The sequence below is a fragment of the Streptomyces sp. S.PNR 29 genome, from assembly GCF_030386795.1.
Taxonomy (GTDB): domain Bacteria; phylum Actinomycetota; class Actinomycetes; order Streptomycetales; family Streptomycetaceae; genus Streptomyces.
Genome location: NZ_JANUQM010000003.1, coordinates 1 through 57,671, shown reverse-complemented (window position 1 = coordinate 57,671; position 57,671 = coordinate 1). Strand labels below are relative to the sequence as shown.

Sequence of the window (57,671 nt, the reverse complement as noted above, 5' to 3'; positions counted from 1 at the left end):
GCGCTGATCAGGGCGTTGTGCCGGCGGAGCGCTGCCCGATGTCGAGTCGGTCACGGGCTCCCTTGAACACCGCTGTGCCCTTCTTCTCGTCGGGGGTGCCCTTGGGCATGTCGACGCGCAGTTCGTACATGCGGTCGTCGCCGGTGCGGATCATCAGCTGCATGACGCGGGTGGGGGCGTCGTCCAGGCCGTACGTGGTGTCGGCGAGGACGGCCTCGTTTCCGCGGACGCTGGTGCTGGTGTACTGGGTGCGCGCGTCCCCGTCGTACTCGTCCCAGGTCCGGTGTGCCTCCTTGGCCTGGGCCATCGGGGAGCGGGGCGCCCTGTCCCAGAGGGTGAGCCGGACCTGGATGTCGCCGCCGTCGTTCTCGTCGTTCTCGTACACCGCGATGCGGGGCTGGTCGCTCGCGCTGCCGTCCCTGGTCACCTCGTAGTACTGGCTGGGGAGGGTGAGTACGGCGTCCATGTCCCGCTCCCGGTGGGCGGTCCAGATGCCGGAACCGGTGGGGGACGGCGAGCGGCCGGCGGTCGGCGCGGCACCGGCCGTCTGTTCGGCGGCCTCTCCTCTGCCGGGGCCGCCGAGGAACGCGGCGGACGCCATGCCCCCGGCGAGGAGAAGCGCGCCGAGCAGGGCGAGGGGAGCCGGACGGAGGAGGCGTCCGCGCTTCGGGGTGGGAGCGTCGGCGCGGGGGGCCTCGGGCGCCGGCGCGTGTTCCGGGGCCGGGGGGCTGCCGGGTGCCGGGTCCGGGGACAGGGAGCTCCCGGGTGCCGGGGCCGGGGAACTCCCCCGTGCCGGGTCCGGGGGACTGCCGGGTGCCGGGTCCAGGGAACTCCCCCCTGCCGGGGCCGGGTCGGGCTGGGCCTCGTCGGGGGAACGAACGGCGTCGGTCCCGAGTCGCAGTGTCCCCACGTCGTCGGCGAACTCACGTATTCCGGAGGTGCTCTGCGCCCCGGCCGGCGCCGCCTCCGGTTCCGGCCACCGTCCCGCCGCCGCCTCCAGGGTCTTGGCGACCTCCTCCGCGTCCGGCCGCTGGTCGGGATCCTTCACCAGCAGCCGGGTGAGCAGCGGCCCGAGCGGTCCGGCCCGTTCCGGCTCGGGCGGGTCGGCGGAGAGGATCGCGGCGAGCGTGGATTCCACGGTCGTACGGCGGAAGGGCGACCAGCCCTCGACGGCGGCGTACAGCAGGACGCCCAGGGACCACAGGTCGGAGGCGGGGCCGGCGACCCGGCCGGACATCCGCTCGGGGGCGACGAATTCGAGCGAGCCGACGAACTCCCCTCCGGCGGTGAGGGATTCCTCGCCCTGCACATGGGCGATGCCGAAGTCGGTGAGGACGACGCGGCCGTGCGGGCCCAGCAGGACGTTGGCGGGCTTCACGTCGCGGTGCACGATCCCGACCGCGTGCGCGGCGCGCAGGGCGCCGAGGACGGCGAGGCCGATGCGGGCGGCTTCGGGCGGCGCCATCGGGTCGCCCTGGAGCACCTCGTGCAGGGACTCGCCGCGGATCAACTCCATGACGATCCAGGGGAGTCCGTCCTCCTCCTCGACGACGACGTCGTGGATGGTGACGGCGGCGGGGTGGTCGACGCGCGCCGCGGCGCGGGCCTCGCGGTAGAGCCGGTGGGCGGCGCGCCGGTGACTCTCGTCCTCCGGATCGCCCGGCAACCGTGGCTCCTTGACGGCCACTTCGCGCTCCACGAGCTCGTCCAGCGCCCGCCAGACGGTTCCCATCCCGCCGGAGCCGATGCGCTCGATCAGCCGGTAGCGCCCGCCCACCAGCCGGTCCTGGGCACCCTTACCGCCCCCGTCGTTGCTCATGTCCCATGAGTACCCCGGCGAGCGGCTCCTTGTCGACGTGGCTCATCTTCTGTCCAGGTACGGAGGAGGGGGCGTGCGGGTCACGGTGACGGTCGCGGTCGGGGTGCCGGGAGACGGGCTGGCCGCCGTCGGTGTCCTGGGCGCCGAAGTCGTCGGCGTACCGCCCCCGTCGCCGTCCTCGTCCCCGAGCAGCGCTGCCGCGGACACGCCCGCCCCCGCCATGGCGGCGACCAGTAACGCGGCCATGAGCACGCCCCGCGTGGAGAGCCTGGGCACTTCGGCGCGGGCCGTCGCGGGTGTGCGGCCCAGCTCCAGGAAGGCCCGCAGCAGCCGCTCCGCCTCGGCCGCGTCCATCCGCCGGTCCGGATCGCGTTCGAGCAGGCCGCGTACGACGGGCAGGATCGGCGCGGCCTGCGCGGGCGGCCGGATCTCGTCGGACACGACGGCGTGCAGGATGCCGCCCAACGAGTCCCGCCGGAACGGCGATTCACCGCTGAGGGCCGTGCACAGCAACGCGCCCAGTGACCACAGGTCGGACGCGGGACCGCTCCTGGCGGTGTCCCCGGACATGCGCTCGGGCGCGGTGTACTCCGGCGAGCCGACGAAGGAACCGGTCTCGGTGAGCGTGGTGGCGCCCGCGACCTGGGCGACGCCGAAGTCGGTGAGGACGACCCGGCCGTCCTCGGCGATCAGCACGTTCGACGGCTTCACGTCACGGTGCAGGACACCGGCCGCGTGCGCGGTCCGCAGCGCGCCGAGCAGGGCGATGCCGATGCGGGCGGCCTCGGCGGCGTCGACCGGGCCGTGTGTGGCGATGCGGTCGGCGAGCGTACCTCCGTCGATCAACTCCATGACGATGTACGGGCGTTCGTCGTCCTCGACCACGTCGTGCACGACGACGATGTGCGGGTGGTGCAGTTGAGCGACCGCCCTGGCCTCCCGCAGGGTGCGCTCTCGCCGCCAGCGGGCCTGGGCCGGGGAGAGGGTGTCGTCGACGGGGAGTTCCTTGACGGCGACCTGACGGCCGAGCAACTGGTCGGTGGCCCGCCACACGACGCCCATGCCGCCGCGTCCGAGCCTGGTCTGAAGCCGGTAACGGTCCGCGATGACGCGGCCGCCTGCTCCCTCGGTCCCCATGAGCCCCATCATGCCGCAGCGGACGAATCGGCTCCGGGTCGGTGACCGGCCAACCCTGTCACGGGTTCGTCAGGGGGGCCTCCTGCCAGCCCTGCAGCACCGCCGTGAACTGCCTGCGGGTGGTCGGCCAGTCCTTCGCGGGGGAGGAGATGTAGATCGCGTACTCGACGCCGCCCCGGGACATGTACGTCTCCTCCATGGCGCGCCGCGGCCCGGGGAAGCCCGGGTCCGTCGGCAGGGCGGTCCACGTGTAGTCCCACCGGGCGCCGGGGCGGTCGCGGTAGGGGTTCCTCTCCAGCGTCACCCGCCTGTAGTCGGCCAGCTTCTGGATCTGCTGTTCCAGGTCGAGCTGGTGCGCGTAGGGGTCGTTGAAGTCCGGCGAGGTGTCGACGGCGATGCGGACGAAGTGCCTGCCGCCGTCGGGGGTGTAGTCGATCTGCTTGAGGTCGCCGTCGTTGCCGAAGACCTGCCGCTTCCAGCCCTGGGGGAGGTAGAGGCTGAAGCCCAGCGGGTCGTCGTAGCGCTTCCAGCCGGCCGGAACGGATCCACCCGTGGTGTCGACGCTCGTCGACGTGGGGCTGGGACTCGGCGCTGTGGACGCTCTGTTGTCCGTCCGGCTGTCGCCCCACCGCTGCAGGGCCACCGCGGTGGCGCCGCCGACGATGGCGGCGAGGGCGACCATCAGGGCGATCGCGCGCAGCCGCCGGCGACGCCTCGGCGGGGCGGAGGCGGTCTGCTGCGGGCCCGGCGCCGTCGTGGGGCCGGTCGTCGTCGGGCCGGTCACCGGGGGGTACGGGGTCGCGGTGGCCGTCGGGGGGAGGTGGTGGCCGGAAGTGTGCATGCCGACGTGCTGGGTCGAGACGTAGGCCTGTGCCGCGTTCGGCCGTCGGCCCTCCGCCGCGTCGGCGAGCATCTGCTCGGTCTCGGCCGCGCCGGGGCGTGCGGCCGGATCCTTGCGGAGCAGGGCGCCGATGACGGGGGCGAGCGGGCCGGCGTGCTGCGGCTCGGCGGCCTCCTCCTCGACGACCGCCTGCATGGTGCCCAGCGGCGAGGTGCGGCGGAACGGCGATCGGCCCTCGACCGCCGTGTACAGGGTCGCCCCGAGCGCCCACAGGTCGGAGGCGGGACCGGGGTCGTGGCCGCGTACGCGCTCGGGCGCCAGGTAGTCGACGGAGCCGACGACCTCTCCGGTGCGGGTGATGGTCGTGTCGCCCTCGATCTGCGCGATGCCGAAGTCGGTGAGCAGCACGCGGCCGTCGCGGCCGAGGAGGACGTTGCCGGGCTTGACGTCGCGGTGCAGGACGCCGGCGGTGTGCGCGGCACGCAGGGCGCGCAGCACCCACAGGCCGATGCGGGCCGCCTCCTGCGGCTCGACGCGCCCCTGCTCCTTGACCTCGTCGGCCAGCGAGTGGCCTTCGACCAGCTCCATCACGATCCACGGCCGGCCGTCGTGTTCGAGCACGTCGTGCACGGTGACGACGGCGGAGTGGTTGATCCGCGCGGCCGCCCGTGCCTCCGCCCGGGTGCGCGCCAGCAGGATGGCCTGCTCGCTCTCGGACACGTAGAGCGCGGCCGTCAGTTCCTTGATCGCGACGACCCGGTGCAACACCTCGTCATGGGCACGCCACACCCGGCCCATGCCGCCGCTCCCGATGGAGTCGCCGAGTCGGTAGCGGCCCGCGACGAGCTGGCCCTGTATCTGATTCACGTTGCCCCGCAATGGTCTTGACAGGGTCAGATTAGGGACCGCCCCGCGTCCAGGGAACAAGCGGGGTGCCAAGGAGACCGCACTGTGACGGTTGTCGCTTCTCGGGACAGGAGGGAACCAAGGGGCGAACGGCTGCGTACACGGGGTGCCGTGTCGGCCGGTCGGCCGGTGCCGCCGGGCCTGCCTCAGCCGGTGACCTGATAGGTCGCCGCCGCCTGCTCGTACAGCCGCGTCACCTCGTCGCGGTCGGTCTCCGGGCCGCGCACCTGCACCACGTGGTACTTCCCGTCGACCAGCATCGCGAGGTTGCGCACGTACAGCTCGCTCCCGTCGCCGTCGGTCCAGGTGAACTGTCCCTCGGCCATGGTCCGCCCGCCCACCTCGATGGTCTTCAGGCCGGTGGAGGTGGCCCAGCTGGAGTCCCGGTACGGCTGCAGTTCGGGCTCCTTGTCCCGCTGGTACGCCATCGGGTCGCTGCCGTACTCGTCCGTGCCGTCGCGGCCCGGTACGACGACGAGCTCGAAGTCGCCCTTGGAGTACACGACCTGCCCGCGCCCGTTGACGGGCGTGCGCTCCCAGCCCTTGGCGACGGCGACGCGGAACCCCTCGGTGTCCTTGCGCAGGGTGAAGCCGTCGGCGGGCTCGGGGCCGGTGGTCTGCGTCTCGGTGGAGCCGGCCGACTCCGACGGGCTGCCGTCCGCCTTCGGGGAGGTCTGCTCGGGCCGGGGCTCACTGCTGGCGTCCGGCGACCGGGTGGGCGCCTGCCCGACCTCACCGGCGGCACCGGTCCGGTCCGGGCTGCCCGCGCCGTTGGTGCCGGCCTTCGGCATGAAGAGCATGGCGTACGCGATCGCTCCCGCCATGGCGAGCAGTATCAGCAGGAGCAGGATGCGGCCCAGGCGGAGCGGGGACCTCGTCTCCTGCTTCGCCCGTTTGTGCCGCCCGTGGTGCGCGGGCAGCCCGGCGCGCCGCCTGCGCACCAGCTCGCCCCTGCGGCGTACGACCGGCAGGCGGGTGGTGTCGACGGGCGGGGCCGGGACCACGTGCACGCCGGCCTCCGGCTCGGGCGCCGAGCGCACCAGCGAACGCAGCCAGCCGCTCAGCTCCTCGAAGTCGATGCGCTCGGTGGGGTCCTGGCGCAGCAGCGACTCCACGACCGGCCTGAGCGGCCCGCATTCCTCGGCGAAGGCCGGCGGCTCCGCGCACACCATCTGCACCAGTTCGGCGGTCGACTCCTCCGGATACGGCGCGTGCCCCTGCACGGCGCGGAAGAGCAGCGCGCCGAGCGCCCACAGGTCGGTGGCGGGGCCGATGGGCGGCGCCAGTCGCCAGTTCTCGTGCACGGGCCCCGCCTGCTCCGGCGCCCACCGCTCGGTGACGGGGCCCACGACGGCCATACGCGCCTGACGCGCCCGCTCGGCGGCCAGCCGGTTGGTCGGGCCGCGGCGGGCCGAGCTGTCGGCGACCAGGTCGTCCCAGCGGCTGGGGGCGGCGGAGGAGGGCGGGTCGTCGGGGGTGCGGGGCGCGGCGAGGCCGGGCACGGCGCCGGACGGGGGCGTGCCCTGGTCGTCACCGGGGCCGGAGGGGAGGGCGGTACGTCCCGGTCCGCCGGGTCCGGCCGGGCCGTTGCCGCCGGGTGCGGTGCGGGGAGCGGCACCGTGCCAGGCGGCGGGGCGCACGCCGTAGGGGTCGGCTATCTGTCCCGGAGGCATGGTGCCGGGCGGGGTCGTGCCGTGGCCGGCGGCGTACGGCGGCTGTGCCGAGCCGTGGCTGTGGGGGCTGCGGGGGGCGGGAGTGCTGTCGGGGGCGGGCCGGGCGCCGGGCAGTGCCGCCCGTCCGTTCTGCGCCTCCTGGACCCGGGCCGCGGCCCGGGCTCCCGCACGGTACGCGGCGATCGCCCCGGCCCGCGCCGCCCTGATGTCTCCGCTGCCGTCGAGGGCCCCGGGGGCGGGTCCTTCGGTCCCGGCGGCCGGCAGCCCTCCGGCTGCCCGCGCCTCGATGGCGGCCCGCCTGGCGGCCTCGGGATCGGCGGCGAACCCGGCACCGCCATCACCGCCCGGCCCGCCGGAGCCACCAGGGCCCTCGAACCGTCCCACGCCTCGCCGGTCGCCCGGCTCCTCGACGCCCCCGTCCCCGTCCCCGTCCGGGGCCGGAACCGGGTCGTACCCGCACAGCGCCTCCTCGGCCGCCCCGACCGCCAGGCCCGTCAGCATCACGCGGCCGTCGTCGCAGACGAGGACCGTGCGCGCGGTGATGTTGCGATGCACCCAGCCGTGGGCGTGCAGCACCCGCAGCGCCATGAGGACGTCGGAGGCGACCTCGGCCGCCCGGTACGGCGTCAGCGGCTTCTCGGCGAGCAGCGCCGCGAGCGGCCGCGCCGCCACCAGTTCGCTGACGATCCACAGCGAACCGCCCTCGGCGAACACGTCGAAGACCTGGTCGAGCCTTGGGTGGTCGGGGATGCGGGCCGCGGCCTGCGCGGCCTCGACGGCGCGCCGCACCACCGGATCGGCGGGCCGCCGCGGGCCCGTGCGTGCCGAGGGGCGCCGGGAACCGCCGTCCCGTGCCGTGAAACCGTCGGGCAGCCCCTCCGCGTCGAGCACCTCCGCCTCGACGATCTCCGGCAACGGCACCTGCCTGACCAGGACTTCCTGCCCGCTGTAGGTGTCGAAGGCCCGGGTCTCGGTCAGTTCGTACTCGTCGGAGGGCGGCAGCGGCAGGCGGTAGCGGTCGGCGAGTACCCGTCCCGCATAGTCGTCCACGTTGCCTCCCCCGACAGACCGTCGGTCAATTCTGTTCCCCCCGCGTCCCGTTCCGGCTGCGTACGGTCCGCGAGTACTCACGATACGTGCCGGAGGCAACCCGCATTGAGGGGATTCCAGATCTCGGGCTTCCCAAACCCGGGACCGTCACCTCACGACTTCGGTTCGAAGCTCTTCGTCAGCGTGCGCCATGTGTTCTTGCGCTGCGCGCTGTCCCAGTCGGCGGCCTTCGCGGTGTACATGAGCGCGTATCCGAGATGGTCGTTGACGACGAAGCCCCGGTCGATGGTCCGGTACTTCGTCCCGCCGTCCACGTAGGTGAACTCCCAGTCGGCCGTGTTCCAGCCGCGGTAGTCCACCTTCTCTATTCGGATCTTCCGGTACTGCGAGCGCACCATGTACCGCTCCTGGTTCTTCCAGTCCGCGACCGGGTCGCTCTTCGGCGTGGTCGTCCACGCGATGAGCAGCTTCTGCCCGTCGGGTCCGGTGAACCGGTCCCCCGCGGCGCCCGTGGACTGGTACTTCCACCCCTTGGGCAGCCCTATGCGGTAGCCCTGCTTCCCCTCGTAGGGCGACGCCTCCAGGTCGTCCTCGGAGGAGCCGTCCGCGCCCGCGCCGGCACCGCCGGACGCGCTGGGCGTGTTCTGCGGTGTCCGGCCCGTGGCCGCCGACTCCGTCGCGGCACCGTCCGTGCTGGTCCCGGTGCCCTTGTCCTCCTTGGTGTCGGCACTCGCGTCGGCAGAGGCGACGACCTTGCCGCCGCCGCTCGGGGCGCCCTTCGCGCCGCTGTCGTCATCACCGCTGAACGCGATGGCCAGCACGGTGCCGATCACGGCAAGCGCCACGGCCACCGCGATGATCATCAGTGTCCGCCGCGGCACCACGTCGGTGAGCGGCGCCCGGGGCACGGGCCTGGCCGGCAGATCCGGCGGCGGCACCACGGGCCACCCCGAACTACGGCCGCCCGTCGTCGCCTGACCACTGCCCGAGCCGGCCGCCGACGCGGACGCACCGGTCCCCTGGCCTCCGGCCGCCCCTGCGGAGGCCCCGCCGGAGCCCGCGGCAGCCGTACCGCCGGACGCCGAGGCTGCTGTGTCGCCGGAGCCGGAGCCGGAGACCGCCGTGCCGCTGCCGGACTTGGTACGGGCCGTGGCCGCCGCCCCGGCCGCTCCCGCCGTGACCGCGGCCTTCCGCACGGAGCGCAGCGCCCCGCGCAGCCGCTCACCGGCCTCCTCGCCCCGCTTGCTTCCGGCACCCGCCGAACCGCCCTTGTCCGCACGCCCGCCCGGCAGCGCCGGCAGCGGCACGACCTTGGTCGCGTCCAGCGGCTCCGGCTCCTGGGGCTCCGGGGCGTGGATGACCGCGTTGAGCATCGCCCGCGCACCCGCGTCGTCGAGCCGCTTCTCGGGGTCCTTGGTGAGCAGCCCGTAGATGACGTCCTTCAGCGGCCCCGCGTTCTTCGGCTCCTCCAGCGGCTCGGTCATCACCGCGGTGAGCGTCGCTATGGCCGACCCCTTGTCGTACGGCGGCACGCCCTCCACCGCCGCGTACAGCAGTCCGCCCAGCGACCACAGGTCGGCGGCCGGCCCCGGCTTGTGCCCGCGGGCCCGCTCCGGCGCGATGTAGGAGGGCGCGCCGACGAGCATGCCGGTGGAGGTGATGGACGGGTCGCCCTCGACCTGGGCGATACCGAAGTCGGTGAGCACGACCCGGCCGTCCTCGGCGATCAGCACGTTGGACGGCTTCACGTCCCGGTGCAGGATGCCCTCGCGGTGCGCGGACCGCAGCACGTCGAGGACCGCGAGGCCGACCTCGGCCGCACGCCTCGGCTCCAGCAGGCCGTCCTCCCGGATGACCTCGGCGAGCGACTTGCCCTCGACGAGCTCCATCACGATCCAGGGCCGGTCGTCCTCGTGGACCACGTCGAACACGGTCACGGCGTTGTTGTTGCGGATCCGCGCGATCGCCTTGGCCTCCCGCAGCGTGCGCGTGATCAGCCGCCGCTTCTCCTCCGCGTCGATGTTCGCCGGGAACCGCAGCTCCTTCACCGCGACCGTGCGCCCCAGGGTCTCGTCCTCGGCGCGCCACACCGTCCCCATGCCGCCGCGGCCGAGCACATCTCCCAGCCGGTACCGACCGGCGAGGAGGCGTGCCTTCTTGTCCTGACGAGGTGTCCCCGCCCGCTCCGCCTCCGACATGCGTCCCCTCAAACAACCCGCCCTGACAGAGCCTTCATTGTCTCTCACCCGACAAGTGCTCGACGCCCAGGGTGCCTCTGAACGTGCACCGGGGCCCGTGTGCCGGGGACCCGGCGAGGGGCGAGTTTCGGCCACCCTGCATGATGGGCCGTCCGACAACGTACGGAGCCCCGTGATGCCGCCACTTCGGACACTGCTGGCCGTCCCTGTGGCTGTGGCTCTGCTCGTCCTGCCCCCGGCCGACTCGTCGCCGCCCGCGGTCCCGGCCACGGACCGGATCCTTGCCCTGCTGGTCACCCGGGGCAGGGCTCCCGCCGCGGCCCTGCTGGCTGTTGAGGGGTCCCACGCCCGTTACGCCCGCGCCGGCAGGGGAATCGCCCGCGACGACCGCTTCCGCGCCGGCAGCATCACGAAGACCTTCATCGCGACGGTCGTGCTGCAGCTGGCGGCCGAGCACCGTCTGTCGCTGTCCGACACCGTGGAGCAGCACCTGCCGGGCCTGGTGCGCGGGGCGGGCAACGACGGGCGCGCGCTGACCCTGCGTTCCCTGCTCACCCACACCAGCGGCCTGTACGACTTCAGCGCGGACACCGACGGCGCCGAACCCGTGACGCCTCGTCAGGCCGTACGCATCGCACTCACCCACCCCCCGGCCGACCGCGGCCGCTTCTCCTACTCGAACACCAACTACGTCCTGCTCGGCCTGGTCATCGAACAGGTCACCGGGCACTCCTACGCCACCGAGGCCGAGCGGCGCATCATCGCTCCGCTGCGTCTGACGGGCACCTCCTTTCCCGGACCCAGAACCTCCCTTCCGTCCCCGCACGGCCGCGCCTACGCCGCCGACGGAACCGATGTCACCGACCTCGACCCGCGGGTGGCCGGGGCCGCCGGCGAGCTGGTGACCACGCTCGCCGACCTGGACCGCTTCTACGCGGCCCTGCTGGGCGGCGAGCTGCTGCCCCCGCGCCGGCTGCGCGAGATGCTCGACACCCGTGCCGCACATGGCGCGTACGGCATGGGGCTGTTTCCCGAGAGGCTGCCGTGCGGCGTCACGGTGTGGGGACACAACGGGCACATCTCGGGCAGCTATGTGCGCACCGCGGCCACCGTCGACGGCCGCCGTGTCCTCACCTTCCGGGTGAACACGGACGCGATCGCAGACCCCGGCCTCGAACCCCGGCTGCTCACCGCCGAGTTCTGCCCTCGCACCCCGTAGAACGAGCCGGCCCCGAACGAAGATCCCACGCCGTGCCACTCGTTCGAGTGAACCGAGAGGGCCTACAGCGGCACGATGTCCGGCGCCCCCAGCCTCGCCGCGTCCGCCGTCAGGTCGTCCGGCTGCCGCTGCGACTCCCGCTCGGCCTCCACCCGCTTCTCGTAGTGCTGGACCTCCCGCTCGATCTGGTCCTTGTCCCAGCCGAGCACCGGCGCCATCAGCGCGGCGGCCTCGCGGGCGCTGCGCGTGCCCCGGTCGAAGGTCTCGATGGAGATGCGGGTGCGCCGGGTCAGCACGTCGTCCAGGTGCCGTGCCCCCTCGTGCGAGGCGGCGTACACGATCTCGGCGCGCAGATAGTCGTCGGCGGCCTGCAGGGGCTCGCCCAGCGAGGGGTCGGAGGCGATGAGGTCCAGCAGCTCCTCCGCCAGCGCCCCGTACCGGTTCAGCAGATGCTCCACGCGCACCACATGCAGGCCGGTCCGCGCGGCGATGCGCGCCCGGGCGTTCCACAGCGCCCGGTACCCCTCCGCGCCCAGCAGCGGGATCTCCTCCGTCACGCACTCGGCGACCCGCATGTCGAGCCCGTGCACGGCCTCGTCCACCGCGTCCTTGGCCATCACCCGGTACGTGGTGTACTTGCCGCCCGCCACGACGACCAGCCCCGGCACCGGGTGCGCCACGGTGTGTTCGCGCGACAGCTTGCTGGTGGCGTCCGACTCGCCGGCCAGCAGCGGGCGCAGCCCCGCATACACGCCCTCGACGTCGTCCCTGGTCAGCGGCACCGCGAGGACCGAGTTCACATGCTCAAGGAGGTAGTCGATGTCCGCGCTGGACGCGGCCGGGTGCGCCTTGTCGAGGTCCCAGTCGGTGTCCGTGGTCCCGATGATCCAGTGCCGGCCCCAGGGGATGACGAACAGCACGGACTTCTCGGTGCGCAGGATCAGCCCCGTCGTGGAGTGGATCCGGTCCCGGGGCACCACCAGGTGGATTCCCTTGGAGGCCCGGACGTGGAACCGTCCCCGCTCCCCCACCATCGCCTGGGTGTCGTCGGTCCACACGCCGGTGGCGTTGACGACCTGCTTGGCGCGGACCTCGTACTCCCCGCCTCCCTCGACGTCCTGCACCCGGGCGCCGACGACGCGTTCCCCCTCGCGCAGGAAACCGGTCACCCGCGCGCGGTTGGCGGCTTTCGCACCGTACGCGGCGGCCGTCCGCACGAGCGTCGCCACATAGCGGGCGTCGTCCATCTGTGCGTCGTAGTACTGCAACGCCCCGACCAGCGCGTCCTTCCTCAGGGCGGGAGCGACGCGGAGGGCGTGACGGCGGGTCAGGTGGCGGTGCACGGGCAGGCCGCGGCCGTGTCCGCGGGCCATGGACATGGCGTCGTAGAGGGCGACGCCCGACCCGGCGTAGAACCGCTCCCAGGCCCTGTGCTGCAACGGATACAGGAACGGCACCGGCTTCACCAGGTGGGGCGCGATCCGCTCCAGCAGCAGGCCGCGTTCCTTCAGCGCCTCCCGTACGAGCGCGAAGTCGAGCATCTCCAGATAGCGCAGACCGCCGTGTATGAGCTTGCTCGACCGGCTCGACGTGCCCGACGCCCAGTCGCGTGCCTCGACCAGGCCCGTGGACAGGCCGCGGGTCACGGCGTCGAGCGCGACGCCCGCACCCACCACCCCTGCACCGACGACCAGCACGTCCAGCTCGCGCTCGGCCATGGATGCGAGTGACTCGGCGCGCTGCGCCGGGCCCAGTGTCGCTGTCCTCACCGCTGCCTCCCGCTCCTCGGTCGCGTCGGCCGCACCCGTCGGGCGAAGCCCGGTTCGTACCCCCTATGCCCAAAATTCTGACCGGCTTGCCCGGCTTCAGCCACCACGCACCGCTGCCCCATGGACCACGCGCACCGAAACACTCGCCGAGACTCGGCCGACCAATCCCGCATATCGGTCATATTTACTCCTAGTCTGACGTTGTGCTCGCCCATCCTGTCCACAGGGCTTGTGCACCTGTCCCGCGTCGGTTACTGGGAAGGACGGCCCACGCCATGCCCGCAGATCTCGCCGTCATCGGACTCGGCCCGTACGGTTTGCCGCTGGCCCAGGCCGCCGTCGCCGCCGGCATCCCCACGCTCGGTTACCGCACCGGGCCCGAGGCCGGTTCGCTGAGCCCCGCCGAGCTGCGCCGGATGCTCTCGGGGGGCTTCCGGCCGACCGACCGGCCGGCCGAACTCGGCCGGGTGCGCACCGCGGTGATCTGCGCGCCGACCCCGCGGGGCACGGACGGCGGGCTCGACCTGAGCCAGGTGGAGACGGCCGCCCGCGCCCTGGCCGCCCATCTGCGCCCGCACACCACGGTGATCCTTGAGTCGCCCGTGTACCCCGGGACCACTGAGGAATTCCTGCGTCCGCTCCTCGAAGAGGGCTCGGGGCTACGCGCCGGCCGCGACTTCCAGCTCGCCTACTCGCCCAGCCGTGTCGACCCGGGCAACCGCGACTTCACGCCAGCCAACATCCCGAAGGTCATCGGTGGCCTCACCCCCGCCTGCACCGAGTCGGCCGCCGCCTTCTACGGCCGACTCACCGACAAGGTGGTACGCGCGCGTGGACCCCGGGAGGCGGAGACCGTGCAGCTCCTGGAGACCAACTACCGGCATGTGAACATCGCCCTGGTCAACGAGATGGCCGTGCTCTGCCACGACCTGGGCGTCGACCTGTGGGACGTGATCCGCTGCGCGGAGACCAAGCCGTTCGGCTTCCAGGCCTTCCGCCCCGGCCCGGGCGTCGGCGGCCACGCCGTCCCCCAGGACCTCACCGGCCACGCCGGCCGCACCCTGCGCATGGTGGAGCTGGCCCAGCAGGTCAACAGCCGGATGCCCCGGTACGTCGTCCAGCGTGCCGCCACCCTCCTCAACGAGCACGGAAAGTCGGCCCGCGGCGCGCGGGTGCTGCTCCTCGGCGTCACCTACAAGCCCGACCTCGCCGACCAGCAGGGCACGCCCGCCACGGAGATCGCGGTCCGGCTGATGGAGCTGGGTGCCTCCGTCAGCTACCACGACCCGCACGTGCCGTCGTGGAGCGTCCTGGACCGCCCGGTCCCGCGCGCCGACTCCCTCTACGAGGCCGCCGCCGAGGCGGACCTGACGATCCTGCTCCAGCAGCATCGGACGTACGACCTGCAGGGGCTGTCGGTGAAGGCGCAGCTGTTGCTGGACACGCGGGGGGCTACGCCTACGGGGGTGGCGTATCGGTTGTGAAGGGGGCGCGTGGGGTCGTACGAGCCTCGGTGGCTGGTGGCGTGAGGGGATCCTTCGCCGGTACCACAGGTGGAGCCCACCGCAGAGGCCACTGCGACGGGCTCCTGAAAAGTGATCGGGTGTCCGCCCCTGGTTGTCGTGGGGGCGGCCGCTCACTTTCCGAAATACCGTGTCCTTGGAAGGGGGCGCCCCAGACAACCGGGTCGCCGATCACACGCAAAAGGGCCGGTCACCCCACCCGGGAGTGACCGGCCCCGCCCAGCCCTACGGCCTGCGCCTACCGCCGGTGCTGCGAGTCCGCCACCGTGACCTCGACCCGCTGGAACTCCTTCAGCTCGCTGTACCCGGTCGTGGCCATGGCCCGCCGCAGCGCGCCGAAGAAGTTCATGGAGCCGTCGGGGGTGTGGGACGGGCCGCAGAGGATCTCCTCGATCGTGCCGACCGTCCCCAGGTCGACCTTCTGGCCGCGCGGCAGCTCCTCGTTGACCGCCTCCATGCCCCAGTGGTGGCCCTTGCCCGGGCCGTCCGTCGCGCGTGCGAGCGGGGAGCCCATCATCACCGCGTCGGCGCCGCAGGCGATCGCCTTGGGCAGGTCGCCGGACCAGCCGACGCCGCCGTCCGCGATCACGTGCACATACCGGCCGCCGGACTCGTCCATGTAGTCCCGGCGGGCCGCGGCCACGTCGGCGACCGCCGTCGCCATGGGCACCTGGATGCCGAGGACATTGCGCGTGGTGTGCGCGGCGCCGCCGCCGAAGCCGACCAGGACGCCGGCCGCGCCGGTGCGCATCAGGTGCAGGGCCGCGGTGTAGGTGGCGCAGCCGCCGACGATCACCGGGACGTCCAGCTCGTAGATGAACTGCTTCAGGTTCAGCGGCTCGTGCGAGTGCGAGACGTGCTCGGCGGAGACCGTCGTACCGCGGATGACGAAGATGTCCACGCCCGCGTCGACCACGGCCTTGGAGAACTGGGCCGTGCGCTGCGGGGAGAGCGCCGCGGCGGTGACCACGCCCGAGTCGCGCACCTCCTTGATGCGCGCGCCGATCAGCTCCTCCTTGATCGGGGCGGCGTAGATCTCCTGCAGACGGCGGGTGGCCGCTTCGGCGGGCAGGCCGGCGATCTCGTCGAGCAGCGGCTGGGGATCCTCGTGCCGCGTCCACAGGCCCTCAAGGTTCAGCACGCCGAGGCCGCCGAGCTCTCCTATGCGGATCGCGGTGGCCGGGGAGACGACCGAGTCCATGGGGGCGGCGAGGAACGGCAGCTCGAAGCGGTAGGCGTCGATCTGCCAGGCGATCGAGACCTCCTTCGGGTCCCGCGTACGGCGGCTGGGGACGACGGCGATGTCGTCGAAGGCGTACGCCCGGCGGCCGCGCTTGCCGCGCCCGATCTCGATCTCAGTCACGTTGTGGCCCTTCCCTGATGCGTTTCAGCGCCTTCCAGTATCCCCGACGGGTACGACAAGGGCGGCCCCGGAGCACCCGGGGCCGCCCTCATGCGCCGAGAACGCGCGTGTGCGTCACTGCTTGCTGTAGTTCGGTGCCTCGACCGTCATCTGGATGTCGTGCGGGTGGCTCTCCTTCAGGCCCGCCGACGTGATCCGTACGAAGCGGCCCTTGGACTCCATCTCCTCGATGGTGGCGGCCCCCACGTAGCCCATGGTCTGGCGCAGTCCGCCGACGAGCTGGTGCAGCACGTTGGACAGCGGACCGCGGTAGGGGACCTGGCCCTCGACGCCCTCGGGGACGAGCTTGTCGTCGGAGGCCACGTCCGCCTGGAAGTAGCGGTCCTTCGAGTACGACCTGCCCTGGCCACGGGACTGCATGGCGCCCAGGGAGCCCATGCCGCGATAGGACTTGAACTGCTTGCCGTTGATGAACAGCAGCTCGCCCGGCGACTCCTCGCAGCCCGCGAGCAGGCTGCCCAGCATCACCGTGTCGGCACCGGCGGCCAGGGCCTTGCCGATGTCGCCGGAGTACTGCAGACCACCGTCGCCGATCAGCGGGATACCGGCCGGACGGGCCGCGAGGGAGGCCTCGTAGATGGCCGTGACCTGCGGGACGCCGATGCCGGCGACCACACGGGTGGTGCAGATGGAGCCGGGGCCCACGCCCACCTTGATGCCGTCCACACCGGCGTCGATCAGCGCCTGCGCGCCGTCACGGGTGGCGACGTTGCCGCCGATCACGTCGACGTTCACGCTCGACTTGATCTTCGACATCCAGCTGAGGGCGTTGCTGTTGTGGCCGTGCGAGGTGTCGACGACCAGGAAGTCCACCCCGGCCTCGGCCAGCGCCTGGGCGCGCTCCAGGGCCTCGGGGCTGGCGCCCACGGCGGCACCGACGAGCAGCCGGCCCTCGGCGTCCTTCGCGGCGTGCGGGTACTTCTCCGCCTTCACGAAGTCCTTGACCGTGATCAGGCCCTTGAGGACGCCGGCATCGTCGACCAGCGGAAGCTTCTCGATCTTGTGGCGGCGCAGCAGCTCCATGGCGTCGGGGCCGGAGATGCCGACCTTGCCGGTCACCAGGGGCATGGGGGTCATGACCTCGCGCACCTGACGGGTGCGGTCGGTCTCGAAGGCCATGTCGCGGTTGGTGACGATGCCGAGCAGCTTGCCGTTGCCGTCGGTGACGGGGACGCCGCTGATGCGGAACTTGGCGCACAGGGCGTCGGCCTCGGCGAGCGTCGCGTCCGGATGCACCGTGATCGGGTCCGTGACCATCCCGGACTCCGACCGCTTCACCAGGTCGACCTGGTTGACCTGGTCCTCGATGGAGAGGTTGCGGTGCAGCACGCCGACGCCGCCCTGGCGGGCCATCGCGATCGCCATGCGCGACTCGGTGACCTTGTCCATGGCGGCGGACAGGAGCGGAATGTTGACCCGGACGTTGCGGGAGATCCGGGACGAGGTGTCGACCGCGCCCGGGAGCACTTCGGATGCGCCCGGCAGCAGCAGCACGTCGTCGTAGGTCAGCCCGAGTGTCGCGAATTTACCGGGCACTCCGTCGACGTTGGCAGTCATGACACCTTCCCCAAATGGCCTTGAACGGTGCGGATGTCCATGCTAACGGGAAGCGCGGTGGTCCCATTCCACGGTTCTGGATGGCTCCGGGCTTCGTATGTTCGTACGGAAGCGAGGCACCGCCTGTTCAATGAAGGGCTATTGCTCGGCCAGCGCCCTGAGCCTGCTCAGGGCCCGGTGCTGTGCCACCCGTACCGCCCCGGGTGACATTCCCAACATCTGGCCCGTCTCCTCCGCCGTCAGGCCGACCGCGATCCGCAGCAGGAGCAGCTCCCGCTGGTTCTCGGGGAGATTGGCCAGGAGTTTCTTGGCCCATTCGGCGTCGCTGCTGAGCAGCGCCCGCTCCTCCGGGCCCAGCGAGTCGTCCGGCCGCTCGGGCATCTCGTCGGACGGGACGGCCGTCGAGCCGGGGTGGCGCATCGCCGCGCGCTGCAGGTCGGCGACCTTGTGGGCGGCGATGGCGAAGACGAACGCCTCGAAGGGGCGCCCGGTGTCCCGGTAGCGGGGCAGTGCGAGGAGCACCGCCACGCATACCTCCTGGGCGAGGTCCTCCACGAAGTGGCGCGCGTCGCCGGGGAGACGGGACAGACGGGTGCGGCAGTAGCGCAGCGCCAGGGGGTGGACATGGGCGAGCAGGTCGTGCGTGGCCTGCTCGTCCCCGTCGACGGCGCGATGGACGAGTCCACCGATCGCCCCTTCCGCAGGGACCGCCTCGTCGTCACGCATCGGTCCATGGTGCCTTGTGGCCGTCCTGTCCGTGGCTCCGCGCCCGATGTTGTGCACCGAAGCGTTATGAGCAGGTGCGCCGGCACTCATTCCCTGCGCCCTCCCCTTCCGCTCGACCGACTCGTCCCCGAGAGACTCCACATCTCAAGGATGCGGCATCCGCGGCGAAACCAGCAGCGGGCACCCGGCGGCTGCTTTCCCCGCCCCCGCGCACCCGCCGTTGAGCAGGGATTTCGACATCCCCGCCGCCGCATACGGGGACGCGTCCGGGACCTCTCCGGCGGATCGTGCCGGAGAGGCGCGGCTCGGCCGTCATCGCGCTGCCGTCGGGGAAGCCCGGTGGGCAGGCGATGCCCCGCGGGCAGGGTGATGCCCGGTGCCCCGCTCACCTGCGTCATGTCGGTACCGCCGCACTTCCGCGAGCCGGTCCGCCGACAGGCGCTAGCGCACCAGGCCCCACCGGAAGCCGAGTGCCACGGCGTGTGCGCGGTCGGAGGCGCCGAGTTTCTTGAAGAGCCGTCGCGCGTGCGTCTTCACCGTGTCCTCGGAGAGGAACAGCTCGCGGCCGATCTCCGCGTTGGAGCGGCCGTGGCTCATGCCCTCCAGGACCTGGATCTCGCGCGCGGTGAGGGTCGGCGCGGCACCCATCTCGGCGGAGCGCAGCCGGCGCGGGGCGAGCCGCCAGGTGGGGTCGGCGAGGGCCTGGGTGACGGTGGCGCGCAGCTCGGCGCGCGAGGCGTCCTTGTGCAGATAGCCACGGGCACCGGCGGCGACGGCGAGCGCCACGCCGTCCAGGTCCTCGGCGACGGTGAGCATGATGATGCGTGCGCCGGGGTCGGCGGACAGCAGCCGCCGGACCGTCTCGACGCCGCCCAGGCCGGGCATGCGCACGTCCATCAAAATGAGGTCCGAGCGGTCGGCGCCCCAGCGGCGGAGGACTTCCTCGCCGTTGGCAGCCGTCGTCACGCGCTCGACGCCGGGCACGGTCGCGACCGCGCGGCGGAGCGCCTCTCGGGCAAGCGGGGAGTCGTCGCAGACGAGGACGGAAGTCATGACCGCCCTCCGCAGCTGATGCGCGTCACCTTGAGCCTCCAGGCTGGTACGAAATCGTCACCTGTGCGGTCGACCGTCTCGGACGCCGGCCCGAGCGCTGGTTCCTTCAACCGCCTCGCACTCTCAACGACGGTCACTCGAAAGAGTTACGGGGCTGTGTGTCATCTTCGGCACTCTACGTGAGGGGACGGACACGGTGCAGGTACGCGCAACAGACCCTCGAACTTTCATCACAACCTATGCCCCATTTAGCCCCTTTTCTTCCGGTTTGCTGGTGTCTGCGGCTAGATTCGCAATGGGTCATATTTTCATCTCCTTAGATCGTAGTTGTACGGTCATAGACACCGGATCCGCCCAGATCGGCTGCAAGGGGTCACGCAATGGCAGATTTCTCCCGCCTTCCCGGACCGAACGCGGACCTGTGGGACTGGCAGCTCCTGGCTGCGTGCCGCGGGGTGGACAGCTCGCTCTTCTTCCACCCGGAGGGCGAGCGCGGTGCGGCTCGAAGTGCTCGCGAGAACTCGGCCAAAGAGGTCTGCATGAGATGCCCGGTCCGCGCCGAGTGCGCGGCGCACGCACTGGCGGTACGCGAGCCGTACGGCGTGTGGGGCGGGCTGACCGAGGACGAGCGCGAGGAGCTGATGGGGAGGGCGCGCCACCGGCTGGTGTCGACGAGCAACGGGCACGCCGCCTCGAACAGCTGAAAGAACGATTCTGCAGGGTGGGCACGCGCACGCGTGCCCTTCTTTTTTGCCGACGGACCTTCTCGTCAGCCGGAGGACCCTCTCGTCAGCGGACGGCAGCCCGCCCCAGCTGCTCCAGCGTCGCCGCCACCGCCGGTACCTGCGCCAGGTCGGGCAGCGTGAGCGCGACGATCTCCCGGCGCACCGCCGGTTCCAGCGTGACCGTCCGCGCGCCCCGGGGTCGTACGGACTCGATGGCGAGCTGAGGCAGGACCGCGACCCCCAGACCGGCGCCGACCAGGCCGACGACCGCCGGGTAGTCGTCGGTGGCGAAGTCGATGCGGGGCGTGAAGCCCGCCGCCTCGCACACCTCGACCAGCTGGCCCCGGCAGCGCGGGCAGCCCGCGATCCACGGCTCCCCGGCCAGTTCCCCGATGGCGACGGACGTCGCGCGCGCGAGCCGGTGCCGTTCGGGCACGAGGGCGACGAGCCGGTCGGTCAGCAGCGGCCGTACGACGAGGTCGTCCCACTCCTCCGCGCCCGCCGCCCCCTCGTACCGGAACGCGAGCGCCACGTCGCAGTCGCCCTCTCGCAGCAGCCCGACGGAGCGCGGCGGCTCGGCCTCTTCCAGGGAGACCCGGGTACCGGGGTGCGCGGCGCGCAGTGCGGCAAGGGCGGTCGGGACGAGCGCGGAGCTTCCGCTGGGGAAGGAGACGAGCCGCACCCGCCCGGCCCGCAGCCCCGCGATGGCGGCGACCTCCTCCTCCGCCGCGGTGAGCCCGGCGAGGATCCCGGCGGCGTGCCGCACCAGCGCCTCGCCAGCCTGCGTCAGCCGCATCTCGCGCCCGCTGCGGACCAGCAGCGGGGTGCCGACGGACGCCTCCAGGGCCTTCATCTGCTGGCTCACGGCGGGCTGGGTGCAGCCCAGTTCACGCCCCGCCGCCGAGAAGGACCCGGTGGCGGCGACGGCGCGCAGCACGCGGAGATGACGGGCTTCGATCACACATCGAGGATAAGCGAGCCTTTGACACTACGACGAATAATGCGTCGACGCTTTGACGGACGGTGCCCTACCGTGCCGGTCATGAAGCTTCTCTCAGTGAACCTGGGCCGCCCGAAGGCCGTGCCGTACACGGACCAGCCGGAGGGCGTGACGGGCATCGACAAGCAGCCGGCGGACGGGCCGGTGCGGGTGGCGGCGCCCGGGCCCAAGGGCGTGGGCGCGAGCGGGCTGGCCGGGGACACGGTGTGCGACACGCGCCATCACGGCGGCGACGACCAGGCCGTGTACGCCGTGGCGCGCGAGGACCTCGACGACTGGGAGCGGGAGCTGGGGCGGACGCTGCCGAACGGCGCCTTCGGAGAGAACCTCACGACGTCGGGTCTCGACGTGTCCGGCGCGCGCATCGGTGAGCGCTGGCGCATTGGCCCCGAGGTGGTGCTGGAGGTGACCTGCGGGCGGATTCCCTGTCTGACCTTCCAGGGGCACGTGGGGGAGGAGCGGTGGGTGAAGCGGTTCACGGAGCGGGGTGCGCCGGGTGCGTATCTGCGGGTGATCACGCCGGGTGAGATACGGACGGGCGACCCGGTCGAGATCGTGCACCGCCCCGACCATGATGTGACGGTGACCCTGCAGTTCCGGGCGGTGACGGTCGAACGGAAGCTGCTGCCGCGGCTGCTGGCGGCGGGTGAGGCGCTGCATCCGGAGTGGCTGGCGGCGGCGCGGACGTATGTGACGAAGTACGGGGCCTGACGTGGCTTCACTGTGCCCGGTTTCGCCTCCGGGCAAGCGGACGGGCACAGTCCGGGTCACTAACCTTGCGTCATGACAACGGCATTGATTACGGGATCGACGGCAGGCATCGGGGCCGCCTTCGCGCGGCGACTGGCGGCCGACGGGCACGACCTGGTGCTGGTGGCCCGCGACACCGCGCGGCTGCGCGAACAGGCGACCGAACTGCACGACCGGCACGGCATCGAGGCGGAGGTGCTGACGGCCGACCTGGCCGAGGACAAGGGCATCGAGGCGGTGGCCGACCGGCTGGGCGACCGCAAGAACCCCGTCGACCTGCTGGTCAACAACGCCGGCTTCGGCAACAAGGGCCGCTATCTCGACGTACCCATGGCCGACGAGCTGCGCATGCTGAAGGTGCACTGCGAGGCGGTGCTGCGCCTGACCTCCGCGGCGACGGAGGCGATGCGGGAGCGGGGGCGCGGCGGGGTCGTCAACGTCGCCTCGGTGGCGGCCTTCGTGCCGCGCGGGACGTACGGCGCGTCCAAGGCGTGGGTCGTGCAGTTCACCCAGGGCGCGGCCCGGGATCTGGCCGGGAGCGGCGTACGGCTGATGGCGCTGTGCCCCGGGTTCGTGCGCACCGAGTTCCACGAGCGCGCCGGGATGGGCACGGACAACATCCCCGGCTGGATGTGGCTCGACGCGGACAAGCTGGTCGCGACGGCACTGGCGGATCTGGCGCGGGGGAAGACGCTGTCGATTCCGGACGCGCGGTACAAGGCGCTCACGGGGGCGGCGAAGTTGGTGCCCCGGGGGATGCTGGGTGGGATCACGTCGAAGACGGGACGGAAGTACGGACCGCAGTGAGCCGGGCCGTGGGCCCGAAGGACGCCTCGGCTCCCCGGTGGGAAAATGGTGCTGTTCGACCGGACCCAGGGGGGCCGGAGGCGGATCATGACTTTCGTTCAGCTCATCGACTGCAAGACCAGCCGCTTCGACGAGATGAACCGGCTGCTCGACTCATGGGTGGAGCAGACCAAGGGGAAGCGGACGGCGACGCACAGTCTGGTCGGGAAGGACCGGTCGGACGCGTCGCACATCGTCGAGATCGTGGAGTTTCCGTCGTACGAGGAGGCGATGCGGAACTCCGAACTGCCGGAGACCGACCGGATCTTCCAGGAGATGGTCGCCCTCTGTGAGGAGGAGCCGACCTTCACGGACCTGGACGTCGTACGGGACGAGCAGCTGTACGCGGCCAACGCGCGCAGGTTCTTCGAGACCCTCGCCGCCAAGGGCGACCTGCCGGCGTTCGGCGATCTGCTCACCGACGACTACCGGGACAACGATCCCTCCCACGCCGAGGACGTCGTCGGGCCGGACGCCTTCCGGCGTGAGGTGGAGATGTGGCGGAACGGGTTCGACTTCACGTTCCGCGTCGAGGACCAGATCGCCCAGGGTGACCGTGTGTCCACCCGGTGGACCTGGAACGCGACCCACAAGGGCGAGTTCCTCGGCATCACGGCCACCGGGCGGGAGGTCACCATGACCGGGACGTCCATCCACCGGTGCGCTCCGGACGGGAAGATCGCCGAGACGTGGTGGAGCTACGACCGGCTGGGGCTCATGGCGCAACTGGGGGCGCTGGACTCCCTGGAGAAGTAGTCCCCGAGAACGGGGGAAGCCCCCGTTCCGCTCCAGCGGTACGGGGGCTTCCTGACGAGCGAGTCGCTCAGTGGGCGTGGCCGTGGCCGTGGCCCGCGGCGGCCGGCTCCTCCTCTTCCTTCTTCTCGACGACCAGGGTCTCGGTCGTGAGGAGGAGGGAGGCGATGGAGGCGGCGTTCTCCAGGGCGGAGCGGGTGACCTTGACCGGGTCGATGACGCCGGCCTTGATCAGGTCGCCGTACTCGCCGGTGGCGGCGTTGTAGCCGTTGCCCTTGTCGAGCTCGGCCACCTTGGAGACGATGACGTAGCCCTCCAGGCCGGCGTTCTCGGCGATCCAGCGCAGCGGCTCGACGGCGGCGCGGCGGACGACCGCCACACCGGTGGCCTCGTCGCCGGTCTTGTCGAGGTTGCCCTCCAGGACCTTCACCGCGTGGACGAGCGCGGAGCCACCACCGGAGACGATGCCCTCCTCGACCGCGGCGCGGGTCGCGGAGATGGCGTCCTCCAGACGGTGCTTGCGCTCCTTCAGCTCCACCTCGGTGGCGGCGCCGACCTTGATCACGCACACGCCGCCGGCCAGCTTCGCGAGGCGCTCCTGGAGCTTCTCGCGGTCCCAGTCGGAGTCGGTGGCCTCGATCTCGGCCTTGATCTGCGCGACGCGGCCCTCGACGTCCTCGCGCTTGCCGGCACCGTCGACGATCGTGGTGTCGTCCTTGGTGACGGTGACGCGGCGGGCGGTGCCGAGCACCTCGAGGCCGACCTGGTCGAGCTTGAGGCCGACCTCCTCGGAGATGACGGTGGCGCCGGTGAGGACGGCCATGTCCTGCAGCATTGCCTTGCGGCGGTCGCCGAAGCCGGGGGCCTTGACGGCGACGGCGTTGAAGGTGCCGCGGATCTTGTTCACGACCAGGGTCGACAGGGCCTCACCCTCGACGTCCTCGGCGATGATCAGCAGCGGCTTGGAGGAGTTCGCCTGGATGATCTTCTCCAGCAGCGGCAGCATGTCCGCGATCGCGGAGATCTTGCCCTGGTGGATGAGGATGTACGGGTCCTCCAGGACGGCCTCCATGCGCTCCTGGTCCGTCACGAAGTACGGCGACAGGTAGCCCTTGTCGAAGGCCATGCCCTCGGTGAAGTCCAGTTCGAGACCGAAGGTGTTGGACTCCTCGACGGTGATGACACCGTCCTTGCCGACCTTGTCCATCGCCTCGGCGATGAGCTCGCCGACCTGCTGGTCCTGGGCGGACAGCGCGGCCACGGCGGCGATGTCGGACTTCTCGTCGATCGGGCGGGCGGAGGAGAGCAGGTCCTCGGAGACGGCGGCGACGGCCGCGTCGATGCCCTTCTTCAGCAGCGCCGGGGAGGCGCCGGCGGCGACGTTCTTCAGACCCTCGCGGACCAGCGCCTGGGCCAGGACGGTCGCGGTGGTCGTACCGTCACCCGCGATGTCGTTGGTCTTGGTCGCCACCTCCTTGACCAGCTGGGCGCCGAGGTTCTCGTACGGGTCCTCGACCTCGACCTCGCGGGCGATCGTGACACCGTCGTTGGTGATGGTGGGCGCGCCGAACTTCTTGTCGATGACGACGTTGCGGCCCTTGGGGCCGATCGTCACCTTGACCGTGTCGGCAAGCTTGTTGACGCCGCGCTCGAGGGCGCGACGGGCGTCCTCGTCGAACTTCAGGATCTTCGCCATGGGAGCGTGAGCCCTCTTCCGGAATCTGGGTTAAAGGCACTGCGCCCCGGGCGCCCGGCTTCTTATCGGTCGCGGGGGGCCAGGGGCGCAGCTCAAAGCAATGTGCTCGGGTGAATTACTTCTCGACGATCGCGAGAACGTCGCGGGCCGAGAGAACGAGGTACTCCTCGTTGTTGTACTTCACCTCGGTGCCGCCGTACTTGCTGTAGAGCACGACGTCGCCGACCTTGACGTCGAGCTCGACGCGCTTACCGTCCTCGATGCGGCCCGGGCCCACGGCCAGGACGACGCCCTCCTGGGGCTTCTCCTTGGCGGTGTCCGGGATGACCAGGCCAGAGGCCGTGGTCTGCTCGGCGTCCAGCGGCTGGACCACGATGCGGTCCTCAAGCGGCTTGATGGCAACCTTGCTGGCGGTCGTCACGATCCGACCTCCCCCTTCGGAGATCTCACGGGGTTAACTGTCTGAGGTGGCGACCAGGTCGATCCGTCGTCGCGGGTGCCGGACCTGCCCGTCGCGTTGTTGGCACTCTCCTCTGTCGAGTGCCAGAGCCGAGACTATGACCGCGATTAGCACTCGGTCAAGCGGAGTGCCAATTGCCGTGCGGCGCGGCGCGGGGTTCGCTGCGAACGTCCGTTTGTGCGGCGCCCGGCGTCGGGGTGACCGTCGCTGGGGGGCTGCCGCCCCCAGACCCCCGCTTTCGTCCTGAACGGCCTCGTCCTCAAGCGCCGGACGGGCGGAAAGATTGCCTGACCGGCGCCGACGAGACGCCGCTAGAGGTAATCCTCCAACCGCCCCACCGTCAGCCCCCTCCCCCTGATCTCCCGCAGCACACGTGTCGTGCGGTCCCGCAGGGACAGCCCCGTCGCGTCGTCCGGGTCGACGGCGACGATGTCACCCGGTTGCAGGCGGCGTCGCCCCCGGGTGTACGTCAGTTCGCCGTCGCCCTCCACCGACGCCCGCCACAGGACGACCGCGGTGATGCCGCAGTCGGCGGCCGCGCGGAGGGTCGTCCGGTCGTAGGTGCCGTAGGGCGGGCGGAGAAGGCGGGGGCGGACACCGAAGCGGGCGCGGAGTTTGTCCTGCTGGCCGCAGATCTCGGCGCGCTGGCCGGCGTAGGGCAGACCGCGCAGGGCGGGGTGGTCGAGGGTGTGGTTCTGCAGGCCGGCGCCGACCGAGCGCAGGCGGGCGAAGTCGCCGTACGCCGGTCCGACCACGCTGTCGGTGAGGAACATGCTGACCGGCAGCCGCAGTTCGCGGACCATGTCGACGAACCGGGGGTCCCGTTCGACGCCGTCGTCGTAGGTGAGGAAGACGACCTTGTCGTGGGTGGGCACGTGGTCGACGACCGGGGGGAGGCCCGGGCCGGCGGGCGGCACCGGCGGGCGGGCGGACGGTTTCGGCGGCGGGGGCAGCGGGGTCGTGAGGCCCCAGCGGCGGTACGGGGGCCGGTCGGTCACCCGCTGTGCCTGCGTCGCCTCATGCTCTCCCGGCTCGCCGTGCATCGGGGCGGTGGACCGGCCGCATCCGGCGAGCACCAGGGCCGTCAGGACCGCGGCCGCCCACCCCCGCGCCCTCACGGGTGGTCCTCCAGATAGTCCTCCAGCCGCCCGACCGCGTATCCCTCGGCCGTGACCTTGTTCAGGAACCGGCGGGCCATGTCGCGCATCGTGCCCTTCCAGTGCTCCCGGCCCCGGAAGTGGGTGAGCACGATGTCACCGGGGTGCAGCTTCCGGTCCCCCTCGCGGTACTCCCAGTGGTCGACGAAGACCTCCTCGTTCCACAGGGGGACGTACTGGATGCCGCAGGCCTTGGCGGCGACCAGGGTGCCCGCGTCGTAGGTGCCGAAGGGCGGGCGGAAGAGGATCGGCCGCTTGCCGTAGCGCTGCTCGATCACGTTCTGCATGCCGCAGATCTCGCGCTGCTGGCGGGCGTAGGACAGCTTGCGCAGGTTGGGGTGGTGCAGGGTGTGGTTGTTCAGCCCCACGCCACGGTCCTGCATCCGCCGGAAGTAGCCGTAGTCCTCCTTCACCAGGTAGTCGCTGAGGAAGGCGGTGTACGGCACCTGCAGTTCGCTCATCATGCGCAGGAACGCCGGGTCCTTCTCGGCGCCGTCGTCGATGGTGAGGAAGACGACCTTCTCCCGGGTGGGGACCGCGGTGAAGACCGGGGGGAGGCCGCGCTCCCCGTGGCCGTCGACCTCGAAACCCCTGCGGGTCCTGATGCTCGGCCTCTCGGTGGGCGGCGGAGCCGTCAGCGGCACCTTCCTCAGGCCCCAGCGCTTCGCGGCGGCGACCCGGGCGGCGTGGGCGGCACTGAGCCGGTCGGCGTACGCGTCGAGCGCGCGGGCCGGGGGCGCCTTGAGGGGCTGCTGGCCGGAAGCGGGCCGTACCTCGGAGGCGTTGCGCCCGCAGCCCGGGGCGAGGACGGCGACGGCGAGCAGGGCGAGGCCGCCACGGAACCGCGCCGCCGGAGACGCCCCCCGAAACGCCTTGCCCGCGACCCGGCTTTTGTCATTTTGTCCTACTGCCCTCATGGTGCCGGATCCTCGCAGGCCACGACTCCCGCCCCCGACCGACACCGCCGCCCGCGGCACGTCATCCACCGACTGGCCCACAATGAGCCGGTGAACGACCTCGACGCCCTCCTCACTCCCGAAGGCCGTGCCCTCCTCGACGAGGTGCGCGACACCGACCCCGCGCAGGAACTCGCCGTCGCGACCCGGCTGCGGCGCGAGCACCCCGCCGAGCTGGTGTCGGCGGCACTCGGCCAGGCGCGGCTGCGGCAGCGGGCGACGGCGAAGTTCGGCCCGCAGGACGCGCAGCGGATGTTCTTCACCCCGAACGGGGTCGAGCAGTCAACGCGGGCGAGCGTGGCCGCGTATCGCGCGCGGCGCATGAAACAACTGGGCGTGACCTCCGTCGCCGACCTGTGCTGCGGGATCGGCGGCGACGCGATCGCGCTGGCCCGGGCCGGGATCCGGGTGCTCGCCGTGGACCGGGACCCGCTGACGGCGGCGACGGCCCGCGCGAACGCCGAGGCGCTGGGGCTCGCCGAGCTGATCGAGGTACGGGAGGCCGACGTCACGGAGGTGGACACGGCCGGCTACGACGCCGTCTTCGTCGACCCCGGCCGGCGCGGCGGACGGGGCCGTGTGTTCGACCCCGAGGCCTACTCACCGCCCCTGTCCTGGGCGGTCGAGGCAGCCCGCGGGGCCGCTCGCGCCGCGCTGAAGATCGCTCCCGGCATCCCGCACGAGGCGATCCCCGCCGAGGCCGAGGCCGAGTGGGTCTCCGACCGCGGCGAGGTGAAGGAGGCGGTGCTGTGGTTCGGCACCGAGCCCGGCGCGGTCCGGGCGACCCTGCTGCCGGGCCCGCGCACCCTGCTCTCCCGCGGCCTGCCCGACCCCGAGGTCCGCGCCCCCGGCCGCTACCTGTACGAGCCCGACGGCGCCGTCATCCGCGCCCATCTGGTCTCCGAGGTCGCCGACCAGGTGGGCGGCGGACTGCTCGACGCGACCATCGCGTACGTCACGGCGGACGACCTGCGGCCGACGCCGTACGCGACGGCGTACGAGATCACCGACCGGCTCCCCTTCAACGTGAAGAGGCTGAAGGCGCTGCTGCGGGAACGGCAGGTCGGGACGCTGACCGTGAAGAAGCGGGGGTCGGCCGTGGAGCCGGAGGAACTCCGCCGCAAGGTCAAGCCGCAGGGCCCGCACTCCGCGACCGTCTTCCTCACGCGCGTGGCCGGCGCCCCGGCCATGCTGCTGGGCCATCCGGCGGGGTGACGCCCAGCCGCTGGTCCGGGCCTGTCAGCCGCACTCCCCCGCCCGGCCCAGCAGGAGCTGCCGTTCCCGCTCGTTGCGGGTGAGCTCCGCCGCCCGTACGAACTCGGTCCTCGCCTCCCTCGTACGCCCCAGACGCAGCAGCAGGTCGCCCCGCACGCTGGGCAGCAGGTGGTAGTCCCGCAGGGCGGGTTCGCCGGCCAGGGCGTCGACGATCTCCAGGGCCGGGGCGGGGCCCTCGGCCATCGACACGGCGACCGCGCGGTTGAGTTCGACGACCGGGGAGGGTGCGCGGGCCGCGAGGAGGCGGTACAGGGTGGCGATGGACGCCCAGTCGGTGTCCTCGTAGGAGTACGCGTGCGCGTGGCAGGCGGCGATGGCGGCCTGGAGGGCGTACGGGCCCGGGGCGCCCGTCGAGGTGGCGTCGGCGCGGGCGAGGGCGGAGACGCCGCGGGCGACGAGCATGCGGTTCCAGCGGCTGCGGTTCTGGTCCTTGAGGAGGACCGGTTCGCCGTCGGGGCCGATGCGGGCGGCGGCGCGGGACGCCTGGAACTCCAGGAGTGCGGTCAGCGCGTGCACCTCGGGCTCCTTGGGCATCAGTGCGGACAGCACACGGGCCAGGCGCAGGGCGTCCTCGCACAGGGCCGGGCGGAGCCAGTCGTCGCCGGCGGTGGCGGCGTACCCCTCGTTGAAGATCAGGTAGATGACGTCCAGGACGGAGCCGAGGCGGGCCTCGCGGTCGGGGCCGTACGGCACCTCGAAGGCGACGTTCTTCGTCGCGAGTGTGCGTTTGGCGCGCACGATGCGCTGGGCGACCGTCGGCTCGGGGACCAGGAACGCGCGGGCGATCTCGGCCGTGGTCAGCCCGCCGAGCAGGCGCAGGGTGAGGGCGATGCGGGCCTCGGCGGACAGGACCGGGTGGCAGGTGGTGAAGACGAGCCTCAGCAGGTCGTCGTCGATGTCGTCCGGGTCGGCCGGCTCCTCGGGCGGGGCCGCGTCCGAGAGGTCCCGGCCGATCTCCGCGAGCTTGCGGGCGTAGTTCTCCCGGCGGCGGACGAGGTCGACGGCGCGGTGGCGGGCGGTGGCCATGAGCCAGGCGCCCGGGTTGTCGGGCACCCCGTCCCGGGGCCACTGCTCCAGCGCGGCGACCAGTGCGTCCTGCGCGAGCTCCTCGGCGATGCCGACGTCCCGGACGATACGGGCGACGCCGGCGATGACGCGCGGGGACTCCAGGCGGAAGACGGTCTCGATGGTCCCGGCCGGGTCGGCGGGGGGCTGTGCGGTCACAACCCCCCATTCGACACCCGTACCGGCGCGGAGGCCAAGGAAGCGGGCTCAGCCCTCCATGATCTCCCGTACCTCGCAGGTGAGCGAGAACTCCTCCTCGTGGACCTTCACGAACCGCTTGGCCCACTCCAGCGCCTCGGCCTTGTCCTTGCACTGCATGAGCGCGTAGCCGCCGATGACCTCCTTGGTCTCGGTGAAGGGGCCGTCGGTGACGGAGACCTCCTTGCCGTCCCAGTGCACGCGGGTGCCCTGGGACGTCGGGTGCAGCCCGGCCGTGTCGAGCATGACGCCGGCCTTGGTGATCTCCTCGATCAGCTCCCCCATGCGCTGCATCAGCTCGGGGCTCGGGCCCTGGGCGGGCGAGGTGGACTCGTCGACGCGCACGAGCGACAGGAAGCGGGGCATGGTGACTCCTCTGTGTCGGGTGGGCCGGGTGGTTCCCGGCCTCTCACTCGTACGTCGAACGAGGATCACCCGGATCGACACACTCCCCGGATTTCTTCGAAGTTTTTTTCCGGGCCGCGTTTTCGCAGGCGGCAGCGGTCCGTGGCAGAGGGGGTAGATCCATTGTCCCCCCGCGAGGCGGTCCCCGTCACCGTTCTCCGGAATGATCTTTGTGTTCCGTATGCGGCTTTAGGGTGGTGTCCGCTCGACACACAACGCGCCATGCAGATAAGGGAGTTGACAGTGACGCAGGACATAGCCGCGCTGGCCGCCGAGCTCACGGCCATGGCCGAGGCCGACCACCGGGCCACCGTGCACGCGGGCAGTGACGACCCCGCCGAGCAGCTGGCCTGGCGGCGGCTGACCGCGCGGCACGGTGACCGGCTCGACGAGATCATGGACGTGCACGGCTGGCCGACCGCCGACCTGGTCGGCCCGGAGGCCGCCCGCGCCGCCTGGCTTCTCGCCCAGCACGCCGACCGTCAGCTCGGCGTCCAGCGGCGGGCGCTGCGGCTGCTGGAGCAGGCCGTGGCGGACGGCAAGGCAGGCCCCCGCGAGCTGGCCTTCCTGCGCGACCGCACCCTCGTCAACGAGGGGCGGGAGCAGATCTACGGCACCCAGATCGCCGGCGTACGGGACGGCGCCCCGGTCCCCTGGCCCTGCCGGGAGCCCGGGCGTGTGGACGAACTGCGCGCGGAGGTGGGCATCGAGCCGTTCGCCGCGTACGTGGCGAAGCACTCGATGCCCTGAGCGCTACTTCACCTCGGCCCCGAACCTCGCCTTCGCGTACGGCGCCCCGATCGCCTTCGGCCCGATGACGGTCGCCGCGTCCGTCACGACCCCCGTCGGCCGGCCGCGCAGGACCCACACCGCCCCGTTCCCGCCGTCCTCGCCGGGGGCCGCCGCGGCCAGGTCCGCGTAGCCGTTGCCGTTGATGTCGAGGAGCCCGACCGCCGTGCCGAAGGCGTCGGCCGGCTCGGCCGTGCCCGGTACACCGGGCGTGTCCTGGGTGAAGGCCTGGGCGCCCTGGCCCGTCAGCCCGGCCCGGCTGCCGCGCAGGACGACGACCGCGCCGGCGCCGTCGTCGTAGCCGAGCTCCTTGCCGGGAGCGCCGACGGCGAGGTCGGCGATGCCGTCGCCGGTGATGTCGCCGGCGGACAGGGCCGTGCCGAAGCGGTCGTTGGCCTCGCTCGTTCCGGGCACGCCCGGCGTGTCCTGGGTGTACGTCGTCCACGTGCCGCGGGGACGGACACCGGAGGCCGAGCCAAGGGCCACCGTGACCGTGGAGTCGGTGGCGGATCCGACGGCGACGTCGGCGTGGCCGTCGCCGTCGAAGTCGCTCAGCGCGACGCCGCCGTCGCCGCTGGGGACGGTCCCGGGCCGGTATGTCAGGCCCGAGGAGTCACCGGTGTAGAAGTCCGTGCAGTAGCCGCCGTCACCGCAGTAGACGCTGAGCGCGAGCTCGTCCCGGCCGTCGCCGGTCACGTCCCCGGCCGTGCCGTCCACGACGTCGACGTACCGCAGGTGGTCGGGGTCCAGGGCGGTGCTGCGGGCCGGCTTCCCGGAGCGGCCGACCGGGCCGGTCCACAGCGTGGCGGTGGTGCCGAGGGGGTCGTCGCCGGGTGAGTCGCCGGTGCGGAACAGGGCGAGGTCGAGCCGGCCGTCGCCGTCGAAGTCGCCGGTCACCGTGCGGGAGGCGGGGATGGACGTACCGCCGCCGGACAGGCCGCGCGGCCCGCCCCACACGACGACCGCGTCCGTCGTCCGGGCCGCGACCCCGACGACCAGGTCCGCGTACCCGTCGCCGTTCAGGTCGCCCTTGGAGACCTGTGTCCCGAAGCCCTGGCCCTTGGCGGGGGACCCCGGGATGCCGTCGGTGGCGCGGCTGATGACGGACCGCCGGCCGGCGGACAGCCCGTGCGGTCCGCCGTACGCCACCGCCACATAGCCCGCCCTGTCCTGGCCGCCGACGGTGGCGCCCGGGGCGCCGACGGCGAGGTCGGCGTACCCGTCGCCGTTGAAGTCGTCATGGACGGGGGGCCGGGGCGCGGCCTGTGCGCTGTACGAGAGGTCCGACGGGAGCGCGCCGAGGGCGAGCAGGCCCGCCACCACCGGTACGGCCCAACGGGGAGAGGAACGCGTGAATGGCACAGGAAAACCCCCTCATCAGCGACACAGTCACCCCAAAAGACTCGTCGCCGTGCGCGGTGGTTGTGGCCGTCAGCGCAGCGAAGCCCACAACTTCTCGGCCGCCGGCTCCTTCGCCACCACGCGGTTGGCGTTCGAGGGGGCCGGCAGGACCGGCATCGTCACGGTCTTCACACGGTCCGCCGTGAGGCCCGTCAGGCTCTGGCCGAGGCGCGTCAGCTCGCTCAGCGAGTCCAGGCCCGTATCGGTGGTGAGGCTGCCGGTGACCGCGTCCGCGACCCGGTACAGCCGGGCGGGGTCGGTGAGCAGGTCGGTCGAGGCGATCTGCTCCAGCAGCGCCTTCACCAGCTTCTGCTGGAGCTTTATCCGGCCGAGGTCGCTGCCGTCGCCCACGCCGTGCCGGGTGCGGGCCAGGGCCAGGGCCTCGGTGCCGTCGAGGTGGTGGGTGCCGGCCTTCAGCTTCAGGTGGCTGTCCTCGTCGTCGATGTTCTCGTCGGTGGTGACGGTGACCCCGCCGAGCGCGTCGACCAGCTTCGCGAAGCCGGCGAAGTCGACCTCGATGTAGTGGTCCATGCGGACGTTCGTGATCGACTCGACGGTCTTGACCGCGCACACCGGCCCGCCCACCGCGTACGCGCTGTTGAACATGGCGTTGTACGCCACCGTCGTGGAACCGCCGGACGTCAGCGGGCAGGAGGGGCGGGTGACGAGCGTGTCGCGCGGGACGCTGACCACGGTGGCGCTGGTGCGGCCGGCGTCGAGGTGGACGACCATCGCCGTGTCGGAGCGGGCGCCGGAGCTGTCTCCGCCGCCGAGTTCCCGGTTCTCCTTGCCGCTGCGCGAGTCCGAGCCGAGGACCAGGATGTTCAGGGCGCCGGTGGGCGGCGGGGAGGTGGTGGCGGACGTCGAGGGGGACGGTGCCGTCACCGGCTGCGCGGGACGGTCGTCGCCGAGCGCGCTGTCGATGTCGACGCTCTTGATGTTGTCGTTCAGGTGCCAGTAGGCCCAGCCCGCCGCGGCGGCTCCCAGCAGCAGCGCACCCGCCAGGGTGAGGCCGGCGGCCTTCAGCACCCATGACCGCCGGCCCATGCGTCTGCCCCCGATGTCGTCGTCTGCCGTCACGACGAGGAACGTAAGTCCGAATTATGACGAGCAGGGACGTGGGGCCGTGTTTCTTCGGAGATTCTCAGATTTCCCGGGTCGTCCTCACCCCAGGGTGACCGTGGGCACGGGATTGCTCCCGCTCCAGGAGGCGTTGAACCCGAACGTCACCGAACCGCCGTCCGGCACCGACCCGTTGTAGGAGGCGTTGGAGCAGCTGACCGCCGCCCCCGACTGGGTGCAGCTCGCGTTCCAGGCCTGGCTGATCCGCTGGCCCGCGCCGAAGGTCCAGCTCGCCTTCCAGGAGGTCAGTGAGGCCCCGGAGCAGCTGATCCGCACCTGGCCCGTGAAGCCGTTGTCCCACTGACCGGTGACGCTGTACGTCGCCGTGCAGGCGCCCGTGGGCGGCGGTGTGGTCGTGCCGCCGAGCGCCTCGGCGATCGCGTGGTACGCCGGTTTCGGCGCGTAGTTCTCGTCGTACGGGGTCGCCGCGCCCTGGCCGGGGAAGGTGTCCGGGATCCAGGAGTCGGAGTCCGTGAAGCCCCAGACGGTGACGCCGACGCAGCGGGAGACGGCGAGGCAGGCGTTCATGACCGCCTTGTACTCGGCGGCCTGCTGGGCCAGCTTCGCCTCGGTCGCCGGCAGCTGCATCCGGATGTCCAGCTCGGTGATCGCCACGTCGACGCCCAGGTCGGCGAAGCGCTGGATGTTCTGCTGCAGGGTCGACGGCACCTGACCGAGGATCAGGTGGGCCTGGAGGCCGACGCCGTCGATCGGGACCCCGCGCTCCTTGAGGGACTTGACCAGGTTGTACAGAGCCGTGCTCTTCGCGCCCACCCCCTCGACGTTGTAGTCGTTGATGTAGAGCTTCGCGCTCGGGTCGGCGGCGCGGGCGGCGGTCAGGGCCTGGGCGATGTAGTCGGCGCCGAGGCCGTTGTACCAGAGGGTCTCGCGGTAGGTGCCGTCCTCGTTGAACGGCTCGTTCACCACGTCCCAGGCGGCCAGCCGGCCCTTGTAGCGGCCGACCTCGGTGGCGATGTGGTCGTTCAGCAGCCGGCTCAGCTGGGCGGAGGTCCAGGTGCCGTTCGTCAGCCAGCCCGGGTTCTGGCTGTGCCAGACCAGGGTGTGGCCGCGCACCTGCTGCCCGTGGGCCTCGGCGAAGTCGACGATCCGGTCGGCCTCGGCCCAGTCGAAGGTGCCCCGGGCCGGCTCGACCGACCCCCACTTCATGGCGTTGCCGGGCGTGAGCGCGTTGAACTCCCGCCCCGCTGTGTCGCCGTAGGTGCCGGTGAGCTTGGAGCCGGTGACCGCCGTGCCGATGACCTTGCCCTTGGCGGCGGCGAGGTCGCGCAGCGGGGTGTCGGCGGCGTGGGCGGCGGGGGCGCCTGCGGCCAGCAGGACGCCGGTGGTGGCCGCTGACGTGAGGAAAGCGGCGAGGCGTGCACGGAACGAGGATCTGGAGGTTCTCATGGTGGGAATGTCTCCGAAAGTTTCGGTCGTGCAACCGATAGACTTCGGAGGAGTGTGGGACCGAGCACCCCACCCGTCAACAGGTCACCTTTCGGCCACGGCCGTGCTGCTGCGCACCACGAGGCTGGTCGCCAGCTCCACCCGGGTCGCCACCGGGGAGCCGTCCTCGCGGCCCAGGTCGAGGACCAGCTTGGCCGCCGCCTCCGCCATCTCCGTCAGCGGCTGCCGTACGGTCGTCAGCGGCGGCCCCACCCAGCGGGCCACCGGCAGATCGTCGAACCCGACCACGCTCACGTCCTCCGGGATGCGCAGTCCCAGCTCGCGCGCGGCCTCGTACAGCCCGAGCGCCTGCAGGTCGTTCCCGGCGAAGACGGCGGTCGGCCGGTCCGGGCGGCGCAGCAGCGCGAGGCCCTGCCGGTAGCCGGCCTCGTGGTGGAAGTCGCCGGGCATGATCAGCCCGGGGTCGGCCGGCAGCCCGGCCGTCTCCAGGGCGGCCCGGTAGCCGTCGATGCGGGCGCGGCTGCCCATCATCTGCGGCGGCCCGCTGATCGCGCCGATCCTCCGGTGCCCCAGTTCGACCAGATGCCGGGTGGCCGCGAGCCCGCCCTGCCAGTTGGTCGCGCCGATGGACGGCACGTCGGTGCCGGGGTCGCCGGCCGGGTCCATCACGACGAACGGGATGGAGCGGCTGGTCAGCAGGGCGCGCTGGGACTCGTCGAGGCCGGACAGCACGAGGATCACGCCGTGCGGGCGGCGGGCGGCGACCTGGTCGGCCCAGGTCCGCCCGGGGGTGAGCCGTCCCGCGCTCTCGCTCAGCACGACACTGAGCCCCGCGTCCCGTGCCACGTTCTCCACGCCCCGGATGACCTCCATCGCCCAGGCGCTCTCCAGCTCGTGGAAGACCAGGTCTATCAGCGGTGACCGGGTCGCCTCGGCACGGCGGCGCCGGTAGCCGTGGGCGCGCAGCAGTTCCTCGACGCGGGCCCTGGTGGCCGGGGCGACGTCGGCACGGCCGTTGAGGACTTTCGAAACAGTCGGCGCGGACACGCCGGCCTCGCGGGCGATCTCGGCGAGGGTCGCGGTCTGCGCGGTGCGCCCTTGCGTCCGGGTTTCAGCGGGCTCCGGGGATGTCATGGCGGCGATCGTATCCCTGCGGGACCTCTTGACGAAGTCCTCGCGGAGCCATAGGTTCCCGGAACATTCGAATTATGGACCGAAACATTCGCGAGACGCGGTCGGCTTCGAGCCGTTCGACCCCGACAGGAGTTTCATGACCACCGCGCCCTGGCGTGACGCCGCCCTGCCCGCCGCCGACCGCGTCGACGACCTTCTCTCCCGGATGACCCTGGAGGAGAAGACCGCCCAGCTGTACGGCGTGTGGGTGGGCGCCGACACGGAAGGCGACGGAGTCGCCCCGCTCCAGAGCGAGATGACCACCGACTACGACTGGGACGAGCTGATCACCCACGGCCTGGGCCAGCTCACCCGCCCCTTCGGCACGGCCCCGGTGGACCCGGCGCTGGGCGCGCAGGCACTGGCGCGCGCCCAGCGCCGTATCACCGAGGCGGGCCGCTTCGGCATTCCGGCGCTCGCCCACGAGGAGTGCCTGGCCGGCTTCACCGCCTGGAAGGCCACGGCCTATCCGGTGCCGCTCGCCTGGGGTGCGAGCTTCGACCCGGAGCTCGTCGAGGAGATGGCCCGGCACATCGGCCGCGACCTGCGCTCGGTCGGCGTCCACCAGGGTTTCGCGCCCGTCCTGGACGTCGTACGGGACGCGCGCTGGGGGCGTGTGGAGGAGACGATCGGCGAGGACCCGTATCTGGTCGGCACGATCGGTGCCGCGTACACGCGGGGCCTTGAGTCGGCCGGGATCATCGCCACGCTGAAGCACTTCGCCGGGTACGCCTCCTCGGCCGGCGCGCGCAACCTGGCGCCGGTGCGGGCGGGCGTCCGGGAGTTCGCCGATGTGACGCTGCCGCCGTTCGAGATGGCGCTGCGCGAGGGCGGGGCGCGCTCGGTGATGGCGGCGTACACCGAGACCGACGGCGTCCCCGTGTCCGCGGATCCCGGGCTGCTGACCGATCTGCTGCGTCAGGAGTGGGGGTTCACGGGGACGGTGGTCGCCGACTACTTCGGCATCGGGTTCCTGGAGAGCCTGCACCGGGTCGCCGGCACCCCGGCCGAGGCGGCGCACGCGGCGCTCGCGGCCGGCATCGACGTCGAACTGCCGACGCTGAAGTGCTACGGGAAACCGCTGCTGGAGGCGGTACGCGCCGGGGACGTCCCGGAGGAACTGATCGACCGTGCGGCCCGCCGCGTGCTGCTCCAGAAGTGCGAACTGGGCCTGCTCGACGAGGACTGGGCCCCGGAGCACGCGGAGTCGATCGAGCTGGACTCGACCGCGAACCGGATTCTGGCCCGCCGCCTGGCCGAGCGGTCGGTGGTCCTGCTGGACAACCCGGACGGGATCCTCCCCCTCGCCCCCGACACCCGCATCGCGGTGGTGGGCCCGAGGGCGGCCGACGCGCTGGCGATGCTGGGCTGCTACTCCTTCCCGTCCCATGTGCTCCCCCGCCATCCCGAGGTGGAGACGGGCATCGAGATCCCGACGCTGCTGGAGGCGCTGCGCACCGAACTGCCCGACGCCAAGGTCACGTTCGCGGAAGGCTGCGGGGTGGACGACCCGGACAGGACCGGCTTCGAGGACGCGGTGGCCCGGACGGCCGAGGCGGACGTGTGCGTGGCCGTGCTCGGCGACCGGGCGGGCCTGTTCGGCCGGGGCACCTCCGGCGAGGGCTGTGACGCGACGGACCTGAGGCTTCCCGGCGTGCAGGGGGCACTGCTGGACGCGCTGGTGGCGACGGGTGTACCGGTCGTGCTGGTGCTGCTGACGGGACGGCCGTACGCGCTCGGCCGCTGGCACGGACGCCTGGCCGCCGCCGTCCAGGCCTTCTTCCCGGGGGAGGAGGGCGGCCCGGCGGTGGCGGGAGTGCTGTCGGGCCGCGTCACCCCCTCGGGCAGGCTGCCGGTGAGCGTCCCGCACACCCCCGGCGGCCAGCCCTGGACGTACCTCCAGCCGCCCCTCGGCCTCGCGGGCGAGGTCAGCAACCTCGACCCGACCCCGCTGTACCCCTTCGGCCACGGCCGCTCGTACACGACGTTCGCCTGGGAGGACTTCGCCGGCGCCGGCCCGGTGGAGATCGGCACGGACGGCTCGTACGACGTGTCGCTCACCGTCCGCAACACGGGCGACCGCGAGGGCACGGAGGTCGTCCAGCTGTACCTGCACGACCCGGTGGCCTCGGTGACGCGTCCGGACGTCCGGCTGATCGGCTACCAGCGGGTGGAGCTGGCGGCGGGCGAGGCGCGGCGGGTGACCTTCCGCTTCCACCCGGACCTGTCGGCGTTCACCGACCGCTCGGGCCGGCGGGTGGTCGAACCCGGTGCCCTGGAACTACGGTTGGGAGCATCCAGCGCGGACGTACGCCACACGGCACACCTGACGCTGACGGGCCCGCTGCGGGTGCTCGGCCCCGGCCGGCGGCTGAGGTGCGAGGCGGAGGTGTCCCGGGCGGCCTGACCCTCCGTGCCGGGGACGGGGGGATGCGATGGCCATGGTCAGGTACGTCCACGACGAACTGAGGGACGTCTTCTCGGCGCTCGCCGCATCGGCCGTCAACGTGGCCGTGATGGTGAGCGTCCGTGGCTTCTCGCCGGTGAGGCCGAGCGGGCTGGCGCTGCTCGCCGGTCTCGCGCTCGCCTTCCTGGCGGTGTACACGCTCCTCAGGTCGTCCCGCCTCAAGTGGTTCAGCGGGGTGAAGCAGTTCGAGGCGGCGGTCCCCGTGGAGGACACGGACGCGGCGCTGCCCACCGGCGACTCGCTGCGCCGCCACCCGATCGGCCTGCGGCTCTTCGCCGCGTGCGTGGCCATGACGTTGCCCCTGGCCCTCCTGTGGGACTCGTGGATGGCCGTGTTCCCGCTGTGGCCGGCGCTGGCGTGGCTGGGGCGGGCCGTGGTGTGCGCCCGCTGGGAGCGCCGGCACGGCCGGCTGGTGTGGCGGGGCCACCTCCCGGAGGAGCCGTGGGAGCTCTCGGTCAGTCGGCGCCCACCGACTCGAACCGCCACCGATGCACCGCCCGCGTGACCAACTCCCCGTCCGGCTCGGGGAGTTCGGGCAGCGCGGCGTCGTGGTCGGCGTCCCACCAGGTGATGACCAGGACGCGGTCCTGGGGGGCGCGGAAGGTCTCCCGGCGCAGCGGTTCCCGGGGCAGGCCCTGTGCGCGGACCCAGGCCAGCAGGTCCTCCCCGCGTCCGGGCACCGCCCGCGCCTCCCACATCAACGCGACCGTCACGAGTACAGGTTCTCCTTGCCGGCCTCGTGCACATGGCCGTGGCCCGGAACGTGCGGCTGCGTCACCGGCAGCGAGGAGTCCGCGGACAGGTCCCAGCCGGACGCCGGCCGGTCGCGGGCGACCATCTCGGCGCCGAGCGCGGCCACCATCGCCCCGTTGTCCGTGCACAGTTTCGGGCGCGGCACCCTGAGCCGGATCCCGGCCGCCTCGCACCGCTCCTGCGCCAGCGCGCGCAGCCGGGAGTTGGCCGCGACACCGCCGCCGATCATCAGGTGGTCGACGCCCTCGTCCTTGCAGGCCCGCAGGGCCTTGCGGGTCAGCACGTCCACGACCGCCTCCTGGAAGGAGGCCGCCACGTCGCGCACCGGGACCTCCTCCCCCGCGGCCCGCTTGGCCTCGATCCAGCGGGCGACGGCCGTCTTCAGGCCGGAGAAGGAGAAGTCGTAGGCCGGGTCGCGCGGGCCGGTCAGGCCGCGCGGGAACGCGATCGCGTCCGGGTCGCCCTCGCGCGCGTACCGGTCGATGACCGGACCGCCGGGGAAGCCGAGGTTCAGCACCCGGGCGATCTTGTCGAAGGCCTCACCGGCCGCGTCGTCGATGGTGGCGCCCATCGGGCGGACGTCCGAGGTGATGTCCGTCGACAGCAGCAGGGAGGAGTGCCCTCCGCTCACCAGCAGCGCCATCGTCGGCTCCGGCAGCGCGCCGTGCTCCAGCTGGTCGACGCAGATGTGGGAGGCGAGGTGGTTGACGCCGTAGAGGGGCTTGCCGAGGGCGTAGGCGTACGTCTTCGCCGCCGAGACGCCGACCAGCAGGGCACCGGCGAGACCGGGACCGGCGGTGACGGCGATGCCGTCCAGGTCCCTGGCGCTCACCCCCGCCTCCTTCAGCGCGCGGTCGATGGTCGGCACCATCGCCTCCAGGTGCGCCCGGCTGGCCACCTCGGGCACGACGCCGCCGAAGCGGGCGTGCTCGTCCACGCTGGACGCGATGGCGTCGGCCAGCAGGGTGGTGCCGCGGACGATGCCGACGCCGGTCTCGTCGCAGGAGGTCTCAATCCCCAGGACCAGGGGTTCGTCAGCCATGGATCTCGGTTCCTTGTACGTCGTTCGGGGAAGCGGCGCCCTCGGCGGAGCCGCTGCCCGGGGTCATGGTCAGCCGCATCACCAGGGCGTCCACGTTCCCCGGCTGGTAGTAGCCGCGCCGGAAGCCGATGGGTTCGAAGCCGAAGCGCTCGTAGAGCTTCTGGGCGCGGACGTTGTCGACCCGGCACTCCAGCATCACCTCGGCGCACTCGAAGGCGGTGGCGGCCTTCAGCAGCTCGGTCAGCAGCCGCCCGCCGAGGCCGGTGCCCCAGTGGTCGCGGGCGACGGCGATGGTCTGGATGTCGGCTCCCGCGGCGGAGCCGCTGTCCGACGCCGTGCCGGAGGTGGCGAGGCCCGCGTATCCGACGATCCGGTCGTTCTCCTCGGCGACCAGGTAGCGACGGGTCGCCTCCGGTCCGCGCGCATGGGCCAGTTCGGACCAGAACATGCCCCGCGACCAGGCGTCCTCGGGGAAGAGGTCACGCTCCAGCTCCAGGACGGGGTCGATGTCCCACCAGCGCATCTCGCGCAGTACGGCAGTCACGGGCTCGGTCACTTGGGGGTGACCACCTTGTAGTTCTTGGGGACCTGGGCGTCGGGCCGGCGCAGGTACAGCGGCCGGGGCGCGGGGAGTTCCTCGCCCGCCGCGAGCTTCTCGGCGGCCAGCCGGGCGAGTGCGGCGGCCGACACGTGCTCCGGCTCGTGCGCCTTGGGGAAGGTGCCGGGGTACAGCAGCGCGCCCGCGCCGACGGCGGGCAGGCCCTCCACCTGGTCGGCGATGTCGGCGGGCCGGTCGACGGCCGGGTCGGTGACGCGGGTGCGGGAGTCGGCGTAGCGCGCCCAGTAGACCTCCTTGCGGCGGGCGTCGGTCGCCACGACGAAGGGACCTTCCAGGTCGGAGGCGTACGCCAGGCCGTCCAGGGTGCACAGGCCGTGCACGGGCACGCCGAGCGCGAGGCCGAGGGTGTCCGCGGTCATCAGGCCGACGCGCAGCCCGGTGTACGGGCCGGGGCCGATACCGGCGACGATGCCGGTGACGGCGTCGAGCCCCGGGCCGGCCTCGGCGAGAACGCGGTCGATCGCCGGAAGCAGCAGTTCGCCGTGCCGGCGCGCGTCCACCTGGCTCGACGAGGCGATGACGTCCGTTCCGTCGTGCAGCGCGACGGTGACGGCGGGAGTGGCGGTATCCAGAGCGAGCAAGAGCACGCAAACAGCCTACGGCTCCCGCGCCCCCCGCATCGCCGCCCGGGCCGGGCCGTCACCTGCTGCTACCGTCGCCCCGAGGCGCGGTATACGACGCACACGGACGCACACAGAGGTGGTCACCAGTGGCAAGCAGCAGCTCGGGGATCGTGGCCGCGCTCACCGCGGCGGCCCTCGGTGCGGTCGGCTTCCTGGCCTACCAGGCGTCGGCGAGCGTCCCGGCCGGCCTCGGCAGGCCGCGGGTGAGCAGCTCGCCCACGGTGAGCGCCCCGGCGGCGCCCGCGCGGAAGAGCGATCCCGCCGCCCTGCCCGCCGGGTCCGGTTCGGGTGAACGGGTGGTGTACTCGGTGGGCGGCGACCGGGTGTGGCTGGTCGGCGCGGCCGACAAGGTGACGCGCACCTTCAAGGTCGCCCCCAGCGCGGTCGACCCGGCGCCCGGCACCTACACGGTGACGTCCCGCTCCAACCGCGTCACCGGCTCCGACGGCATCCCCGTCGAGCACGTCGTGCGCTTCACCAGCGTGGGCGGTGTGGTCATCGGGTTCAGCGCGGCGGTGGACACCTCGGTGGCGACGCCCGACCCGGGCATGAAGACGGGCGGCATCCGGGAGTCGCGCGCGGACGGCGACGCGATGTGGAGGTTCGCGACGATCGGACGGAAGGTCGTCGTCGTCCGTTAGGCGGGCGACGGTGCGTCCTCGGCGCGGGCGAGCCGGTCTGATCCAAACGACAGGCCCAGTGGAACTAGGCGGCTTCCCGGTGGGCGGCGGGCGGGTTGGTCTCCTCCGGCTCGGGGGCGCGCGGAGGCGTCGAGACCACGTTCGCGGCGGCGCAGGCCGCCAGCAGGTCGCTCATGGACACCCCGGCAACCGCGTACGGCTGCGGCTGCGGCTTGCTCTCTGTGGCCGGCATGGACGCCTCCTGGGGAGCCGGGGGCGGACGTAGTTAGGCACGCCTAACTACTGGCTGGATACCATGTCATCACGTGCGGGACGCCGAACGCAACATCTTGCCGACGCCTTGTCGGAACGTTCATGAAACCGCGACAACGCGGGCGGACCGCGCCGGTTCAGGCGGCGAGCACGCTCAGATCCACTGCCGACCAGCGCTCCCCGAGCCCGGTCAGCGTCACGTGCCGCACCTCGTCGGTGGTGTCCCCCACGGCCCGGTGGATCAGAACCTGCAGCCGGTCCTCGGTCAGCTCCTCGACCTTGCCCTCGCCCCACTCCACGACGACCACGGACTCGGGCAGGGACACGTCGAGGTCGAGGTCCTCCATCTCGTCCAGCCCGCCGGACAGGCGGTAGGCGTCCACGTGGACGAGCGGGGGGCCGTCGCCGAGGGACGGGTGCACGCGGGCGATCACGAAGGTCGGGGAGGTGACGGCGCCGCGCACGCCGAGCCCCTCGCCGAGCCCGCGGGTCAGGGTCGTCTTGCCCGCTCCGAGCTCCCCGGTGAGCATCACCAGGTCGCCCGCGCGCAGCAGCTTGGCCAGCTTGCGGCCCAGCTCCCGCATCTGCTCGGGGGAGGTGATGATCAGCTCGACGTCAGCCGGGTTGTGCGGTGCTGCTGGTGCTTCCATAGCCACCCACGGTAGCCCCTGCGGGCACGGCACCCGCACGGGTGAGCAGGTCGGCGAGCCGGTCGGTGACCACTTCCGGGTGCTCCAGCATCACCAGGTGCCCCGCGTCCGGCACCAGCACCAGCTCCGCGTCCGGGAGCAGGTCGGCGATCGCCTCGCTGTGCTCGCTGGGCGTGACGAGGTCCTGCACGCCCGCCAGTACGAGGACCGGCATGCCGCGGAAGTGGGCGAGCGCCTCGGTCTTGTCGTGGTTGTTGAACGCCGGGTAGTACTCGGCGACCACGTCGATCGGCGTCCCCTCGATCATCCGCTCGGCGAACCGGGCCACGGCCGGATCGACCTCCCGGGACGCGAACGAGTACCGCTTGATGATCCCGGCGAACAGGTCCGCCGTCGCCCGGCGCCCCTTCTCCACCAGGTCGGCCCGCTGCCCCAGCAGCTTCAGCACCCCGGGGAGGACGCGCCGCACCGCGTTGACGCCGGCGACGGGCAGCCCGAAGTTGACCTCGCCGAGCCGGCCCGACGACGTACCGACGAGGGCGACGGCGACGACGCGGTCGCGGATCAGCTCGGGGAACTGGTCGGCCAGGGCCATCACGGTCATGCCGCCCATGGAGTGACCGACCAGCACGATCGGACCGTCGGGCGCGGCCGCGTCGATGACGGCCTTCAGGTCGCGCCCCAGCTCCTCGATGGTGATCGGCTCGTCGCGCTCCACCTGGGCCACGCCGCGCCCGGACCGGCCGTGGCTGCGCTGGTCCCAGTGCACGGTCCGCACGACGCCTCTGAGCGCCGCGCGCTGGAAGTGCCAGGAGTCCTGGTTGAGGCAGTAGCCGTGGCTGAAGACGACGGTGACGGGAGCGGGTGCCTTGCGGCCGAAGAGCCGGCGGCGGCGCGGGCCGAGCGCGGGCGCGGCGTCCGGGTCGAGGTCGTCGACCTCGTAGTACAGCTCGGTGCCGTCGGCGGCGTACGCCTTGCCGGGCGAGCCGCGCAGCGCGCCGTACGGTCCCGCCGAGTCGAGGGCGAGCCGGGCCTTCTGCCGCATGCCCCGGCCGACGGTGAGCCGCTCGATGGCGACGCCCGCGGCCGCGCCCGCCGCGACCACGCCTATCGCGACGCCCGCGATGCCGGTCGCCCGGCGCCAGCCTCCGGCGGCCGCCCCCGTGGCGGAGGCGACGGCCGTCGCGGCCACGTCCGCGACGACCTCCGCACTGCTCTCGCTCACGTACCGCTCCTCTTCGCCGGACTGCTGTTCGATGGGTCAGGTGATACCGGAGTGACTGGTGTCATCCCGGGACGGGTCCTTGTGCGGGTTACCCGTCTCGTTCGTCCTTCACGGACCTTCGTCACTCATTCACATAGACGCGGGGAACGCGCGTTCCGATCCGGGTGACGATCTCGTACGCAATGGTGCCCGCGGCCTGCGCCCAGTCCTCGGCGGTGGGCTCCCCGCGGTCGCCCGGCCCGAACAGAACCGCCTGCGCTCCCGGCTCGGGCTCGTCCCCACCCAGGTCGACGACGAACTGGTCCATCGCGATCCGCCCCGCGACCGTACGCCACTTGCCGTCGACCAGGACGGGCCCGGCCGAGGAGGCGTGCCGCGGGATGCCGTCCGCGTAACCGAGCGGCACCAGGCCGAGGGTGGTCTCGCCCGGGGTGGTGTAGCGGTGCCCGTAACTGACACCGTGCCCGCCCGGTACGTGCTTCACCAGGGCCAGCGAGGCCGACAGGGTCATCACCGGCCGCAGCCCGAAGTCGGCCGGGGAGCCCACCTCGGGGATGGGCGAGATGCCGTAGAGGGCGATCCCGGTGCGTACGAGGTCGAAGTGGGACTCGGGGAGGGTGAGCGTGGCCGGCGAGTTGGCGATGTGCCGCACTTCCGGCCGTACGCCCTGCTCCTCGGCGTACGTCACCATCTCCCGGAAGCGGGTGAGCTGGGCGGCGTTGGCGGGATGCCCGGGCTCGTCGGCGCAGGCGAAGTGCGACCACAGCCCGGTGACGCGGATCAGCCGCTCGGCCTCGGCCCGCAACGCCTCGCCGACCAGGCCGGCCCAGTCCTCCCCCGGCTGGCAGCCGCCCCGCCCGAGCCCCGTGTCGGCCTTGAGCTGAACGCGTGCGGGCACACCGGCCTGCCGAGCCGCCTCGACGGCCTCCCGCAGCGCCCACATCCCGCTGACCGAGACATCCAGGTCCGCCTCGACGGCCTCACGCCAGGGCCCGCCGGGCGTCCACAGCCAGCACATGATCCGTACGTCCGCCGGCAGCCCGGCCGTCGCCCGCAGCGCGAGCGCCTCCTGAGGCGTGGCCGTCCCCAGCCAGTCCGCCCCGGCCGCGACCGCAGCGCGGGCGCATGCCGCAGCCCCGTGCCCGTACCCGTCGGCCTTCACCACGGCCATGAGGGCCGCGCCCGGCGCGAGGGCACGCAGGGTCCGCACATTGGCCCGCAACGCGGCCAGGTCGATCTCGGCGCGGGCCCGCAGGGTCGCGGTCCGCGCGGCTGCTCTCTCACTCATCGCCGCCCAGTCTCTCAGAGCCCCCCAACCCTCCCCGAGCCACCGACCCCGGACGGGCCCACATCCGGGCGGCCACGCCGCCCAGAGGGATGCAAGACGACGGCCCAGCCCGGCACCGGGGCACCCCCTCTCCAGGGGCGCAGCCCCGCAAGGGTGCAGGGACACACTCCCCGCCCCCCAACCGGCGTGCAAGGGCCCCCCGCAGGGGTGCAGGGGACGCAGCCCCCACCGAGGTCCAGGGGCGGGGCCCCTGGCGGGGGTGCAGGACGCACGGCCCCTACCGCGGTCGAAAGGGCGCAGCCCCCACCGGGGTCCAAGGAGCGCACTCCCCGCCGGGGTTCAAGGGGCGCAGCCCCTGGCGGGGCCAAAGGGGTGCAGCCCCACCGGGGGTGCAGGGCGCACGGCCCCCACCGGGGTCCAGGGCACGCAGCCCCCGCCCCGGTCCAAGGGGCGCAGCCCCCACCGGGGTCCAAGGAGCGCACTCCCCGCCGGGGTCCAAGGGGCGCAGCCCCTGGCGGGGTCGAAGGGGCGCAGCCCCTGGGGGATGGGAATGGGTAGGGGCGGCGGGGGCGAGAAACACCCGCCGCACCCCCACCCACCGGCACCCAGCCCCGCACCTCAACCCACCAACCGCCCGGCCCCCTCACCCCCGCACAACGTCCCGCCAGGCCCCCGGAACCGCCTCAGCCACATCATGTGCCCCCACCGGCGCCCCATCCGCCGCGAACCTCCCGGCCAGCCCATGCAGATACGCCCCCACACTCCCCGCATCCACCGCCGAAAGCCCCGCCGCCAGCAACGACCCCGCCAGCCCCGACAGCACGTCCCCGCTCCCCGCCGTGGCCAGCCAGGACGTCCCCGTCGGATTCACCCGCACAGCCCCGCCCCCCGAGTCCCCCACCAGCGTCGTGGAGCCCTTCAGCAGCACCGTCGCCCCGTACCGCCCCGCCAGCTCCCGCACCGAGGCCAGCCGCGCCCCCTCGACCTCCTCCCGGCTCACCCCCAGCAACGCCGCGGCCTCCCCGGCATGAGGGGTCATCAGCGTCGGCGCCGTACGCCCCCGCACCGCCCCGGCCTCCGCCAGCCGCAACCCGTCCGCGTCGATCAGCACCGGCACATCCGCCGCCAGCACCTCCGCCACGGTCGCCGCGTCGTCCCCGGCCCCCGGCCCGACGACCCACGCCTGCACCCGCCCCGCCCGCCTGGGCCCCTGGTCGGACACCAGCGTCTCGGGGAACCGGGCGATCACGGCCTGCCCGGCGGGCCCGACGTACCGCACGGCCCCGGCCCCGCCCCGCAACGCCCCCGCCACGGCGAGCACCGCCGCCCCGGGGTACCGCGCGGACCCGGCGGCGATCCCGACGACCCCCCGCCGGTACTTGTCGCTCTCCGCGGCGGGCACCGGCAGCAGCCGCGCCACATCGACGTGCTGCAGCGCCTCCAACTCCGGCTCCCGCGGCAGCTCCAGCCCGATGTCGACCAGCCGCACCGACCCCGCGTACTCCCGCGCGGGATCGATCAGCAACCCCGGCTTGTGCGTCCCGAACGTCACCGTCAGATCGGCCCGCACCGCGACCCCGTGCACCTCCCCCGTGTCGGCATCGACCCCACTCGGCAGGTCGACGGCGACGACAGCGGCCCGTGACCGCTCCGCCGCGGCGGCCAGCGGCACCGCGTCCGGACGCAGCCCGCCCTTGCCGCCGATCCCGACGATGCCGTCCACCACGAGATCGGCCCGCTCGACCAACTTCTCGGCGGCACCGGTCCCCACGGCGACGCCCCCCGCCCGCCGCAACGCCGCGAGCCCCCCGGCATGAGCCCGCTCCGGCGCGAGCAGCACCGCCGTGACGCCCGCACCGCGCCGCGCCAGCCGGGCGCCGGCGTAGAGCGCGTCGCCGCCGTTGTCGCCGCTGCCGACCAGCAGCACCACCCGGCTGCCGTACACCCGCCCGAGCAGATCCGCGCAGGCGGCGGCGAGCCCGGCCGCCGCCCGCTGCATCAACGCCCCTTCCGGAAGCCGCGCCATCAGCTCCCGCTCAGCCGTCCTGACCGTCTCCACGCTGTACGCAGTACGCATGCCGTCGAGTCTCCCGCACGGCCGCCTCCGTATGTCACCGACGACGAACGGCGTCACATCCGGCGTCACATCCGCCGTCACATCGCGACGTCACATCCATTGACGCTTTGCCGTGCCTTTGCCAAACTCACGGCCCCCCACAGGTGAATCGATTCACTCGAATCGTTTCGACAGACGACCGGAGGACCCACCCCCATGGGACCCAGAGCCGCACTCCCCACCCGCAAGCCCGCAGGTACGACCGTGGCGGCCGCCGTCGCCCTCCTCACCGCCGCCGGCGCCCTGACGGCACCTGCCACCGCCACCGCCGCCCCTCCGCAGGCGGCCGCCGCCTGCGGCGAGGGCATGTACCAGGCGGAGGCGGTGCTCAGCGGCAGCACCTGGACGGCCCGGCGCGGCGGCAGCACTGTCTACACGGGCACCGACATGCGCGCCGCCGTCCAGGCTGCCGTCAACAGCCTGACGTCCGGCCGCACCGCCAAGGAACGGGTGGTGGTACGCGGTTCGGGCTCGGTCTCCGCCGGCTCCCGCATCTCCCTCCCGAGCTACACCGTGCTCGACGTCTGCGGCACCATCAACGTCACCGGCACCGGATCCGGCGACCAGGCACCGGTCTACTCCCGGGGCACCCGCGACGTGGAGGTCCAGCACCTCAACCTCACCGGCACGCCGCTCTACGGCGTCTTCCTGCGCAACGTCCAGAACGTCGTCCTGGGCCAGATCGACATGCGCCTGTCGCGCGGCCTCGGCGTCCGCATCGACAACCGCGGCGACACCAGCCAGTGGACGAAGAACGTCCGCATCGACAACGTGTACGTCTCCGGCGCCTCCAGCCACGCGGTGGAGACATACGGCGTCGACGGCCTCACCATCGGCACGGTGACGGCCCGTAACGTGGGCGAGTCCGGCCTGCTGCTCAACCAGACCATCAACGCCCGCGTCACCAAGGTGGACGCCGAGAACGCGGGCACCGGCACCGGTTACGCCGCCTTCCGCATGGCCAACCGCAACGGCCGGGTCGGCAGCGGCTACCCCACCAACATCCGGGTCGGCGAGGTCATCGCCCGCGGCGGCGGACGCGGCGTGTTCTGCGTCTCGGAGAGCGGCGGGGCGGTCATCGACAAGGTGACCCTCAGCAACACCGGCAACAACTCGATCCTGATCGAGAACTGCTACAACGTGAACCTCGCCGCCCAGAGCGGCACCGTCACGGGCGGCGGCGAGATCCGGCTCGCGGCACGCTCGGAGTTCCCGAACAACAAGGACATCACCGTCCAGAACCTGACGGTCACCAACTCGGCCATCAGGGAGAGCCCCTGCGGCGAGAACACCACCTTCCGCAACATCACCCGGGTCAACACCAGCCAGTCCATCTGCTGACGCTCGGTAAGGGGATGGGCCTCGGCGGTCCTCACCCCTCGGCGATGACGACCGCCGAGGCCACCCCCGCATCATGACTCAGCGACAGATGCCAGGACCGCACCCCCAGTTCCGCCGCCCGCTCCGCCACCGTCCCGGTCACCCGCAACCGCGGCTGCCCACTGTCCTCGACGTACACCTCGGCATCCGTCCAGTGCAGCCCGGGCGGGGCACCGAGCGCCTTGGCGAGCGCCTCCTTGGCGGCGAACCGCACGGCGAGCGAGGCAACGCCGCGCCGCTCCCCGCTGGGCAGCAGCAACTCGCTCTCCCGGAACAGCCGCCGGACGAGCCCGGGCGTACGCTCCAGCGACTCCGCGAACCGCTCGATCTCCGCCACGTCGATGCCGACCCCGATGATGCTCATGCCGAGCACCCTACGGCCGCGGACCGAGCCGGGGATCAATTGCCGGGCTGACTGTCACACCATGCTGCTAACCTGCGGCGACTTCACTCGTACAGCACACGCGTACGACAGATCAGCCACATCGATGGATCGTCAGCCACGGCGACCGCCCTGGGGGGCCGGTCGGCGCGCCGTGCACGGGGAAACGCCAGGGGGGCGCGAGCGTGAGCAGGACCAGCGGCGGCAGAACCGCCACCGGGCCGGGACCGAGTACCGACCCGTTCGACAACCTGCCGGAACTCGCCGCGCTGCGCACCGCCGCGCAGGCCCGCGACTGGGCCGGCACCCAGGCGTTCTTCGCCGGCCTCGACTCGGCCGACAAGGTCTCCTTCGCCTCCGGGCTGCTGGCCGACATGGCCGGGGTCGAGCACTACCTGGAGCAGGCCGCGGCGGCACGGCCCGGCGATCCGCTGCCGCGCACGCTGCTCGCCGAGCGGTACATCCGCATCGGCTGGGAGATCCGCAGCAGCCTGCGCGCCGAGCACGTCTCACGCGAGCAGTTCGACCAGTTCCACGCCTGGCTGCGCAAGGCCGAGCAGCTGCTGATCGAGGTGTGCGCCGAGCAGCCGGGGTACGCCCCCGCCTGGACCGCCCGTCTGATCACCGCGCGCGGCCTGCAGCTGGGACAGTCCGAGGCACGCCGCCGCTACGACCGCCTGTCGGCACGTCACCCGCACCACTACCGCGCCCAGTCACTGCTCCTGCAGCAGCTGTGCCCCAAGTGGGGCGGTTCCTGGGAGGCCGCGCACGGCTTCGCACGGGAGTGCGCGAGTGCCGCCCCGGACGGCTCGGACGCGGGTGTCCTGGTCGCCGACGCGCACATCGAGCACTGGCTGGACCTGGACAGCGGCGAGGACACGGCCTACATGCGGGGTCTGCCGGTCCGCGACGACCTGCGACACGCCGCCGAGGTCTCGGTGCTGCACCCCGGCCACCGGCCCGGCTGGGAGTGGATCGGCGCGCACAGCACCTTCGCCATGGCCTTCTCCCTCGGCGGCCACCGCGAGGACGCGGCCCGGCACTTCGCGGCCCTCGGCGACAGGGCCACCGAGTACCCGTGGGCGTACCTGCCCGACTGGCGGAACCAGTTCGCGAAGTTCCGCAAGGCCGCCCTGGCCACACTCTGAGGGGGGACGACACATGACCACCGAACTGCACGACGCCACCGGCCTCGCCGCCCTCGACGGGCTGGTCTCCCACACCACCACGCAGGGCGTTCCCACGCTGTACGCGCCCCGGCCCGGCGAGATCACCGCGGGCCTGTTCTTCCGCGTGGGACGCGCCGACGAGACCCTCGCCACGGCCGGGATCACCCACCTCGTCGAGCACCTCGCGCTGTACCGCCTCGGCCTGTCCGACCTGCACTACAACGGCGCCACGGCGAACGCCTACACCCTCTTCCACGTCACCGGCAGCGAGGAGGAGGTCGTGACCTACCTCAACACCGTCTGCGCGGGCCTGCGCGACCTGCCGCTGGAGCGGCTGGAGACGGAGAAGGAGATCCTGCGCACGGAGGCCGCCGGGCGGGGCGGCGGCCCCCACTCCCAGATGCCGCTGTGGCGTTACGGCGCCCAGGGCTACGGCCTGTCCAGCTACGACGAGCTGGGCACCTGGGGCCTGACGCCCGAGCAGGTACGTCACTGGGCCGCGACCCGCTTCACGCGGGAGAACGCGGTGCTGTGGATCACCAGCGACCACGTGCCCGACGGCCTCGACCTCACCCTGCCCGCCGGCACGCGCGTCCCGGCGCCCGCCCCGACGAGCGCACTGCCCGTCACACCGGCCTACATCCACGGCGACGACGGCCATGTCGTCCTCACCTCCGTCGTGCCCCGCTCGACCGCCGCCGCGGTCTTCGCCGAGGTGCTCGGCCGCGCGCTGTTCCAGGACCTGCGCCAGGAGGGAGGCCTCTCCTACACGGCGGAGGCCGACTACACCCCGCGCGACGCCGGCTTCGCCACCCTCACGGCGTACGCGGACGCGCTGCCGAAGAAGCAGGACGCGGTGGTGGGCGGCTTCGTCGACACCCTCGCGCGGCTGCGGGCGGGCCGCATCGAGCAGTCCGAACTGGACTCGGCGCGCGGCAAGTTCCTGAAGGTGTACGACGCTCCCGACCTGGGCGCCGCCGCCCTGCCCGGGTACGCCCTGAACCTGCTGCTCGGCCACCGGATGCTCAGCCCCGAGCAGCACAAGGCCGAACTGGCGGCCGTGACGCTCGCCGACCTGCGCGCGGTGGCCCGCGAGGTGTGGGCGGGCGCCCTGCTCCAGGTGCCGAGCCGGGGCGCCGACTGGGCGGGCTTCACTCTCGCCCCGCAGTACTCACAGGACGTGGTCACCGGCACCCGGCACCCGTCCCTGGAGGACGACCGGGTCACGCTGGTCATCGGCACCGAGGGCGTCAGCCTGAGCACGCCGGGCGGCCCGGTCACCGTCCGCTACGACGCCGTGGCGGCGATGACCGCACGCCCCGACGGCGCCCGCGCGCTGACCGGCCTGGACGGCTTCACGGTCTCGGTGGAGCCGACGCTGTACCGGGGGGTGACGGCGGAGCGGATCGCGGCGATCGACGCGGCCGTGCCGCACGCCGCGGTGGTCCCGATGCCCGCCCGCGAGCCGGAACGCATCCCGCAGCCACGCAAACGGCCCCGTCCGGCGGATCCCTCCGCCGGCCGACGGAGGAAGGCGGCCTGGAGCGCCCGTGGCTGGACCGCCGCCGTCGTCCTGCTGGCCACGCTGGCCGTGGCGTGGCCGATGCTCGGCGGATACCTCATCGTCGACCGGATCAGCGAGGGCCGTGTGCCGCCCCTGCCGGGCGTGTTCGGCATCGGCGTACTGGAGTACACCCTGATCCGCTGCACCAGGACGGCGAACCAGCGCCGCAAGCTCGCCCGGACAGTCGCGTAAGGCCGTCCACCGGGCCCGTCAGGGCCCTCCTCGAAGCGACCTCAACACCACCGAACAGGGGCCCCGCGCACCATGACCGCCACGGTAACCGCAGTCAGCAGCAACAGCGAGTACTCCTTCACCAAGCCCAACCGCCCCAGCATCACCCTGCTGGCCGGCCTGGGAGTCGAGGGAGACGTACACGCCGGTGTCACCGTCAAGCACCGCTCCCGGGTCGCGCAGGACCCGACACAGCCGAATCTGCGTCAGGTGCACCTCATCCACGAGGAGCTCTTCGCCGAAGTGGGCGGCCGGGGATTCACCGTCGCTCCGGGCGAACTCGGCGAGAACATCACCACCAGGGGCATCGACCTGCTCGCCCTGCCGGTGGGGACGCTGCTGCACATCGGCGACGAGGCCGTCGTGGAGGTCACCGGCCTGCGCAACCCCTGCCTGCAGATCGACACCTTCCAGGACGGCCTGCTGAAGCAGGTCGTCGGCCGCGACGAGGCCGGGAACATCGTGCGCAAGGCCGGGATCATGAGCGTCGTACGGGTGGGCGGCGTGGTGCGTCCCGGCGACCCGATCGCCGTGAAGCTCCCGGACGGGCCGCACCGCCCCCTGGAACGGGTCTGACCCCGTCCCTTTGTCCCCTGTCCCCTGTCCCCTACTCCACCGTCACCGACTTCGCCAGGTTCCGGGGCTGATCCACCTCGTTCCCGCGCGCCGTCGCCAGCTCGCACGCGAACACCTGCAACGGCACCGTGGCCACGAGCGGCTGGAGCAACGTCGGCGTGGCGGGGATCCGGATCAGATGGTCGGCGTACGGGGCGACCGTCTCGTCGCCCTCCTCCGCGATCACGATCGTGCGCGCACCGCGGGCCCGGATCTCCTGGATGTTGGAGACGATCTTGTCGTGCAGCACGGACCGCCCGCGCGGCGACGGCACGACCACCACCACGGGCAGGTCCTCCTCGATCAGCGCGATCGGCCCGTGCTTCAGCTCGCCGGCCGCGAAGCCCTCGGCGTGCATGTAGGCGAGCTCCTTGAGCTTCAGGGCGCCCTCCAGCGCGACCGGATACCCGACGTGCCGCCCCAGGAACAGCACGGTGCCCTTGTCAGCGAGGGAACGCGCCAGCTCCCGCACCGGCTCCATGGTCTCCAGGACCCGCTCCACCGCCCCGGCGATGCTCGACAGGTCCCGGATCACCGCCTGGATCTCGTCACCCCACTTGGTGCCCCGCACCTGCCCCAGGTACAGGGCGACCAGGTAGCACGCCACCAACTGCGTCAGGAACGCCTTGGTCGAGGCGACGGCCACCTCCGGCCCCGCGTGCGTGTACAGCACCGCATCCGACTCGCGGGGGATGGTCGAACCGTTGGTGTTGCAGATGGCGAGCACCCTGGAGCCCTGCTCACGGGCGTGCCGCAGGGCCATCAGGGTGTCCATGGTCTCGCCGGACTGCGAGATGGCGATGACCAGGGTCCGCTGGTCGAGGATCGGGTCCCGGTAGCGGAACTCGCTGGCCAGCTCCACCTCGCACGGGATGCGGGTCCAGTGCTCGATGGCGTACTTGGCGATCAGGCCGGCGTGGAACGCCGTACCGCACGCCACGATGACGACCTTGTCGATCTCCCGCAGCGCCCCCGGAGGGATCCGCACCTCGTCCAGGGTCAGCGAGCCGGAGCCGTCGATGCGGCCCAGCAGCGTATCGGCGACCGCCTTGGGCTGCTCGGCGATCTCCTTGAGCATGAAGTAGTCGTAGCCCCCTTTTTCCGCCGCCGACGCGTCCCAGTCGACGTGGTAGGACCTGACCTCCGCCGGGCGGCCGTCGAAGCCCGTCACCGTCACCGCGTCCCGGCGCAGCTCCACCACCTGGTCCTGACCCAGCTCGATCGCCGACCGCGTGTGCTCGATGAACGCGGCGACGTCCGAGGCGAGAAAGGCCTCGCCCTCTCCCACGCCCACCACGAGCGGCGAGTTCCGCCGCGCCCCCACGACCACATCGGGCTCGTCCGCGTGCACCGCGACCAGCGTGAACGCGCCCTCCAGCCGCCGGCACACCAGCCGCATCGCCTCCGCGAGGTCCGCGCAGGAGGAGAACTCCTCGGCGAGCAGATGGGCCACGACCTCGGTGTCGGTCTCCGAGGCCAGCTCATGGCCTCGCTCCTCCAACTCGGCCCTCAGCAGAGCGAAGTTCTCGATGATGCCGTTGTGCACGACCGCGACGCGCCCCGCGTTGTCGATGTGCGGATGGGCATTGGTGTCCGTCGGCCCGCCGTGCGTGGCCCACCGCGTGTGCCCGATGCCCGTCGTCCCCGTCGGCAAGGGCCTGCCGTCCAGTTCCTTCTCCAGGTTGAGCAGCTTCCCGGCCTTCTTCGCCGCGGCGAGCCCGCCGTCCGCGAGCACGGCGACGCCGGCCGAGTCGTAGCCCCGGTACTCCAGCCGCTTCAGCCCGGCCATCACGACCTCAAGCGCCGACTGCGACCCCACGTATCCCACGATTCCGCACATGGGGCGCAGCCTACGTCCCGTCCGTCGCCCGATTCCGGCACTGCGTGCCCGAAATCGGAAATTCCCACCGGCGCACGCAGGCGGAGCGGACACGTCCGCTCCGCCGATCGATTTCGGTCATCTTTTCCCGGCGCCACCCGCCACTCCCTCACCCTCGAACACAGGAAACACACAGAACGCCCCTGGTGTGTGAGGGAATCGTGCAGTCCGGAAGGAGTTACCCGTCGGTAGGAGGTTTCGCGCCACCCCCTCCGGCCCCCCACGCCGCCCCTTTCCGAGCCTGTCGGCGTATGCCTAAGGTTGCGCCGCGCCTGACCGGATCTGACCAATCCGTCATCGCGCATGTCCATCAGCGACCGGGGGAACAGCGTCGCCACGGGGAGGGGCGCGTCGCGCTATCGCAGTACCTGCCATCCGTGCGTCCCATGCCGGACAGCTCCTGCCGTTCCTGACGCCACGACGGCCAAGCGATCCTTCTCGGCTCCTGAGAGCCTCATCGCCTTGAGTCTCCAACGGCTGATTTCCGGTCACCTTCTCCGTCATGAAGGGGATGCACCTTTGCGTTCCAGACCACCAGCGTTCTTCAGACCCGGGCCAGAGCGATCCGGGCTCTCCGCCCGGGCCGTTCCGCTCCTCCTCTCCGTCGCGGTCGTCGCGGGCCTGGCCGCCCGCCCGGATCTGCCCGGCCGGCCCTCCGTGGACAGGGCCGAGCCGGTGGCCGACTCGTACGACTGGTTCGAGGACACGGCCGCCGAGCAGTTGCGGCAGGACCAGTGCCTGATGGCCGACGTGCTGCGCCTGGGCGGACCGTACATGGCCGCGACCGCGCAGGACGGCCTCAACCAGCCCCCGGACAAGCTGCATGCGCTGGCCAACCGGCAGCACTGGGAGGACACCCCGCTCGCCGCGGCGTATCAAAAGGACCGGGACGCGGCGACCAAGGAGGGGGCCGCCCTCCAGGCCCTGAGCGAGGGATGGAAGAAGCCTCTTGACGGGCTGGAGACTCCAGCCGGTTTCACGGTGGCCGATTTCCATTGGCCGCCGGGCACCAGCAACGACGGCAAGGAGGACTTCCACTCCCAGACCGGCCTGACCAAGTGGATCAGCGACCGGTTCTGGAAGAGCGAGAGCGACTTGTACGCCGACCCCACGCCCGAGGCGGACGAAGCGACGGTCAAGGCCGTCACATCCCTCGGCACTCCGCTCTACGGCAAGGATCCCGACCCGGGTCTTCCCGGGGACGAGTGGAACCGCGCGCTCGCCGAGCGGGACGGATTCCAGCACCTGTCGGACTGGAAGCTGGAGCCCACGGGTGCGGACAACGCCCGTATCTTCCTGGCCTCCGGAGGCTTCCCCCGTACGGCTCCCCAGCCGGGCACGGCCGAGTACCGCATCGCGGTCGAGGACCTGAAGTCCCGCTTCGCCTCGTGCGCGTGGCGTGACCCGATCGACCCGAACAAGGTACTGGGCACCGTCTCCACCGTCGCCGCCACCGAGTGGCAGCAGGAGATCTCCTCGCAGGCCACCCAGCGCAACCGGATCCTGACGGCGAACAAGGACGCCACCAAGGCCCTCGCCTCCGGAGCGAAGGCCCTCGGCGAGATGCTCGGCCACTCGTGGATCGCCGACCGTCTCGCCCGCTGGCAGGACTACTGGTCCGCGGGCGGGATCGGCTACGTCGGCGACGCTCCGACGGTGATCGAGGCGTACGGCGCGAAGGGCAAGTGCCTGGACGCCGCGGGCGCCGGCAAGACCAACGGCACAGCCGTCCAGCTCTACACGTGCAACGGCTCGGCCGCGCAGAAGTGGGAGGTGTACGGCGACGACAAGGGCCTCCACCTTCGCAACGTCAACGCGCTGAAGTGCGTGGACGTGTCCGGGACCGGCTCGGCGAACGGCACGAAGATACAGCTCTGGACGTGCAACAGCTCTCCGGCACAGACGTGGGAGTACGACATCCGTGCCACCACGAGCCTGAAGAACGTCGGCACGGGCAAGTGCCTGGACCTGCGGACGTACGACAACGGCCAGGACTCGCGGCTGTGGACGTGCACCGGCACCAACCCGCAGAAGTTCACCGTCAAGCCGTCCGGCCACAACGGCACCGTTCCTCCGGCGGCCCAGTTCACCAAGGCGAATGCCGGTATCGCCGCCGCCCGGGCCGGCGCGAAGAAGCAACTCGACGCCCTCAAGGTGCAGTTGGCTGCGGCGCAGAAGGCCGCAACCACCAGTGACGCGGCCGAGCAGGCCGCCTACGCGGTCGCGGACGCGGCCGGCGCGCCGCGCGGCCGTGGCCTGCTGGTCGGCCAGCAGAAGGCCCAGGTCACCAAGGGCGCGGCAGCCGCGCTGGAGGCGATGGTGAAGGCCGGCGAGACCGCCGAGGCCGCCACCCGCGCGTCCGCCGGTGACAGCCAGACCATCGCGCAGCGTGCGCTCGCCCAGGCCGCGCAGGCCAAGGCGGAGTTCCGCAAGGAAGCGGCACACGCGGCCGAGTTGCAGGCGAAGGCCGCCGCGGACGCGGCCAAGGTGCACCGCGACAACGCCAAGAAGGACAAGGAGACCGCGGAGGCCAAGCTCACCGAGGCTCTGAAGGCCGAGGGCGACGCGAAGGCAGCCGCCGCCGAGGCCCACGCCGAGCGGCTCGCGGCGGAGGCCGAGGAGAAGACGGCGAAGGCGGAGAAGGAGACCGCCGCCGCCAAGCAGGCCGAGGCAGCGCAGCACCGGAAGAACGCCGAAGCCGAG

General features: G+C 72.4%; 47 protein-coding genes and 2 pseudogenes. 17 read left to right on the top strand and 32 right to left on the bottom strand.

The genetic code is table 11. The features are described from left to right. Positions 1–7: 7 nt before the first annotated feature. From NW895_RS09160 to NW895_RS09140, 5 genes are all read right to left on the bottom strand, one after another. Positions 8–1,819 carry a serine/threonine protein kinase gene (locus tag NW895_RS09160; RefSeq protein ID WP_289934879.1) on the bottom strand — a complete coding sequence of 604 codons (1,812 nt, stop codon included), beginning with the start codon at positions 1,817–1,819 and terminating at the stop codon, positions 8–10. Positions 1,820–1,861: 42 nt separating this feature from the next. Further along, positions 1,862–2,965, bottom strand: a complete 1,104-nt coding sequence (locus NW895_RS09155) for a serine/threonine-protein kinase (RefSeq protein WP_289934878.1) — start codon at positions 2,963–2,965, stop codon at positions 1,862–1,864. 49 nt (positions 2,966–3,014) lie between these two features. Further along, positions 3,015–4,655: a serine/threonine-protein kinase gene (locus NW895_RS09150; RefSeq protein ID WP_289935499.1), complete on the bottom strand. Its 1,641-nt coding sequence runs from the start codon at positions 4,653–4,655 to the stop codon at positions 3,015–3,017. 194 nt (positions 4,656–4,849) lie between these two features. After that, complete coding sequence (locus tag NW895_RS09145) at positions 4,850–7,426, bottom strand: protein kinase (RefSeq protein ID WP_289934877.1); 2,577 nt, start codon at positions 7,424–7,426, stop codon at positions 4,850–4,852. Positions 7,427–7,578: 152 nt separating this feature from the next. Continuing rightward, on the bottom strand, positions 7,579–9,624 hold the full coding sequence (locus tag NW895_RS09140; RefSeq protein ID WP_289934876.1) for a serine/threonine-protein kinase: 2,046 nt from the start codon (positions 9,622–9,624) through the stop codon (positions 7,579–7,581). Positions 9,625–9,799: 175 nt separating this feature from the next. On the opposite strand from NW895_RS09140, the gene NW895_RS09135 reads away from it, so the two are divergent. Next, positions 9,800–10,843 (top strand): serine hydrolase domain-containing protein, encoded by a 1,044-nt coding sequence (locus tag NW895_RS09135; protein ID WP_289934875.1) that lies wholly within the window; start codon positions 9,800–9,802, stop codon positions 10,841–10,843. A 62-nt stretch (positions 10,844–10,905) separates the two neighbouring features. On the opposite strand, the gene NW895_RS09130 is transcribed toward NW895_RS09135, so the two are convergent. Further along, entirely contained in the window at positions 10,906–12,612 is a 1,707-nt protein-coding gene (locus tag NW895_RS09130) for a glycerol-3-phosphate dehydrogenase/oxidase (protein ID WP_289934874.1), read from the bottom strand. 275 nt (positions 12,613–12,887) lie between these two features. Here NW895_RS09130 and NW895_RS09125 point away from each other — a divergent pair, with 275 nt between their 5' ends. Then, on the top strand, positions 12,888–14,096 hold the full coding sequence (locus tag NW895_RS09125; RefSeq protein ID WP_289934873.1) for a nucleotide sugar dehydrogenase: 1,209 nt from the start codon (positions 12,888–12,890) through the stop codon (positions 14,094–14,096). A 277-nt stretch (positions 14,097–14,373) separates the two neighbouring features. Here the strand turns inward: NW895_RS09125 and NW895_RS09120 are convergent, their stop codons facing one another. The 4 genes from NW895_RS09120 to NW895_RS09105 form a co-directional block, all read right to left on the bottom strand. After that, entirely contained in the window at positions 14,374–15,498 is a 1,125-nt protein-coding gene (locus NW895_RS09120; protein ID WP_289934872.1) for a GuaB3 family IMP dehydrogenase-related protein, read from the bottom strand. A gap of 114 nt (positions 15,499–15,612) precedes the next feature. Continuing rightward, the gene (guaB, locus tag NW895_RS09115; protein WP_289934871.1) at positions 15,613–17,115 is read right to left on the bottom strand and encodes an IMP dehydrogenase; all 1,503 of its coding nucleotides are present in this window, start codon (positions 17,113–17,115) and stop codon (positions 15,613–15,615) included. Positions 17,116–17,253: 138 nt separating this feature from the next. Next, positions 17,254–17,841, bottom strand: a complete 588-nt coding sequence (locus NW895_RS09110) for a sigma-70 family RNA polymerase sigma factor (protein ID WP_289934870.1) — start codon at positions 17,839–17,841, stop codon at positions 17,254–17,256. A 441-nt stretch (positions 17,842–18,282) separates the two neighbouring features. Beyond that, positions 18,283–18,894, bottom strand: a complete 612-nt coding sequence (locus tag NW895_RS09105) for a response regulator transcription factor (protein ID WP_003948568.1) — start codon at positions 18,892–18,894, stop codon at positions 18,283–18,285. A gap of 380 nt (positions 18,895–19,274) precedes the next feature. Here NW895_RS09105 and NW895_RS09100 point away from each other — a divergent pair, with 380 nt between their 5' ends. After that, a complete protein-coding gene (locus tag NW895_RS09100) occupies positions 19,275–19,598 on the top strand; it encodes a WhiB family transcriptional regulator (protein WP_289934869.1) in 324 nt (107 codons plus the stop codon). A gap of 85 nt (positions 19,599–19,683) precedes the next feature. Here NW895_RS09100 and NW895_RS09095 read toward each other — a convergent pair whose 3' ends face one another. Continuing rightward, the gene (locus NW895_RS09095; protein ID WP_289934868.1) at positions 19,684–20,580 is read right to left on the bottom strand and encodes a LysR family transcriptional regulator; all 897 of its coding nucleotides are present in this window, start codon (positions 20,578–20,580) and stop codon (positions 19,684–19,686) included. Positions 20,581–20,661: 81 nt separating this feature from the next. On the opposite strand from NW895_RS09095, the gene NW895_RS09090 reads away from it, so the two are divergent. The 3 genes from NW895_RS09090 (at position 20,662) to NW895_RS09080 (ending at position 22,971) form a co-directional block, all read left to right on the top strand. Next, entirely contained in the window at positions 20,662–21,330 is a 669-nt protein-coding gene (locus NW895_RS09090; protein ID WP_289934867.1) for an MOSC domain-containing protein, read from the top strand. 72 nt (positions 21,331–21,402) lie between these two features. Beyond that, positions 21,403–22,176 carry an SDR family oxidoreductase gene (locus NW895_RS09085; RefSeq protein ID WP_289934866.1) on the top strand — a complete coding sequence of 258 codons (774 nt, stop codon included), beginning with the start codon at positions 21,403–21,405 and terminating at the stop codon, positions 22,174–22,176. Between the two features lie 87 nt (positions 22,177–22,263). Beyond that, positions 22,264–22,971 (top strand): ester cyclase, encoded by a 708-nt coding sequence (locus tag NW895_RS09080; RefSeq protein ID WP_289934865.1) that lies wholly within the window; start codon positions 22,264–22,266, stop codon positions 22,969–22,971. Positions 22,972–23,038: 67 nt separating this feature from the next. On the opposite strand, the gene groL is transcribed toward NW895_RS09080, so the two are convergent. The 4 genes from groL to NW895_RS09060 form a co-directional block, all read right to left on the bottom strand. Further along, the gene (groL, locus tag NW895_RS09075) at positions 23,039–24,664 is read right to left on the bottom strand and encodes a chaperonin GroEL (RefSeq protein ID WP_289934864.1); all 1,626 of its coding nucleotides are present in this window, start codon (positions 24,662–24,664) and stop codon (positions 23,039–23,041) included. A gap of 115 nt (positions 24,665–24,779) precedes the next feature. Continuing rightward, positions 24,780–25,088: a co-chaperone GroES gene (gene groES / locus NW895_RS09070; protein WP_031119986.1), complete on the bottom strand. Its 309-nt coding sequence runs from the start codon at positions 25,086–25,088 to the stop codon at positions 24,780–24,782. Between the two features lie 347 nt (positions 25,089–25,435). Then, positions 25,436–26,167, bottom strand: coding sequence for a polysaccharide deacetylase family protein (locus NW895_RS09065; protein WP_289935498.1), 732 nt, complete (start codon positions 26,165–26,167; stop codon positions 25,436–25,438). Between the two features lie 71 nt (positions 26,168–26,238). After that, entirely contained in the window at positions 26,239–27,198 is a 960-nt protein-coding gene (locus tag NW895_RS09060) for a polysaccharide deacetylase family protein (RefSeq protein ID WP_289934863.1), read from the bottom strand. Positions 27,199–27,288: 90 nt separating this feature from the next. Here NW895_RS09060 and NW895_RS09055 point away from each other — a divergent pair, with 90 nt between their 5' ends. After that, entirely contained in the window at positions 27,289–28,452 is a 1,164-nt protein-coding gene (locus NW895_RS09055) for a class I SAM-dependent methyltransferase (RefSeq protein WP_289934862.1), read from the top strand. Positions 28,453–28,476: 24 nt separating this feature from the next. Here NW895_RS09055 and NW895_RS09050 read toward each other — a convergent pair whose 3' ends face one another. Together NW895_RS09050 and NW895_RS09045 are read right to left on the bottom strand one after the other, a co-directional pair. After that, on the bottom strand, positions 28,477–29,736 hold the full coding sequence (locus NW895_RS09050; RefSeq protein WP_289934861.1) for an RNA polymerase sigma factor: 1,260 nt from the start codon (positions 29,734–29,736) through the stop codon (positions 28,477–28,479). 48 nt (positions 29,737–29,784) lie between these two features. After that, positions 29,785–30,141, bottom strand: a complete 357-nt coding sequence (locus NW895_RS09045) for a YciI family protein (protein WP_289934860.1) — start codon at positions 30,139–30,141, stop codon at positions 29,785–29,787. A gap of 282 nt (positions 30,142–30,423) precedes the next feature. Here NW895_RS09045 and NW895_RS09040 point away from each other — a divergent pair, with 282 nt between their 5' ends. Both NW895_RS09040 and NW895_RS41165 read left to right on the top strand, forming a co-directional pair. Further along, complete coding sequence (locus NW895_RS09040; protein ID WP_289934859.1) at positions 30,424–30,930, top strand: DUF6624 domain-containing protein; 507 nt, start codon at positions 30,424–30,426, stop codon at positions 30,928–30,930. Further along, a pseudogene (locus NW895_RS41165) lies at positions 30,909–30,998 on the top strand (hypothetical protein); the annotation flags it as partial. The gene NW895_RS09040 and the pseudogene NW895_RS41165, both read left to right, overlap by 22 nt. A gap of 52 nt (positions 30,999–31,050) precedes the next feature. Here the strand turns inward: NW895_RS41165 and NW895_RS09035 are convergent. The 4 genes and pseudogenes from NW895_RS09035 to NW895_RS09020 form a co-directional block, all read right to left on the bottom strand. Beyond that, positions 31,051–32,289, bottom strand: a pseudogene (locus NW895_RS09035) (FG-GAP repeat protein); the annotation flags it as partial. Between the two features lie 111 nt (positions 32,290–32,400). Then, positions 32,401–33,417, bottom strand: a complete 1,017-nt coding sequence (locus NW895_RS09030) for an LCP family protein (protein ID WP_289935497.1) — start codon at positions 33,415–33,417, stop codon at positions 32,401–32,403. 117 nt (positions 33,418–33,534) lie between these two features. Next, on the bottom strand, positions 33,535–34,899 hold the full coding sequence (locus NW895_RS09025; RefSeq protein ID WP_289934857.1) for an endo-1,4-beta-xylanase: 1,365 nt from the start codon (positions 34,897–34,899) through the stop codon (positions 33,535–33,537). An 84-nt stretch (positions 34,900–34,983) separates the two neighbouring features. Continuing rightward, entirely contained in the window at positions 34,984–36,033 is a 1,050-nt protein-coding gene (locus NW895_RS09020) for a LacI family DNA-binding transcriptional regulator (protein WP_289934856.1), read from the bottom strand. 136 nt (positions 36,034–36,169) lie between these two features. Between NW895_RS09020 and NW895_RS09015 the strand changes: the two genes are divergently transcribed. After that, a complete protein-coding gene (locus NW895_RS09015) occupies positions 36,170–38,479 on the top strand; it encodes a glycoside hydrolase family 3 N-terminal domain-containing protein (RefSeq protein ID WP_289934855.1) in 2,310 nt (769 codons plus the stop codon). A 28-nt stretch (positions 38,480–38,507) separates the two neighbouring features. Next, on the top strand, positions 38,508–39,044 hold the full coding sequence (locus NW895_RS09010) for a hypothetical protein (protein WP_289934854.1): 537 nt from the start codon (positions 38,508–38,510) through the stop codon (positions 39,042–39,044). Here the strand turns inward: NW895_RS09010 and NW895_RS09005 are convergent. From NW895_RS09005 to tsaB, 4 genes are read right to left on the bottom strand one after another with little or no spacing between them, the layout of a single operon-like run. After that, positions 38,995–39,252, bottom strand: coding sequence for a hypothetical protein (locus tag NW895_RS09005; RefSeq protein WP_289934853.1), 258 nt, complete (start codon positions 39,250–39,252; stop codon positions 38,995–38,997). The genes NW895_RS09010 and NW895_RS09005 overlap by 50 nt on opposite strands. Further along, complete coding sequence (gene tsaD, locus NW895_RS09000; RefSeq protein WP_289934852.1) at positions 39,249–40,334, bottom strand: tRNA (adenosine(37)-N6)-threonylcarbamoyltransferase complex transferase subunit TsaD; 1,086 nt, start codon at positions 40,332–40,334, stop codon at positions 39,249–39,251. The genes NW895_RS09005 and tsaD overlap by 4 nt, the downstream gene beginning before the upstream one ends. Further along, the gene (rimI, locus tag NW895_RS08995) at positions 40,327–40,890 is read right to left on the bottom strand and encodes a ribosomal protein S18-alanine N-acetyltransferase (protein ID WP_289934851.1); all 564 of its coding nucleotides are present in this window, start codon (positions 40,888–40,890) and stop codon (positions 40,327–40,329) included. The genes tsaD and rimI overlap by 8 nt, the downstream gene beginning before the upstream one ends. Next, a complete protein-coding gene (gene tsaB / locus NW895_RS08990; RefSeq protein ID WP_289934850.1) occupies positions 40,887–41,540 on the bottom strand; it encodes a tRNA (adenosine(37)-N6)-threonylcarbamoyltransferase complex dimerization subunit type 1 TsaB in 654 nt (217 codons plus the stop codon). Before tsaB ends, rimI begins: the two co-directional genes overlap by 4 nt. Before the next feature lie 122 nt (positions 41,541–41,662). On the opposite strand from tsaB, the gene NW895_RS08985 reads away from it, so the two are divergent. Then, the gene (locus NW895_RS08985) at positions 41,663–42,217 is read left to right on the top strand and encodes a hypothetical protein (RefSeq protein ID WP_289934849.1); all 555 of its coding nucleotides are present in this window, start codon (positions 41,663–41,665) and stop codon (positions 42,215–42,217) included. A gap of 64 nt (positions 42,218–42,281) precedes the next feature. Here the strand turns inward: NW895_RS08985 and NW895_RS08980 are convergent, their stop codons facing one another. From NW895_RS08980 to NW895_RS08960, 5 genes are all read right to left on the bottom strand, one after another. Continuing rightward, entirely contained in the window at positions 42,282–42,449 is a 168-nt protein-coding gene (locus tag NW895_RS08980) for a hypothetical protein (protein ID WP_289934848.1), read from the bottom strand. Positions 42,450–42,606: 157 nt separating this feature from the next. Further along, complete coding sequence (gene tsaE, locus NW895_RS08975) at positions 42,607–43,119, bottom strand: tRNA (adenosine(37)-N6)-threonylcarbamoyltransferase complex ATPase subunit type 1 TsaE (protein ID WP_289934847.1); 513 nt, start codon at positions 43,117–43,119, stop codon at positions 42,607–42,609. Then, the gene (locus NW895_RS08970) at positions 43,085–44,344 is read right to left on the bottom strand and encodes an alpha/beta hydrolase (RefSeq protein WP_289934846.1); all 1,260 of its coding nucleotides are present in this window, start codon (positions 44,342–44,344) and stop codon (positions 43,085–43,087) included. Before NW895_RS08970 ends, tsaE begins: the two co-directional genes overlap by 35 nt. A gap of 121 nt (positions 44,345–44,465) precedes the next feature. Further along, positions 44,466–45,632, bottom strand: coding sequence for an alanine racemase (alr, locus tag NW895_RS08965; RefSeq protein ID WP_289934845.1), 1,167 nt, complete (start codon positions 45,630–45,632; stop codon positions 44,466–44,468). Between the two features lie 643 nt (positions 45,633–46,275). Continuing rightward, entirely contained in the window at positions 46,276–47,709 is a 1,434-nt protein-coding gene (locus NW895_RS08960) for an NAD(P)H-hydrate dehydratase (protein WP_289934844.1), read from the bottom strand. A 195-nt stretch (positions 47,710–47,904) separates the two neighbouring features. Between NW895_RS08960 and NW895_RS08955 the strand changes: the two genes are divergently transcribed. Further along, complete coding sequence (locus tag NW895_RS08955; RefSeq protein WP_289934843.1) at positions 47,905–49,089, top strand: hypothetical protein; 1,185 nt, start codon at positions 47,905–47,907, stop codon at positions 49,087–49,089. Between the two features lie 31 nt (positions 49,090–49,120). Here NW895_RS08955 and NW895_RS08950 read toward each other — a convergent pair whose 3' ends face one another. Next, positions 49,121–49,492, bottom strand: a complete 372-nt coding sequence (locus NW895_RS08950; protein WP_289934842.1) for a holo-ACP synthase — start codon at positions 49,490–49,492, stop codon at positions 49,121–49,123. Positions 49,493–49,695: 203 nt separating this feature from the next. On the opposite strand from NW895_RS08950, the gene NW895_RS08945 reads away from it, so the two are divergent. The 3 genes from NW895_RS08945 to NW895_RS08935 all read left to right on the top strand — a co-directional run bounded on the left by NW895_RS08945 (position 49,696) and on the right by NW895_RS08935 (position 53,050). Continuing rightward, positions 49,696–50,658, top strand: coding sequence for a hypothetical protein (locus NW895_RS08945; RefSeq protein WP_289934841.1), 963 nt, complete (start codon positions 49,696–49,698; stop codon positions 50,656–50,658). Between the two features lie 13 nt (positions 50,659–50,671). Next, positions 50,672–52,435, top strand: coding sequence for an insulinase family protein (locus NW895_RS08940; RefSeq protein WP_289934840.1), 1,764 nt, complete (start codon positions 50,672–50,674; stop codon positions 52,433–52,435). A 72-nt stretch (positions 52,436–52,507) separates the two neighbouring features. Then, positions 52,508–53,050 (top strand): MOSC domain-containing protein, encoded by a 543-nt coding sequence (locus NW895_RS08935; RefSeq protein WP_289934839.1) that lies wholly within the window; start codon positions 52,508–52,510, stop codon positions 53,048–53,050. Positions 53,051–53,081: 31 nt separating this feature from the next. On the opposite strand, the gene glmS is transcribed toward NW895_RS08935, so the two are convergent. Continuing rightward, positions 53,082–54,929, bottom strand: a complete 1,848-nt coding sequence (gene glmS / locus NW895_RS08930; protein ID WP_289934837.1) for a glutamine--fructose-6-phosphate transaminase (isomerizing) — start codon at positions 54,927–54,929, stop codon at positions 53,082–53,084. A 780-nt stretch (positions 54,930–55,709) separates the two neighbouring features. Between glmS and NW895_RS08925 the strand changes: the two genes are divergently transcribed. Then, a partial coding sequence (locus NW895_RS08925; protein WP_289935496.1) for an RICIN domain-containing protein occupies positions 55,710–57,671 on the top strand: 1,962 nt, incomplete at its 3' end.

Bases quoted from the DNA above. Each gene is read 5' to 3' on its own strand.
- NW895_RS09160 (WP_289934879.1), bottom strand. From the start codon at position 1,819: ATGAGCAACGACGGGGGCGGTAAGGGTGCCCAGGACCGGCTGGTGGGC.
- NW895_RS09155 (WP_289934878.1), bottom strand. From the start codon at position 2,965: ATGGGGCTCATGGGGACCGAGGGAGCAGGCGGCCGCGTCATCGCGGAC.
- NW895_RS09140 (WP_289934876.1), bottom strand. From the start codon at position 9,624: ATGTCGGAGGCGGAGCGGGCGGGGACACCTCGTCAGGACAAGAAGGCA.
- NW895_RS09135 (WP_289934875.1), top strand. From the start codon at position 9,800: ATGCCGCCACTTCGGACACTGCTGGCCGTCCCTGTGGCTGTGGCTCTG.
- NW895_RS09125 (WP_289934873.1), top strand. From the start codon at position 12,888: ATGCCCGCAGATCTCGCCGTCATCGGACTCGGCCCGTACGGTTTGCCG.
- guaB (WP_289934871.1), bottom strand. From the start codon at position 17,115: ATGACTGCCAACGTCGACGGAGTGCCCGGTAAATTCGCGACACTCGGG.
- NW895_RS09110 (WP_289934870.1), bottom strand. From the start codon at position 17,841: ATGCGTGACGACGAGGCGGTCCCTGCGGAAGGGGCGATCGGTGGACTC.
- NW895_RS09105 (WP_003948568.1), bottom strand. From the start codon at position 18,894: ATGACTTCCGTCCTCGTCTGCGACGACTCCCCGCTTGCCCGAGAGGCG.
- NW895_RS09100 (WP_289934869.1), top strand. From the start codon at position 19,275: ATGGCAGATTTCTCCCGCCTTCCCGGACCGAACGCGGACCTGTGGGAC.
- NW895_RS09090 (WP_289934867.1), top strand. From the start codon at position 20,662: ATGAAGCTTCTCTCAGTGAACCTGGGCCGCCCGAAGGCCGTGCCGTAC.
- NW895_RS09085 (WP_289934866.1), top strand. From the start codon at position 21,403: ATGACAACGGCATTGATTACGGGATCGACGGCAGGCATCGGGGCCGCC.
- NW895_RS09080 (WP_289934865.1), top strand. From the start codon at position 22,264: ATGACTTTCGTTCAGCTCATCGACTGCAAGACCAGCCGCTTCGACGAG.
- groL (WP_289934864.1), bottom strand. From the start codon at position 24,664: ATGGCGAAGATCCTGAAGTTCGACGAGGACGCCCGTCGCGCCCTCGAG.
- NW895_RS09065 (WP_289935498.1), bottom strand. From the start codon at position 26,167: ATGCACGGCGAGCCGGGAGAGCATGAGGCGACGCAGGCACAGCGGGTG.
- NW895_RS09060 (WP_289934863.1), bottom strand. From the start codon at position 27,198: ATGAGGGCAGTAGGACAAAATGACAAAAGCCGGGTCGCGGGCAAGGCG.
- NW895_RS09045 (WP_289934860.1), bottom strand. From the start codon at position 30,141: ATGCCCCGCTTCCTGTCGCTCGTGCGCGTCGACGAGTCCACCTCGCCC.
- NW895_RS09030 (WP_289935497.1), bottom strand. From the start codon at position 33,417: ATGGGCCGGCGGTCATGGGTGCTGAAGGCCGCCGGCCTCACCCTGGCG.
- NW895_RS09025 (WP_289934857.1), bottom strand. From the start codon at position 34,899: ATGAGAACCTCCAGATCCTCGTTCCGTGCACGCCTCGCCGCTTTCCTC.
- NW895_RS09020 (WP_289934856.1), bottom strand. From the start codon at position 36,033: ATGACATCCCCGGAGCCCGCTGAAACCCGGACGCAAGGGCGCACCGCG.
- NW895_RS09015 (WP_289934855.1), top strand. From the start codon at position 36,170: ATGACCACCGCGCCCTGGCGTGACGCCGCCCTGCCCGCCGCCGACCGC.
- NW895_RS09010 (WP_289934854.1), top strand. From the start codon at position 38,508: ATGGCCATGGTCAGGTACGTCCACGACGAACTGAGGGACGTCTTCTCG.
- tsaD (WP_289934852.1), bottom strand. From the start codon at position 40,334: ATGGCTGACGAACCCCTGGTCCTGGGGATTGAGACCTCCTGCGACGAG.
- NW895_RS08980 (WP_289934848.1), bottom strand. From the start codon at position 42,449: ATGCCGGCCACAGAGAGCAAGCCGCAGCCGCAGCCGTACGCGGTTGCC.
- tsaE (WP_289934847.1), bottom strand. From the start codon at position 43,119: ATGGAAGCACCAGCAGCACCGCACAACCCGGCTGACGTCGAGCTGATC.
- alr (WP_289934845.1), bottom strand. From the start codon at position 45,632: ATGAGTGAGAGAGCAGCCGCGCGGACCGCGACCCTGCGGGCCCGCGCC.
- NW895_RS08960 (WP_289934844.1), bottom strand. From the start codon at position 47,709: ATGCGTACTGCGTACAGCGTGGAGACGGTCAGGACGGCTGAGCGGGAG.
- NW895_RS08955 (WP_289934843.1), top strand. From the start codon at position 47,905: ATGGGACCCAGAGCCGCACTCCCCACCCGCAAGCCCGCAGGTACGACC.
- NW895_RS08950 (WP_289934842.1), bottom strand. From the start codon at position 49,492: ATGAGCATCATCGGGGTCGGCATCGACGTGGCGGAGATCGAGCGGTTC.
- NW895_RS08940 (WP_289934840.1), top strand. From the start codon at position 50,672: ATGACCACCGAACTGCACGACGCCACCGGCCTCGCCGCCCTCGACGGG.
- NW895_RS08935 (WP_289934839.1), top strand. From the start codon at position 52,508: ATGACCGCCACGGTAACCGCAGTCAGCAGCAACAGCGAGTACTCCTTC.
- glmS (WP_289934837.1), bottom strand. From the start codon at position 54,929: ATGTGCGGAATCGTGGGATACGTGGGGTCGCAGTCGGCGCTTGAGGTC.